Genomic DNA, 40,529 nt, shown 5'->3' on the forward strand with positions numbered 1-40,529 from the left:
ATTCGTGTTGGTGAACGCCGGCGAGGTCCGCCCCTGAGAGCCGGTTGCGGAGCATTTTGGCGAAATCGGGCGGCCGCCCCGGTGCGTCGGGGACACGACTGGGGTCTGCGACGTGAGCCCGTTTCGGGTCGCCCACCTCAACAAGCAGTTCAACGCGGCCGCGATCGAAGTCGCGCAGCTTCAGGCGGACGAGGTCATCGTCGTAGAGGTACGCCTTGTCGAGCTTCGCCCCCTCGTAGTCGCGAAGCTCCCTCGCGAGCGCGCGGATATCCACGCTCGTCATCGCCCGCTTCTGGTCCATACCACTCGTTCCGGAGTCGGCCGGAAACCGTTATCGGGTCCGCCCGGAGTTTTTCGTAGGCCAGCTGTGAACTGAGACCATGGTCACCGAACCGGTTGCTGGTGTTTACGATATCACGTGTACGGAGACAGACGATGACCCCGGCCGTATCCGAGCGTACCTGACCGACGACGGCACCCTCGTCGACACCGGACTCACGGGGACGACTGACACCTTGCTCGCGGGCATCACAGAGGTGGGGGTCGCCGTTGAACGGGTAGTCATCACCCATACAGACCCTGACCATATTGGCGGCATCAAGGCCGTCGTGGAGGCACACGATTCGACGGTGTACCTGCCAGAGGGCGCCGACCACCCAACTGCGGACGTGTTCTACGGCGAGGGCGATACCGTCGGCCCGTTCGAGGCCGTCCACGTTCCAGGTCACCGCGATCATCAACATGTCCTTGTGGCGACCGACGAGGGTTACGCGGTGCTGGCGGATGCGTTGTCTGGTGCCGATCAACGCGGGCTCTCCGGCGGCTTTCACCTCCCACCCGGGAAGTTCACAGACGACCTGAATGAGGCCGAGCGGTCGCTTGAGAAGCTCCTCGACTACGAGTTCGAAGCCGGTCTTGTCTTCCACGGTTCGAGTGTGCTGGAGGGTGCCTCGGAGACGCTCGAACAGTACGTCCTCCCTCCGTAGTCAGGCGAACGTCGCCGTCAGTTCGCGGAGCCGCTCGCTGGCGCCGGTCAATACCGGGTCGCCGTGGGCGACCAGCCCCCGCTCGAACGGCGGCCCCTCTGCGAGCCTGCGGATGCTCTCACGGAGTCGGCGCATATTGTATGAGTCGAGCCAGAATGGCGGTGTAAACCCGCCGGCCTCCGCCCAGACAAGGTCACCAAGGAAGACGGTATCCAGCCTCTCGTGGGCATAGACGACATGGCCTGGATTGTGGCCAGGGGTATGGTGGGCGGTAAAGTCGCCGATGCGCTCGCCGTCCGCGAGTGGCCGGAGATCGACTCCTTTGAAGTCGAAAAACGGACGCGCCAGCCGGTGGAACAGTCCCTTATGATGGAACAGGGTGGGCGTCCAGTCACCGCGGGCAAGGGCGGCGTCACGCTCACCGAGGTAGACGGGACCGTCGAAGCCGTCGAGCTCGCGGAGGCCGCCCACATGGTCGATGTCGTAGTGGGTGAGCAGCACCCGATCGATGTCAGCAGGCTCGTAGCCGGCGTCCGCGAGTTCACTCGGGAGCGAGGGATAGTTGACCGGGAGGCCGGTGTCGACGAGCGTGACAGCCGACTTTGGGCCGTCACATTCCCGCGCGTCGATTAAGTACGCATTTGTAGCGAGCGGGGTGACCAGCCCGGACTCGAGGAGCCACAGCCCCGTCGCCAGCCGGCGTGTCATACGTTTGAGACGGGCCGATGTGTCATGAACGCGCCGGTGTCACTCGAGATTGTCGGCGTAGGCGCGGTCCCAGCGGTCGGCGCCGGGCGTGTCGCCGTCGAGTTCGACTCGCCAGCCGTCAAGCGCAGTGGGATTCCCGAGGGCTGTCTTGAGCGTTGCCCGCACATCCGCGAGGTCCACGCCGTAGAAGTCGTCTGGGACATCCGCGAGGTAGTCCAAGGCTGTGTGAAACAGTGAGGTCATACCGACGTCGTCTTCGAAGTCATAGTGCTTGTACGCGCCGGCGGCCACCTGCACCATCCCATGGCAGAACTTCGACTCGGTGCTCCCACGGCCGTAATTATACCACTCGTCCTCGAAGCAGTCGTGGGCAGCGTGATAATCGCCGGCGTTGTAGAGTCTGACACCGTGAACGGTTGCCCGTCGAAGCGTATCGTGCTCCCACCGACGCAGGTCAGGCCGCCAGCCGGTCGGCTCACCTCTGACCGGTGGGGGCACCTCTGGGTCGGTGGTGTGCTCGTCCACGATGGGAGTCGGGGCGGCGTGGCCGTAACTCCATCGGGTGTCGCAACCGTTTTCCACGACGCCGGTCGTAGGTCGGTCGCGTGCGGGGGTAGCCAAGCCGGGAAACGGCGGCGGACTCAAGATCCGCTCCTGTAGAGGTCCACGGGTTCAAATCCCGTCCCCCGCACTGGCAACAGTGCTGGAAGGTCGCTCTCGGAGCGGTCTTCCCCCGCGTCATTACTCCGTCAGCTACAGGTCCCGCGCGATGTCAGACAGGTCGCCGACCCGGTCGGCCCGTGAGGTAATCTCATCCGGTCTGACGTACCGTGAGAGTCCGGTCTGTTCGACGTGCTCGCGTAGCGTCTCGGCGGCGCTCGCGTCGGCGTCGACCGCACGCAGGTATTCTGCTGTCCGGTAGCGAGCTTGGGCAGTCGGCTCGCGGCCTCCGTCAGCCCCGGAGAGCCCCAGCGCTGCGTCGAGGGGGGCCGTTTCGGGGAGCGTCGCGCCACCTGCGAGCACGAGCGTTTTGACGACGAGGAATGGAACGAACTCTCCCGGCTCGTAGCCGAGTTTCGCAAGCAGCGTTTCAGCGCGGTCGGAGAGCCGGAACTCGCGGCGAGTCCCGTCGACAGCAGCCTCGACATACGGCTCATCGTCGTCCGTGTGGAGCCGTGGCGGGCGGGCCATACCAGAGGTACCGACCGAAGACGTGAGTGGGTTCCGGCTTGCCGGCAGAAGCGACACGCCTTTTCGGCGGCAGCGACCCCGTTCGGTATGACCGGACAGAACACGCCCACGTCGGGCGCCGGGGACACCGCCGCTCGGGCAGATCTCGCCGAGCGGGCCGCGCGGGCTGGCGGGGCCGTCGCGTCGGGATTCTTCCGGCGGCGTGTCGCCGTCGAGACGAAGGCGGGCAAGACAGACGTCGTGACCCGCGCCGACCGGGACGCACAGCGGCAGGTCATCGCCGCGGTCCGCACGGAGTACGCCGAGGACGCCGTCGTGGGTGAGGAGGAGGACGAACTGAAGGAAGTGCCCGAGACGGGCGCGGCGTGGATAATCGACCCAGTCGACGGGACGAACAATTTCGTGCGAGAGATTCCGGTCTGGGCGACAAGCGTCGCGGCCGTCGTTGACGGTCGGCCGGTCGCCGCCGCTAACGTGCTCCCAGAGTTAGGAGATGTCTACACGGCTGATGCCGAGGGGGCTTACCGCAACGGCGAGGCGGTGTCCGTCAGCGCGGAGTCGGACCCAGAGGCGATGATGGTCGCGCCGACGCTATGGTGGGACCGCAACCACCGGGACGCCTACGCAGCCGCCTGTAGAGAGACGGTCGAGCGGTTCGGTGACCTCCGACGGGTCGGCAGCGCGCAGGCGACGCTCTCGATGGTCGCCGCCGGGAGTCTTGACGGCGCGTTCACCAACCTCAGCGCAAACCCGTGGGATGCCGTCGCCGGCGCACTGCTGGTTGAACGTGCCGGCGGCACCGTCACTGATCTCGCGGGCGAGCCCTGGCGTCATGATGCGCGGGGGCTCGTCGCTTCGAACGGCCGCGCGCACGATCAGTTGCTTGCGGCCGCCCGCGCCGTCGAGGACGTGGACTGACGTGGCGGCGGCCGTGTATGGGCCACGCGCGCCATCGGAACGCTGAAAGCCGTCCCGACCCCCGAGTCGGACGTGTCACAGCAACGCCGGTCGTCGTGGGTGCAGCCACAATCCTGGAGCCGCGGGCAGGCGTGGGTCGCCGCGTTCGTGGCCGTCGTCGCGACACTCGCGGCCGGTGTTCTGCTCGCGCCAGAGCTCGTCTGGGATCGTTTTCTCTGGCATTATTTCTGGGGACCGGTGTACGCTGACGCGAACAACGCCGTCTGCGCGGCGATGCGGTCCGCTGGCCCCGAACTGCTCTACTCCAACGGCGCGTGTGCCGCGGCTGACGCCGAGACGGTAGTTGCCGAACCGGGCTACACGCTTGTCAGCGAAATCGGGTATGCGGTCACGCTCGTGTTCTTTCTCATTGGCCTGCTGGACTTGCTCGACCGGCTTGCAGTGGGCAATTCCAAGCGGCTATTCTATGCGCTGGTTCCGTTCGGCTTCTTCGGAGGTGCCCTCCGAGTCGTTGAGGATGCCAACGATGCCGTTCCGCGGGGTGTCGAGGCCATCCTCGCGTACCCGTGGAATACACTCATCATTTCGCCGATCATCTACTTCACCGTCTTCGCGGTGACACTAGTGACGCTCATCGTCGCCGTTCGGGGCGCACAGACGGGCGCGTTCGATGGCTACGACCGTCCGGTGTTTGCCGTTGGCTGGGGGGCCACACTACTATCGGTCGCTTTCCTGCTGTACTTCGTTCCGACGCAGCTCGCAGGTGCCGTCCCCGGGGCTGGCTTCTACCCGCAGGTGACCGGTATCACTGTTGGGCTGGCGGCACTACTATCGGTTGGCACCTACCGGCTGGTCAACCGCGTGAAACCGGAGGTCCACGCCGGCACCGGGCTGGTCGGGCTGGTGGTCATCTTCGGTCACGCGGTCGACGGGGTGGCGAACGTGCTGGCAGCCGACTGGACCGGCGCGCTGGGCGTCCCCGTTCAATACGGCGCAAAACACCCCGCAAACCGTCTCATCATCGAGGCCACCCAGGCCGTCCAGCCCGCGTGGCTCTCCAACATCATTGGCACGTCCTGGACGTTTCTCGTCGTGAAACTGGTGGCCGCCACGCTCGTCGTCTGGGTCTTCGACGAGTCCATCTTCGAGGAAGAGCCCCGCTACGCAGTGCTCCTCCTCGTCGCTATCCTGGCGGTCGGACTCGGACCGGGGACCCGCGATATGCTCCGGGTGACGTTCGGAATCTGACTACGGGAACGGGTGGTGGTCGCGGTCGAGTCGCGGCTCGAACCCCAACTCCCGGGGCACCTCCTCGGCCCGCTGCCCGAAGTACGGCTCGTCGGTGAACAGCGGCTGAGCAGTCGGGACCACGACCCGGACCGCCTCGAACCCGAGCGTTTCGAGGTCTCGGGTTGTGAGCCGGGCAGCACACGGCTCAAGCCCCGCGTCGACAGCCCGGTCAACAACAGCCTCTAGTTCTGTCTCTCCCTCGGGAGTCGATGAGGGGCCGACAGAGGCGGCCGGTACAGTCGTCGCCGGGTCGACGAACTCTCGGGCGGCTGGGGGGAACTCGGCGTACGAGTCGACGGCGCCTGGCTCGCTGCGGGCTTCCTCGCGACCCATCCCGCGAAGTTCGAGCCAGCTCTGGAGCGCTTCTGCCAGTGCATCTGCAGCGGCAGCCGACGGGTCGAGGTCCGCACTCATCCCCACTGCAAACCGTGGCCACGGGCCTGAGTCACGATGGACACACGCAGCAACAACCGGCACGTCGACATCCTGTGTGAGCAGCAGTGCGGTTGCCTTGAGCGACTCCGAGCGGGCTCGTTTAGCGAGTTCCCGATAGCGTTCGGCGTCGACAGCCAACCCGAGCGGCTCAAACGTCGAGTACCACGCCAGCATCGCGGCGTCGCGCTCGAGTACCTCGTACAATCCCGCAAGCAGTGCCTCGACACCGCCGTTACCCAGCCCGAGCCCGGTGGTGATAGCCGGCCGGTAGCGCGTCTCGGGCGGCGGAAAGTGGACGAACTCTGCCGGGAGCTCGACGGCCTCGGCAGTCGCGAGCCGCTCGCCCGGTACCCAGGGGAGCGAGTCGTCGGGCCCCGACGCCTCGGAGTCCGGGGCAGTGACGAACGACGCAGGCGGAACTGCCGGCAGGTCTGCTGGGCCGCGCTCGAACGACGCAACCCGGTAGACGCCCGCGGCGTACCGTTCGAGCGCCTCGCCGAGTGCCTTCATGAACGCGGCGTCCCAGTCGGTCGCGACGCCGGCGGCATTCCGGCTCGCCTGTACGTCAGAGAATCCTGCCGTGTCGGCCAGTTCCGCGAGATAGTACGGCGTGGGGAACGACTCTACCTCGCCGACTTGCCGTACGGGGCCGACCCGCTCGTCCAGTGCCGCTTCCCCCGCTGCGAGTGCCTCCTCAAGGCTGCGGGGCTCATGGGTGCGCCGCAGCGTTGCGTCTCGGGAGCTGGCACACTCACAGCCCGGTACCGGAAGAAAGCGCCGCTGAGCGTGTGGCACCTCCAGCACGCCCCCCAGTATCGCTGACGCCTCTCCATCAATGAGCCGGACGGCCTCGCGGCCAGCGAGCGCGCCAGCAAACCGCGCGTCGGCCTCCGAAACCTGAGGCGTCCTGCCGGTGTCAGAATCGGCGCTCGCGGCGACCCGCGCCCGGAGACACTCGAAACAGCCGTGACCGGCCGTGAATCCGGACACCGCCGCCTCGATATCGACCGGGAGGCCACCGACACCACCGAGCTCGACCGCGAGCCAGGCGGTGTCGCTCGTCTGGGCACGCTCGTTGGCGGTCTCGAAAGCGTCGTCGCCGGTCGGCCCGACGACGATGGCGAGATCAACGTTGGCGACGGCGGCGGCGTCAATAGCAGTGACAGAAGTCGCGACGGGGGTCGTCGCGTCTCTGACGGCGTTCGCAGCCGGCCCGCCCCCGACAAGTCCAACGTGCATGCCGGCGCTGGGGTGCGCCAGCGGAAAAGCGTTCAGTTCCTCGCGAGCATCGAGCCGGCGACGGAAGCGAGTTCCGCCGGCGAGGCATCTTGGAGCCGGTCATCGGCGAGTTTGAGCCTGAGCCGGGGCCGGCCAACATCGATTGGGACTTTCTCCGTGTCGAGCAGCCCAGCCTCCTCAAGTTCGCTCTTCGTACGCGAGAACGTTGCCTTCGACGCGATACCGACATCCTCACCCCACTTCGAGATGTCGTAGAGTAGCTCCTCGTTTTTGGCAGCGACGAGCAGCGACACAGTCACCTCATCAAGATCATCGTCGTCGCCGCGGGCCGTCTCCATCGACGCAAGCACGCCGTCGAAGTCGTCAGCCACCTCCGAGCCGAGCGCGTCCGCGAGCGTCTCGCGGACAGCGGTAATACCCGGGGTACGGAGGCCGAATGATTCGCCGCCCTCGAAGGCATCGGCGTAGGCTTCGTGGGCTCCTTCCACGAATGCCTCGTCGTCGGCGACGAGCCCGGCCACCCGACCGCCAGCTGCAATCACCGCCACAGCCGACGTCTCGTCGACCAGTAGCGTGTTGTCGGTGCCCTCGTAGATGTGGAGTACGAGCCGGTCAGCATCCCGGAGGTCGGCAGCCACGCTCGCTAGCTTGAAGTCGCGGCTCATCGCCTTCAGTACGGATTCGGCTGCGAGTAGCTTCACCGTCGGGCCTGGGTCCGTGTCGAGGACATCGAGGAGTTGCTCGAGCGTATCCAGATCTGGGTTCACTACGTACAGTTCATCGGCGGCAGCTTCGAGCCCGGCCCTGAGCACGTCGCCGACAGAGGACTCATACCGGTTCGTATCGAAGGTCATCGTCGTCAGTAAGCCGCCGAGCGGGATAATATTAGTGTTCTACGTCGTTGGACTCGGACGCATAAGCCTGGAGAGAACGTCGTGCTGGAGTTCTCGGCAAGCACTCAGCAGTCGTCGGTTCGGAGTCGCTCGGCGAGCGGGCCTGCCCACTGGAACTCCCCATCGAGCACGACCGGGAGCGTCCGTCCCGCAAGCAGGTCGGCAAACTCGCTCGGCGAGAGGTGGGCACAGGCCGTCTCGCCACGGAGCCGCACCCCGTCGCCGAACGGGTCTCCGTAGTGGTCGGCCGGGCCTGGCGCTGGGTCGTAGCGGACGTCGAAGCCGTCGGACGTTGAGTCGGCAGTGAGGACGGCCCGCTCGTCAGCCGCGGGCGCCACCGTCGCCGAGCCGTCACCAAGAGCCGCGTAGTCGCGGCCCATCATCACGCGCCGTCGAGCCACCTCGAGTGCCCGGTCGACGCGGTATCCTGCGACAACGAGTCCGCCAAAGGCAGTGCCGACGGCGGCTGCCTGACTGTCGAGGACGGCCTCCAAGGTGACAGCGCCGGCGACGCTCCCACGTTCGATGAGTTGTTCGCCCTCACGGTACGAACCACAGGCGTTGAGGAAGAAGGTGCGTGGCCCGGCGGACGCGAGTGAGTCCACTGAGAGGAAGCCGTCCGGACATGCCAGCCCATCAGCCTCGCAGTGGCCGATATAGTGGAAGAAGTCTTGGGGGCGTTCGAGCGCCGCGGCGAGCCGATCGGTCGAGAGTGACTCGTGGATAGTGAGGTCGACCGGGACAGCCGCCCGCTCGCGATAGGCGTCGACAACAGCCAGTTCGGCATCCATCGCCGGATCATTGCAGACGACGGTTACCTCGAGGGCGTCGCCAGCCGGGCGGCGCCGGCGGGCGTGTGCATAGCCAGCTTGCGGTGTCTTACAGGCGTCGACGACTTCGCCGGTCGCAAGCCACGCGTGCCGCTCACCGATACCCAGCTCTGGCGCCAACGGAGTGATGGAAACGACGCCGCGGTAGAAGTCATCAAGCGTCGACGCGAGCAGGTCACGCGGCTCCATCTCACTCGCTTCGGCAGGATACACGACCGCCATTCGGTCGAGCAGCGCCGGCAGCGCTTGTGCCCGCTCGTAGGTCGGGTCGACGTAGGCGGCGAGATGCCAGTCAGGCAGGCTGTCGACATCGGCGTCGAGGAACGTCGCGTATCGGACGCTTGGGGGGATGGCCCCGACCGTTTCGGGGTCCAGTCCCAGGTCTGACAGTGCGGCACGGTTGACTGACTCGCCGGGAACGCACCGCGCCGCACGGTCGAGATGGACAACCCGGCGGAGCGCGGCGGCCGTCTCGCCGGCCAGCGCGGGAAGCCGGCTGAACGCTCGCTCGAACCCTGTCGCCGGCACCCGTAGTACTGGTGCCTCTGCGCCTACCTGGAGGCGTGCACCCAGATAGTAGGCCAGCGGCGCCGCCACAAGCACGCTCTCGAGGTCATCCGGCACTGCAAACACCGGTCCGCTCTCGGGCGGATCGGGGAGCGAGGCGTCCTCATCGAACCTGAGTAGCGGCGGATGAGGCCGTCGAGGAGCGAACGACCGGGCTGGCTCTGCCGGCAGCCTCTGGCCGGCAACGGTCACGGCCGCCGCGACGCCTGCGGGAGACGGTGGGACATGGAGTGTTCCAGGGTTGGGGGCGGAACTGCGGGTGCCGAGCGAGACGGGTGATGGCTCTGGGAACGTGAGGCGAGCTCCGCCGTCAAGCAAGACCCGCGCTGGCCCATCGAACCTGACGGCGACCGTCGGCGCGTCGCCAGCCACGAGGATGTGCGGGCCAGAGTCAAGCCGGTGGTGACCCGCCGTCGGGCCGTCGGCGAGCCGCGCAGGGGTATCCGTGTACAGCTCCGCAAGCCGCCCTGCAACGCCCGTCTCGGCCGGATACGGGAGCGGATGCGCCGGGGGCCCCGGCGTCCAGCCATCCGTCGCGAGGGTCACGGCCCCCTCGCGACCGACGGCCCGGAGGCTGGCGTCGGCGACTATCCACTCAACCATCACATCTGTCCGAGAGCGCAAAGCGTATCAAGCCATCGCCGGGCCGATTGCCGGGGACGGACACCTTCTTTACGCCGGGACCGAAGAATGAGTCATGAGTCAAGAGCCCGTGAGAGACCCCAGCGGCTACGAAACAGTCCGATCGGTCGACCCCGCAGTTGCGGACGCCCTCGAGGACGAACTCGGCCGACAGCGCGACACGCTCGCGATGATCGCCAGCGAGAACCACGTCTCAGAGGCCGTGCTTGAGGCGCAGGGTTCGGAGCTGACGAACAAGTACGCCGAGGGGTATCCCGGCGAGCGTTATTACGCTGGGTGTGAGCACGCTGACACCGTCGAGGAGCTGGCGATCGAGCGGGCCAAGGAGCTGTGGGGTGCAGAACACGTCAACGTCCAGCCCCACTCGGGCACCCAGGCAAACATGGGCGTCTACACGGCTATCCTCGAGCCAGGTGACCGCATCCTCTCGCTCGACCTCAATCACGGCGGTCACCTGTCGCACGGTCACCCGGCGAACTTCACCGGCCAGACGTACGAGGTCGAACAGTACGAGGTCGACCCAGAGACGGGGTATCTCGACTACGAGGGACTCCGCGAGACGGCCGAATCGTTCAACCCTGATGTGATCGTGTCTGGCTTCTCGGCGTACCCTCGAGAAGTGGAGTTCGAGCGTGTACAGGCCGCCGCGGAGGCAGTCGACGCGTACCACCTTGCGGACATCGCCCACATCACGGGACTCGTCGCGGCGGGCGTCCACGAGTCGCCCGTTGGCGTCGCCGACTTCGTCACCGGATCGACACACAAGACCATCCGGGCAGGTCGCGGCGGCATCATCATGTGTGACGAGGAGCATGCTGACGACATCGATGCTGCAGTGTTCCCAGGTGCGCAGGGCGGGCCGCTGATGCACAATGTTGCGGGGAAGGCTGTCGGATTCAAGGAAGCCTTGGCGCCAGCGTTTGAAGACTACGCCGAGCAGGTTGTCACGAACGCACAGGTACTTGCCGACCGCCTGCAGGAGCGTGGGCTCGAGGTGGTGTCTGGCGGGACGGATACACACCTCGTCCTGGTTGACCTCCGGCCCTCGCACCCGGACACGACCGGCAAGGAGGTAGAGGCTGCACTCGAGGAGGCCGGTCTCGTCCTGAACGCGAACACGGTGCCCGGCGAGACCCGCTCGCCGTTCAACCCCTCGGGCATCCGTGCCGGAACCCCCGCCCTCACCACCCGCGGCTTCAGAGAGGCCGAGATGGAGCGGGTCGCAGACCTCATCGCCGACGTAGTCGAGGCTCCCGACGACGCAGACGTGAGGGCTGCAGCCGCAGAGACGGTCGACGGACTGACTGACGACCACCCGCTGTACGAGTAGTCTTCGTTACTCAAGGGCGAGCCACGCGGTGGCGCCACACCACGCCAGCCCGGTCACAACGTGACCGAAGGCGCCACCCGGCAGCCCGAGCGTCCACGCGAGGCCGGCAAACGACGACACCCACACAAGCGCGCCGAGTGCTAGCCAGGTGCGCCGGGCGAAGGCAACCGCGGGGGCTGCCAGCGCGAACAACGTCGCGAGCACGTGGGTCCCGTAACCGACGACGCCGCCAGCGACAGCCCAGACACCTGTCAGGAGAACCCCGGCGACAGCTGCGACCGCGAGTTTCCGTGTTGCGTTCACGTCGGCAAAATTGGGTGGCAACCCTGTCGCGGTTTGGCCGAACACGTTCGTCGGTCATGGATACATACACGTGTATATATCTCCCAGCTAATCGGCGTCGGTAGTCACGGATGCGCTAGTTTCAAGAACAGGGGACGCCGACGCCCGAACGTGACAGAGATCATCGACGGGGAGGCGGTCGCGAGCGAGATACGCGACGGTCTAAGCGATGCCATCGCGACCCTTGCTGAGGAGGGTGTCACTCCCGGCCTGGCGACGGTGCTAATGAGCGACGACCCCGCGAGCGAGACATACGTGTCAATGAAGCAGCAGGATTGCGAGGAGGTTGGCATCGACGGCATCCACGTTGAGTTGTCGCCAGATGCGCCCGCCGAGCAGCTGTACGAGACGGTCGAGGAGTTGAACGAGGACGAGACAGTCCACGGCATCCTCGTTCAGATGCCGGTCGTCGACCATGTCGACACCCGGCGAGTGCTCCGGACCGTCGCCCCGAGGAAGGATGTCGACGGGTTCCACCCCGAAAATGTCGGCCGGCTAGTGGCCGGTGACGCCCGGTTCAAGCCCTGTACGCCTCACGGCATCCAGAAGCTGCTGGCCGCCTACGACGTAGAGACGGAGGGAGCCGAGGCCGTAGTGGTCGGTCGCTCCGATATCGTCGGTAAACCGATGGCGAATCTACTGATACAGAAGTCGGCAGTCGGGAACGCGACGACGACAGTCTGTCACTCCCGGACCGAGGACCTTGCGGCCCACACCCGCCGAGCCGACATCGTCGTGGCCGCCGCGGGCGTCCCCGAGATGATAGACGGAACGATGCTGAAAGAGGGCGCGACGGTGGTCGACGTCGGGATTAACCGCGTAGACGCAGACACGGAGAAAGGATATGAACTCGTCGGCGACGTTGAGCAGGCCAGTGCTCGAGAAGTCGCCGGCAAAATAACCCCCGTACCGGGCGGTGTTGGCCCGATGACGCGCGCGATGCTGCTGTGGAACACGGTGAAAGCCGCCGGCGAGCAGACCGGCGTCAACGTCGAGCTACCCTGACGTGTCCCCGGAGGACCTCTTCGACGAGCCGCCCGCTCGCCGCGTATCCCGGCGGACCAGACTCCCGGGCGAGCAGTGGACATCGACGCGAGCACGGAGCGAGCGTGGGTGGGGCGTCGGCGCACTCGTCGAGGAGGCCGGCGCTGTGCTGCTTGTCCGCGAGGGTGGGCGATGGTTCCTCCCAGGCGGGATGCTTGAGGCGGGCGAGCGGCCTCGCGAGGGCGCGACACGCGAGGTACACGAAGAGACGGGGGTCGACGTCACAGTCACCGATCTGCTCGCCGTGACAGAGCGAACGTTCGTCAACGCCGCCGACGGCCGCGAGTTCAAGCTCCGATTCGCCACGTTTCGAGGCGAGCCGATGGGAACGACTACGAGTTCGGATCCTGGACTCGACGGCGAGGGTATCAGTTCCGCTGCCTGGCACGAAGAGTTGCCGATGGAGACGTTCGACCGCGACCTCGTCGTGAGTCTACGTGAAGAGTCAGATGGATGAATGTCACGGACTGGTGAATCTTGACGCCTCACCGAGGACCAGGGAGGCCAGGCCTGTGACCGTTCGGCGTCAGAGGGGTGCAGTTGCTTGTCCTCACTCCAGCCCGTCGAGTCGCTCCGCTGCCCGGGCGAGCGCCGTCTCGTCGCCGTCAACGAGATAGCGACCGACCTCACGGGCCACTGCGACGAGTGACTCCGACTCCTCCAGCGGGACATCGCCATCCAGCGCGCGCGCCCGCTTGACGTGGCCTCGGAGGCGACCGAGCGTATCGGCGGCCGCAGTATCTGGGTATTCCTCGAGGTACGTTCGCAGTTCGTCACGGTACGACTCGACGGCCGTCGCATAGGCGAGCCCGCGCGAATCGCGCAGCGACTCAGGAACGGCGGCAGGATTCGGCCGATTACCGTCGTCGGCTCCGCGCAGCAGCGAGAGGAAGTAGTACTCCTCTTCGTCATCAACGCGGGTCGCCCGGCCGACGGCGTCTGCGACGCTCCGGAGCTCCGCCGCCGCGAGGTAGGTGTCAGAGAGCGGCTGGAGCCGGCCCCCGTCGATGAAGCCGTGGCCTCGCGTGAACGATCGCGTGACCTCAACGGCCCGCTCTGCAACCTCGCGTAGCGGGCGCTCATCCACAGCCTCCCGAACTTCGGTGAGATCGAGCCGCGCATCCGTAGCGGTGTGGAGCTTGCGCTCGTCGTCAACGCCGACGCTGCGCAGGCTCCCGCAGGCAGGACACTCGACGCTGCCGGTGTCGTAGTAGGACCACCGCTCGCCGCAGGACTGACATTCGCGGGTGCCGCGGACTTTCATAGCGGTCAGTGGGGTTCGAGCGGCCAAAACCGTCGGGGTTCGCTCGCAGTCTCGTCTGCCTGACCGTAGGAGTTTAAGTTACTCCGGTGGTCACATGGGCATATGTCGGACGCTCCGACAGCCCACGAGGATAGAGTAAGTCGCCGCGAGGCGGCTGGCCGAGAAATTCGACGGTGAAGTCACCGTCACCCGCGACGGAGGGGAACTGTTCTTGTGTGTCGACGGGTCAACACACCCACTTGACGAGGAAACGGCGGCGGCACTGCGCGAGCAACTGGGCGACGCCCTGACCGGTACCCGCGAGTACGTGTATACGAGCGGCGAGCGGCGTGCTGATGGCAAATACGTGGTTGCTCGTCGCGGCGCCGAGTCGGCTGGCAACCGGAAGGTGTTCGAGTCGTTCGCGGCGCTGGCCCAGCTTTATGAGCGGTTGCCGGCGCAGTTCACCGCCGAGGATATCGCCGAGCCGGGATTGACCGACGGTCGCCGGCACCTAGTGTTACGCCACTTCGTTGAGCATCCAGCCTTCGACTGTGAGTTGACCAGACGGCAGCCGTTGACGGTGCGGAAGCTCTAAGCGGCTCGCGGGCCGCACCGCCCGCATGACGTTCTCCATTGTTGCGCGCGACCCGAATCAGCGTGCCCTTGGCGTGGCCGTCCAGTCAAAATTCGTGAGCGTTGGCTCAGTCGTACCATTCGTTTCGGCCGACGCCGGCGCCGTCGCAACTCAGTCGTTCGCCAATGTCGAGTACGGGCCAGAGGGGCTCGAATTGTTGCGCCGTGGCTACGACGCACAGGCGGTTGTGGACACGCTAACAAACGGGGACCCCGAGGCGGCTTCTCGACAGGTGGGGATTGTCGGCAGAGATGGCTCTATCGCGGCCCACACTGGTGCGGAGTGTTTCGATGTTGCCGGCGACCTGCAGGGGGAAACATACACCGTCCAAGGGAACATTCTTGAAAATGAGGCGACACTATCAGCGATGGCGGACGCCTACGAGGCGACTGAGGGTGGTCTTCCTGAGCGGCTGCTTGCAGCGCTACACGCCGGCAACGAGGCTGGGGGCGACTCTCGCGGCGAACAATCGGCCGCGTTGTACGTTGCCAAACCAGAGGGCGGCTACGACGGCGGTAACGACCGCTGGATCGATGTCCGAGTCGACGACCATGAGTCGCCTATCGCCGAACTGGAGCGTGTCTTCAAACTCTATGACGTGACGTTGCTTGAGCGAGAGCCGCCAGCGGAGACCCGCGAACTGTCCGGACCGACCGCCGAGGCGGTGACGGAGACGCTTGCAACTCTCGACTTCTACGAAGGGGCCTCGAGCGAGACGTTCGGGGAGGCAGAACGCGAGGCCCTCGAAGCATTCCGCGGGATGAACAACTTCGAGAATCATTCGCTCTCGGTGCTTGAGGACGCGCTCGTCCGCGGCTGGGACGACGCCGAGGGGACAGGTGAGTCGCGGCTTGTCGACGCCGTCTGGCACGGACTCTCGCGGCTCGACCGGCGTTGATGAGGACCCTTGGGGAGGTTTTTCCGACCGCCGGCCGAACGGGGAATATGCGCGACGAGGCCGAAATTCGCGAGCAATACGAGTTTCTGCAAGAGCAGCTCGACAGTGAAGAAATGAACCACGAGGGAGTCCGCCAGATGTTCACCTACTATAAGCGCGCGCTCGGCTGGGTCCTCGAGGAGGAATATATCTGACTCGCGGCGTCAATCGCTACCTCTGGCGGTAGGTTTATGATTATCAGTCACGTGGCATCGGGTGACGCTTCGCTTTGGAGGGCCGAAGCGTCAGCGGGGACCAATTCAGGGCGGCGAGCGCTCGGCCGAGTTTTCTTCGGCCCGAGCGCTTTCCACTCGTTTCAGAGAACTACTGCGCATAACTGGATAGCTACGCTACTGTTAACTGCGTGATAGGAACTACTTGCGAGCATCGCCTGCTCCCGTGGACCCCAGTCGGTGGCCCCGAGACGGCTGTTGGACGGGCCAGTCAGTGTGTAACGGGTCCGATATATTTATTCGCGATAACGTCGAATGGTATAATACATGTACGATCTCACCGGGTTCCAGCGCGACCTGATGTACGTCATCGCGGGCCGAGACGAACCCCACGGGTTGGCAATTAAAGAAGAATTAGAGGAATACTACGAGAAGGAAATCCACCACGGGCGACTCTACCCCAATCTCGACACTCTTGTGGACAAGGGACTCGTTGACAAGGGTGAGCGTGATCGGCGGACGAATTTCTATACGCTGACCCGCCGCGGTCGCCGTGAGATAGAAGCGCGCCGCGAGTGGGAGAACCAGTACATCGACGCGGAGTGAGATGCGGAGTCGGCTCGCGACTGCTGTCGTCGGGCTTATCGTTTCTCTTGTTATCTCCGGGGCTGTCTACTACTATACCGGGTCGTTGTTTATCTTCCTCGTCGTCCCATTTGTTCCTCTCCTGTTCCGCGGTTTCCGAGATGGAAAGCAGGTACCGAAGATTCGGGAGTGTCCGCAGTGTGGCTTCCAGACACAGGCAGAGTACGACTACTGTCCTCATGACGGGACTCCCCTGAAGACTCAGCGGTAGGACGAGGGAATCTCCGTGGTCGATTCGTCGCCACCTGCAACCGTCTCCACAGATCCCTCGACATGTTGCTCAACTGGCTCCGCAGGTGGGTCACCCATCGCCGCCGGGTCGACGGCGAACGGGCGAAGTTCTGTTCCGGCGATGAGTTCCGGCAGTACCAACCGCGCAAACTGGACCACTACGACGAGGAGTAACGGACCGAGGAACAGTCCGTACCAGCCGAACAGCAGCGGGCCGAAGATGTACGCAAACATCACCAGCCCGATATGAAGCGACCGACCAGCGACATATGGACGGAGCATAAGGTCGGGAATCGTGTCCATGATAACGAAGGAGACGACCAGAAACGTGATTGGGAGTGCGTAGGCAGGGTTGGGGCTGGTGTAGGCGACGCTAAACAGATACACAGACACAGGGACATAGACGAGCTTCATCCCAACAACGGGGATGAGTGACGCCGCGCCCGCGAGCAGACCGACAAGCGCGGGGTAGGGGATGTCTGGCCCAGCGATAGTGAGGAGGTTCAACAGCGTATAGAGAATAGCGCCAATGCCGGCCGTGACTACCGCGTTGAAGATGTTGCCTGAGAACACCTTGTAGAGGTCGCGGTCAACCGCACGTGCGTATCTGTCGAGAACGCCCGCATCGTCAGCAAATCGTCCCATACTCCAGCGGCCAAGCCGCGGACCGTCTCGCAGAAGGTAGAAAGCGACCGTAAGCATCACGAATAGATGGAGCAGGCCGGTCCCGACAAACCCGGCGTAGCCGAGGCCCGTCGTCAGCAGCTCTCGGAGCGTGGCGACGAGGTTCGGATCGCTTAGAAGTGCCTCCGGTGTCGTCCCATTGAGCGTGGCCGTGGCGTTAAGATATGGCTCCAGCGACCGCTCGAATGGCCCGAGGTCGACAGTCCCCAGCTGCCGAGAGACGCGGTCAAGCTCTCGGAGACCGACGACAGCCGCGTAGCCGACAAGCAACAACAACGGCAACACGAGCACGAGCAGGGACAGAGCCGCGGCTAACGACCGCGAACGCGTGTGTCTGGCCAGCCGGCGGAACACGGGCCGGCTGGCATAATAAAGGAAGAGACCAACGACGAGCGTCCCAACGAACGAATAGGTGACAAAGACGAGTATGCCGGCGAGCACGGCGGCCAGGCCCCACCAAGCCGTCCGTCCGTGCCCGCCTGCTCTAGTGTCCATGTCCCCCGATACGCCGGGCTGCTCTTAAAGCCAGCCGCGGGCTGCCCGCTCGTATTATATAGTTCTATTGTGTGGCCTATAGTACGATGATTGACGTCCTCGACCGGCAGGTGGCGCTGCTGGTGCTGGCGGCCGCGCTGGGGCTGTTCCTCGGGCTCGAGCGGGAGTGGTCCGAGAAGTCCGCAGGCGTGCGGACACTCGCCCTGTTCAGCCTGCTTGGAGCGCTGGCTATCATCGTTGAAAGCGATATCCTACTGGGTGCCGGCGCGCTACTGGTCGTGCTACAGGGAACTCTTCTGTCGGTCCAAGGACTATTCGGCGGGCGCGAGGGGCTCTCCCTGACGACTGGCGCGAGCATGCTCGTCGCCTATGGTGTGGGCGTGCTCGTTGGATCGGGACTGGTCCTCGAGGGGGTGACCGTCGCCGTTGTCTCGTCGCTACTGCTCGTCTTGAAGCGGGAGTTACACGCGCTGGCCGGGTCACTCTCGCGGGCAGAGGTGCGGTCGGCCTCCGAGTTTGCTGTCCTCGCGTTCGTCGTCTTTCCACTGTTACCCACCCAAGAGGTGTCGGTTGCGCTGCTGGGTGTCGACCTCGCTGTGGAGCCGCGGGTCGTGTGGCTGCTCGTCGTCACGGTCGCGGCAGTCGGCATCTGCAATTACGGCGTCGTCACCCGGTACGGAGGTCGTGGGGTCGCTGTAACGGGGTTCTTCGGTGGCTTCGTCTCCTCAACGGCCGTCGTCGGGACGATGCTCGACCACGTCCGCCAACACCCGGCCGCGGCCTCCTATGCCGTGGCGGCCGTCCTGCTGGCGAACGCGGCGATGGCAGCCCGCAACCTCGCGCTGGCCGTCGGCTTCACCCTCTCGACGGGACCACTTACTGGTGTCATCATTCCGCTGGGGATAGTCGTGCTCGGGAGCGTCGCCGTTGCCGCCTATACCGCCGACTGGACCGAACAGGTCGAGGTCCCCTTGGAGACGCCGTTTCGGCTCCGCTATGCGCTCGGCTTCGGTGCAGTGTTTCTCCTGCTGGTCGTCGCCGGGGGCGTCGCCAATACGCAGTTCGGCACAGTCGGCCTGCTCGTCACTGCGGCGCTCGCGGGGCTGGTCTCGTCCGCCGGCGGGACTACCTCCGCTGTTGTCCTTTATCGGTCAGGAGCCATCTCGGCAGAGACAGCGACCCTTGCCGTCCTGCTCACAACGGCGACAAGCATCGGGGTGAAGGTGGCGCTGACCGCCGGCGCGACCGATCGGGGGTTCTTCCGGCGAGTCGCCGCCTACTCGACAGGGTTAGTTGTGCTTGCCGGCGCGGCGACGTTTGTGGCTGTCTGAGTGACCGCCTTCCGCCCCTGAAGAGCCGGGATTCCCCTCGCGTGGATAACCCAGGTCGGGACCGGTGCCCGCTGGGGGCTAGATTCCCACAGAGCGTGGTACTCCGGTTTGCGGGATCCGCTTCGGCCCACGTACGGTGGGTCGTGGTTGTCCTGCCAGTTATCAGGATGCCCGCTCACGGAACCCCGTTGCCGTGTCGCCACGGCAGCGTGGGTCTGGCGTCATGTTCCTGCCGGCGAGGAGACTGATAGGAGTGCAGCCGAGTGTGGTGCGGCGGTTTGGTGCGCCGTGCTGTCACTCACACCCACCCCTTGAAGAGTTGGGCCTTCGCCCGGTACGTGTCAGAACTGATAACGGGTGTCGTCGTCGAGGTCTGGGTACTGGGAGGCACCGGTCATCTCGTCGTAGCTCATCCCCGAAAGGAACTCGTCGTACGTGCAGTCGTACCCTGACCGGAGGTGGAAGTCAAGGTTTCCCGTCTCGACAGCCCGGCGGAACAGTTCGTGGACTGCCCGGCGGACGAGTTCGTCCGTCTCTTCCGGACCATAGGCAGCCGTCAGCATCGCGAGTTCGTTACGCGTCTCAGCGTCCAATGAGACCGATAGTTCCTCGTCGAGGCCGCGGGCCGCATCATCCACGTCGGTCTGCAGGTGGTTGAGGCTCATATTCACACATTCACGCGACAACAGATAGCCGTTGTCGCTTCAGTCGTCACGACTAAACGCTGGTCGGCCGAACCGCGGACGATGAGCGAGGTCGACGACTGGCCAGCCAACGCTGGGGGGGATGTCGACGTGGAGCTACTCCGCGAACAGCTGGTAGCGTGGTATGAGCGAGATCACCGCTCGTTCCCGTGGCGTGAGACGACCGACCCTTACCGGATTCTGGTGAGTGAGGTGATGAGCCAGCAGACGCAGCTGGGCCGGGTCGAGTCGGCTTACCGAGACTTTCTCGAGGAGTGGCCCGACGTGGAGTCGCTTGCAGCGGCCGACCGCGCGGACGTGGTCGGCTTCTGGACGGACCATGCACTGGGCTACAACAACCGCGCAAAGTACCTCCACCAGGCAGCTGGGCAGGTCGTCGACGAATACGACGGCACCTTCCCCGAGTCACCCGCGGAACTCCAGGAGCTGATGGGCGTCGGACCGTACACCGCGAACGCCGTCGCCTCCTTCGCGTTCAACAACGGCGGCGCTGTCGTCGACACGAACGTCAAGCGGGTGCTCTACCGCGCGCTGGACGTCCCGGACAGCGACGATGCCTTCGAGCAGGTCGCGACCGAGTTGCTACCGGGCGGAGAATCCCGCGTCTGGAACAACGCGATGATGGAACTGGGCGGCGTCGCCTGCGGGAAGACCCCTGCCTGTGAAGAGGCCGCCTGTCCGTGGCGGGAGTGGTGCCACGCCTACCAGACAGGCGACTTCACCGCGCCGGACGTTCCCAATCAGCCAGACTTCGAGGGGTCGCGCCGGCAGATGCGTGGACGCGTCGTGCGGACGCTCCGCCAACACGGTCCGCTCACGCTCGACGACCTCGGCCCGCGAATCCGTGTCGACTACGCCCCCGACGGGGAATATGGCCGCGAGTGGCTGACCGGCCTGCTCGCCGATCTCGCAGACGACGGGCTTGTAGAGTACGACGACGAGGAAGCGCGGCTCGCCGCGTAACGCATTACCTATGTCCGTCTGTCCCCGACGGTCGGTATGGACACTGTTCGCGTTGCCGCACTCGTTGGGAGCCTCCGCGAGGACAGCTACACGCGGCTCGCCTGCCGGCGCGCGCTTGCTGCCGCCGACGAGTACGACCGGGCAGAGACGGATCTTATCGACCTCCGACGGCTTGATCTGCCGGTCTACGACAGCGACCGCGATGAGCCGGGCGACACCGGTGAACTGCTCGACCGTGTCGAGCGCGCCGACAGTATTCTGCTCGGGTCGCCCAACTACCACGGTTCCTACTCGTCGCCACTGAAGAACGCGCTCGACTACTGTGGCTTCGACGAGTTCGAGAATACTACCGTTGGTTTGCTGGTCGTCGCCGGGGGCTCATTTCCGACGAGCGCACTTGACCATCTCCGGATCGTCGCCCGTGCGGTCAACGCGTGGGTACTCCCTCACCAAGTCGCGGTCCCGAATGTCTCCTCCCGGTTCGAGGACGGCGAACTCGCCGATGAAAGGTACGCGGAACGGGTCGATACGCTCGGCCGACGGCTCGTTGAGTACGCCAATATCGAGCCGGACCCGCCGACGCTGGAGTCGGAGAGCAACCTCGGCGCCGACGACTGAGGACGGCAGCGCCCAGCGACTTTCGGAACGGTGAAGCCGCGCGCGCCTCTACCAGAGACCAGTGACGACGTGGGTCGAGAATCCGCAGGGGGGCCGCCAGCGAGGGGTGCGCGGACTCACGCGGGCGTGGATCGAGGTGCTGGTCCGGCCGCGACGGTTCTTTCGGAACGGAGTCGCGCCCGGTGATCAGGCGCCCGGACTTATCTTCGCCGTGAGCGTCGCGCTTGTCCACGTCGCAACCCGGTTCGCACTGGTGCCTGCCTCCCGACCTACCTTCTTCGCGAGCGGGGCTGCTTCCGTTGCCGTCGGCTTGCTTGTAGTGGGACTGGTAATCGCGCCGGTGACGCTCCATCTGGTCGCCGCGCTTGAGGTGATTCTGTTGATGGCACTTGTTCGGAATCGAGCCGGCGTCTCCGAGACGGTACAGGTCCTCGCGTACGCGACGGCGCCGATGGCGCTGGCTGGGGTTGGCGTCCCGCCAGGGCTCTCAGAGAGTTCGACCCTGTCAGCAGCGGTCGCGGTGTGGCAACTTCTACTGGCCGCGTGGGGCAGCGGGCTTCTGGCCTACGGGATAGCGACAGTCCACGAGACGTCACTTGTCCGGGCGGGTGTGGCGGTAGCCCTGCCAGCTGTCCTGGTCTTCGGTTATCTCTACGGCGGGGCAGCTGCTGTCGAGATGCTCGCGGCCATATGAAAACGTAGTTACCGCCCGCGGGCGAAGTACCGGTGTGACGAACACGCAGGTCACGCTCATCCAGATCGACAACTACGGTCCATGGACGGTGACACCGGAGCCTCGCCGCGAGGTGGACCTGCAAACACTCCAATCACGGCTCTACGCTGACCTTTCGCAGCTGTTCGGTAACCGCGAAGGGTACGTGTTTTTCTCCCGGTTCGACAATATGATAGCGGTGACCAACGGCCTCGACGCTGACGACCACGCGCTCATTCAGGAGTCCGTCGCCAACCGATATCCCGTGACGGTGTCGCTCGGTATAGAGGCCGACGCGAGTCCCGCCGCGGCGTTGGGAACCGCGTCAACCCAGCTCCAGGAGGCCGGCTCCGCACAGGACGCCGCCCGCACCGAGATACTGCGAGGTGACCCGATTCCGGAGCCTGCTCGGACCGGTGAGGACGTCCAGATCGCGCACTTCGACGTGAACGACGCGACAGGCAAGTACACCGACCAACTCAACGAGTTCGACTCGTTCATCCGTATCGAACAGGGGTACGCCAGCCTCATGCAGCACATGCGTAAGGCCCACGAAGCACTCTCCTTCTTCGTCGGCGGTGACAATGTTATCGCCATCTGTCCGGCGATGGACGAGGAGGACTATCGAGAGGCCATCGACCACGTCCGTGAGGACGTTGAGGTGGAACTCAAGGTGGGTGTGGGCCGAGCCCGGACCGCACAAGCCGCCGGTATGGACGCCAAACACGCCCTTGAGACCTGCCGGCATGAAGAGACCGCGGTAGAATTTCGAACGCAGTAGCTCACTCACCCCGCCGCCGTGTACCCCGAAGGTGTGAGGCTACTTTTATGTGGAGAGCGACTCTACACATAGTTGGTATGTCAAAAAAGTTCAACCGGCGAACGGTTATCAAGAGTGCCGGAGTCGCTGGCATGATTGGCCTCGCTGGCTGCAGCGGCACTAGCGGTGGCGGCAACGGCGACGCCACGGGAACGGAAGGCGGAATGACCAGTACGGAGTCCGAAATGGGCCGGACGCTCAAGCAGGGCGTGCTGCTCCCACTGACCGGCGATCTCGGCTCGCTCGGAAAGCCCATCCGCGACGGGGCCATCCTCCCAGCCGCACAGCTGGAAGGTGAAACCAGCTACACCATCGACATCCGGGAGGAAGACACCGAGACGAACCCGCAGGCGGGTATCTCGGCGGCCAATTCCCTGATCAACAACGGGTATCCGGCGATCACCGGCCCGGCATCCTCGGGGGTCAACCTGCAGGTGACCCGGAATGCGATGATTCCCAACCAGACCGTGGGTTGCTCGCCATCCTCGACGTCGCCGGCAGTGACCGACCTGGATGACGACGACTACATTTTCCGGACCGCACCCTCGGACGCACTTCAGGGGCAGGTCATCGCACAAGTGGGCAACGAGCGCATCGGTGCCGACGACGCGGCAACGATGTACGTCAATAATTCCTATGGGCAGGCGCTGTCCCAGTCGTTCGCTAGTTCGTTCGAAGAGCAGGGCGGCTCGGTCAAACAGCAGGTCGCCTTCCAGAAGGAGCAGTCCTCCTACAGCTCGCAGCTCGAGGAGGCGCTCAACGACAGCCCGCAGATGCTGGTCGTGATTGGCTATCCGGCGTCAGGCGTCCAGCTGTTCCGTGACTACTACAACGACTTCGACAATGGGACCCCTATTGTCGTCACGGACGGGCTCATCTCGAACGACCTGCCAGACAACGTAGACAACGATATGCAGAATGTCACCGGCACGGCGCCGAAGGCGTCTGGCCCCGGCCGCGACGCGTTCGACCAGCTGTACAATCAGGAATACGGCCGATCGCCCGGAGTGTTCAACGCTCACGCCTACGACGCGACCGCGGTCAGCCTCCTTGCCAATATCTACGGCGGTGAGAACAGCGGAACGGCGGTCCGGGACAACATGCGCCGGGCTGCGAATCCGGAAGGCGAGGAGTTCGGTCCCGACAGCCTCGTCGAGGCTATCGAGGCGGCCGCGGCCGGCGACGACGTCAACTACCAAGGCGCCTCTTCGGCGGTTGATTTCGACGACAACGGCGACATGAAAGCCGTCTCGTACTCCATCTACGAGGTGCAGGACCGCGACTTCAACGCAGTCGATACGGTCCAGTTCGGCGGCTAACTCAGCCGCCGAGGAAGTCCCGCCGGACCTGCTGGTCTTCGAGGAGGGCATCGCCCTCGTCCATGTAGCGGTTCCGGCCTTGGACAAGCACGTACCCGCGGTCACAGCGGCGTAGCGCCTCTTTCGCGTTCTGTTCGACCATTAGCACCGCTGTCCCCGCGTCGTTGATGCGATCGATACGGTCGAACATCTCGTCGACCAGATCCGGTGCCAGCCCTGCCGATGGCTCGTCAAGCAGGAGCAGATCAGGGTCCAGCATCAGCGCCCGCCCCATAGCGACCATCTGTTGTTGGCCCCCCGACATCGATCCGGCTGCCTGGGTGGCTCGCTCCTCGAGGATTGGGAAGTAGTCAAAGACTGCCTCGATGCGGTCGCTCGGCACCTCATCGAGGATGTATGCACCCATCTCAAGGTTCTCCATCACCGACAGGCCGTCGAAGATGTTCTCGTTTTGCGGGACGTAGCCGATTCCTTCGTGGATGATGTCTTCAGGGTTCATCCCCGCGATGTCGGTACCGGCGAACTCGATGCTCCCGCCCATATACTCGGTGAGGCCGAAGACGCTCTTCATGAGCGTCGACTTTCCGGCGCCGTTTGGCCCGACGATGGTGACGTACTCGCCGTCAGCGACATCCAGATCGACATCCTCCAGAATCTGGAGGTCTCCGTACCCGGCATCGAGGTCCCGCACCTCGAGAATCCCGTCGTTACGGGTTACCGGATGGCGGTTCTCCGTCTCCGCGCTCATACATCCTCACCCAGATACGCCTCGACAACCTGCTCGTTCGCGCGGATATCGGCGGGCGTTCCCTCTGCGAGTAACTTCCCCTGGTGCATCACAATCACGTGTTCGCAGTTCTGCATGATGAGGTCCATATCGTGTTCGACGAGGAGGAAGGTGTACCCCTCCTCCGTCAGCTGGTGGATGCGGTCGAGCAACTTCTCCTCGAGAGTCGGGTTGACACCGGCGAATGGCTCGTCCAGCAACAGCATGTCGGGGTCGGTCATCAGGGCGCGAGCCAGTTCCAGCAGTTTCCGCTGGCCCCCCGAGAGGTTCCCCGCTTGTTCGCGGGCGAGATGGTCGATCTCGAAGAACTCCAAGGTGTCCCACACTTCCTCGCGGAGCCGTTCCTCGTCACGCTTCACGTCGTTCCGGAGCCCCGGTGCAACGGCATTCACGAGCCGTTCGCCTTTCTGGCCCTGTGGAGCAAGCATCAGGTTCTCGAGAACAGTCATATCCTCCAGTTCGCGGGCGATTTGGAACGTCCGCACCAGTCCGCGGTTTGCGATTTCGTGGGTGCGCAATCCAGTGATCTCCTCGCCATTAAACAGGACGGTCCCGCCGTCCGCGTCATGTACACCGGTGATGCAGTTGAACGTCGTCGACTTTCCGGCGCCGTTGGGACCAATCAACCCCGTCAGCGACCCTGCCTCAACGTCGAACCCGACGCCGTCGACAGCGGTGATGCCGCCGAACCGTTTTTCCAGGTTCTGGACGCGAAGAGGAAGTCCGCGCGGGACTTCTTTTGCCGCCTCTTCGATAGCCGAGTCGGCACTCTCGGGGTCGACATCATCTACGTCGACATCATCCGGCACGTTGGTTTCGACCGGCGCGTCCGCGGCCCCTTGCTCACTCATTCTGCTCACCTCCGGGTGTCCCAGCGCCGGCATCGTCGGAATTCGACTGCTGGCCGCCGTCGGCGGCTGGCGTCGCTCCCCCGGGCCGGTCCGGCCGTTCCCCAAGGTCGATCGTGGAGGCAATCTCGGTCCGGTGACCGAGCAGCCCCTCCGAGCGGTTCTGCATCAAGTAGACGAGGACGGTCCCGAGGAAGATGAACTTCAGGTTAGGCATATTGGCGACAGTGTAGCCGAGCCATGCTGCAGGGTCGAGAGAACTTACCGCGAGCCAGAAGTTGTTGGGTTCCGGGAGGCCGCCGAGCGTCGCCTGTGCGGCTGCATCGAGCAGGCGGGCGAACTGACGTGGCCCCTCCAGCAGCAGGCTGGCGAATACCGCTCCGCCGATGACGCTACCGGTGTTTGAGCCGGCGCCTCCAACGATGAGCGCCGTGAACACGTAGAAGGTGATGAGCGGCTTGAATGTGTTCGGGTTGACGAAGCCGCGTGTTCCCTGCCAGAGGATGCCTGCCAGCCCCATCAATGCCGACCCGAGCATGAACACCTTGATTTTGAACACACGGGTGTCCTTGCCGAGCGACTGGGCGGCTGTCTCGTCCTCGCGGATAGCCTTCAACACACGCCCAAATGGAGAGTTGCCCACCCGCCGCACCAGTACATAGTAGCTCGTAAGCACGACGAGGAGGATGAAAGCGGTGTATGTGGCACTCTCGACGACCGGCGGAGTGACACCCAGCGACCGACCGGCCGCAAGCAGAGGTTGACCCACGGCGGCCAACGGGCCGTCGAAGAGAAAGCCCATCGGCGAGTTGAGCGGGGTACTGATGCCCCGTCCGCCGCCTGTGCCGAACGAGAGGCCAAACAGGGTCACGACGTTGTAACCGCTCGCGCTGGGGTCGGTCACGGTCCCGGAGAAGGTGTCTGCTTTCAGTGTGAGCCGGATAATCTCCGAGAAGCCAACCGTGACGATAGCGAAGTAGTCGGCGTCGAGTTGGAGCGCAGGCAACGCCGCAATTCCGCCCACGAGCGCAGCGGCGATGGTGCCGCCTACGATGGCGACCGGAATCGGGAGCCCGAGTCCCGGTGGCAGCCCGCTCGGGTCGCCAGCGAGGATCGACGTGGCGTAGACACCCACCGCCATGAACCCCGCAACCCCGATGTTGAACAGGCCAGTATACCCCCAGTGGAGATTCAACGCGAGTGCGAGAAGAGCGTAGACAGCGGATAAATACAGAATCGACTGAAGTGTCTGAAACGTGGCGTTGACGACGGCCGACCCAGCGAGTGTTGCCTGCACGGCGCCAATAAGCCCGTAGATAACCGCGATAGCCACGAGCAGCACCGCGATGAGCCGTGTATCGTCGTTTTTGAGCGTGTCAGGGACGGCCGCCCACGCGCGGGTCGTGACGCTCATGCCGTGGTCACCCCGCCGAAGAGCCCGGCCGGCCGGTATAGTAACACGAGAATCATGACCGCAAAGGCTGCCACCCGCGGGAACCCGGAGGGGAGCCACACGAGCGCAATCTTCGAGGCAATGCCGATGATGATGCCTCCGCCGATGGCGCCGTATACGGAGCCGATGCCGCCAAGGATGACTCCGGAGAAGATGAACAACAGCAGCCGCCAGCCAAAGTTATACGAGAGGACTCCCCGCTCGAGGATGATTAGGAAGCCAGCGACGCCGGCGAGTCCGCCACCGATAACCCACGTCGCGCGGACGACCCGCTCGGTCGGGATACCGGTGACCTGTGCGAGCGCCTTGTTGTCGGACATGGCACGCATGGCCGTGCCGAGTTTGGTCCGCTGCAGCAGGAGATGGACGCCAAGCATCAACAGGACAGCAGCGACAATCAGCGACACCTCGTGTAGGTTCAGCGTATACGTCCCGTCGACGATGCTGAATTCGAAGGAGGGGAGCGAGGACGCGTCGGTCGCAGTGACGCCACGGGTGCTTGTCGACCAGACGAAAACAATCGCGTACCGCAGCGCCAGCGCAACCCCAATCGACGCGATCAGCAGTGAGATCCCCTCTTCGTTGCGCATCGGCTTGTAGACGATTCGGTCGAGGGCCAACACAAGAGCGACAGAGGCAAGGGCCGATACCACCATCCCCACGAGGACTGCGACCGGGGTCTGGACGACCGACACAAGGGATGGGACATTCAACAGCAGAATGTCACCGAACGTCGCGTCGATTCCGAGCGTGACGAGGGCGACGATATAGGCAGCAGCCCATCCGGAGAACGCGCCGGCGGTCAGATAATCGCCGTGCGCAAAGTTAGCGAAGTTGAGGATGCTGTACGTCATCGAGAGGCCAACGCCCGCGAGCCCGATGATGAGCCCGAGAATAAGGCCGTCAAGAACGAAGCCGACGACGTTCGAAACGGGGACGTCGCCGCCGAGCAGCTGGATGCCCGCAACCCCCGTCGAAACCCCCGCCAGCTTTGCGGCCAGGTCAATCAGCAGGTAGACGGCGGCAACGGCCAGCAGCGCCACGCTTGGCTTGCGAACGTAGTCCCGGAGGCCGTCGATTCCGAGTGATTCAGTGGCTCCCATGCGTACGATTCACGAGATAACCGCCGGCGGGCGAAGTAAAATGCCTGTCGCTCCGTGACACGGCTTGACCGCGGAACGCAACGCATTTGCGACATCCCCGGGAGCACTACACATGCCACGGACACTCGACGACCTCGACGCCGAGGGGGCGGCAGTCGGGGTCCGGGTCGATATCAACAGCCCGCTAGCGGGCGACGGCTCGTTGGCCGACGATGCACGGCTGCGTGCCCACGTCGACACATTGGCGGAGTTATGTGACCGGGGTGCACGTACCGTCGTCCTCGCTCATCAAGGTCGACCCGGCGGTGACGAATTCGAGCCGCTCGCGACCCACGCTAACCGGCTCGATGACCTACTCTCCGCGTCAGTCGGCTACTGTGATGCCACCTTCTCAGCACAGGCCCGCGAGCGTATTCGCGAGCTCTCACCGGGGAGCGCGCTCGTCCTGGAGAACACCCGCTTCTACAGCGAAGAGTACATGGAGTGGCAGCCATCCGCGGCCGCCGACACCCATCTGGTCGCGAAGTTGTCGCCCACACTCGACGCATACGTGAACGATGCCTTCGCGGCGGCTCACCGCGCCCAGCCATCGCTCATTGGCTTTCCGAGCAAATTACCAAGCTACGCTGGCCGAGTGATGGAGCAAGAACTCAAAGTGCTTGGCGGCATCGACGAGTCGCCTACCCCGCGGGTATACGTCCTTGGTGGCGCGAAAGTGACTGACTCCATCGACGTCGCCCGGTCGGTGCTTGAGCGCGGGCTCGCAGACGCCGTTCTTGTGGCCGGCATCGTCGGTAACGCGTTCCTCCTCGCAGACGGGGTCACCCTCGGGGCTGCCTCAGCAGAAGTGGTCAACGACCGCTCAACGGAGGCGGTGAAGCGCGCCGGTGATCTACTCGACGAGTTTGGCCACCGAATCTACCTCCCCCGTGACGTCGCCGTCGAGCGAGATGGCGAGCGCGTCGAACTCGGGATGGGCGACCTACCAGCGACAGAGCCGGCGATGGATATCGGCGCGCGTACCGTGGCTGCCTACGCCGACGTCCTCGAGGATGCTGGCACTGCCGTCCTCAACGGCCCGGCGGGCGTGTTTGAGGAGGAGGCGTTCGCCTATGGCACCCGCGAACTGTATGAGGCGGCCACGCGTACCCGACACAGTATCGTTGGTGGCGGTGACACCGCGGCGGCGCTGCGACGGCTCGGCGTCGAAGGGTTCACGCACGTCTCGACGGGCGGCGGCGCCGCGCTCCGGATGCTCACCGGCGATACGCTGCCGGCCGTCGAGGCGCTGGACTCGTGACCGACATCGAACGGGCGACGGCTGCCGACGTGGACGCGCTTGTCGACCTCTGGGTGCAGTTGGCTGCCAGTCAGCGCGCCCATGGCTCTCATCTCAGCCCGGCTGACAATCGCGCGCACATCCGCGAATCACTGTCACGGCGGCTCGTTACCGGCGGGGTTTCCCTCGCGCGCCTGCCGGAGTCGGCTGATGACTGGGAGGCCCACCCAGAGGGTGTTGTTGGCTTTGTCAGCTTTCACCCCGAAACGGGCGTCTATGAGCAGGACACCAACCGAGGAGTCATCGAGAACCTCTATGTGGTCCCAGAGCGGCGCGGCGAGGGCATCGGCAGCAATCTGCTCGCGGCTGCGGAAGACGCTCTCGCCGAAGCCGGGGCTGAGGCAGTCACGCTCGACGCGATGGCAGCCAATGAGCGGGCGCGTCAATTTTACCGGCGTCACGGCTATGAGCCACACCGGGTTGAGTTCGAGCGGCGACTCCAACGCGAAACGGATACAAACACGGACCGCGGATAGCAATATGCGCCAAGGGAGCTTGGGTGGTCCAAGCACCCGATTTGTAATCGGGAGTTCGAGGGTTCAAATCCCTCCCTTGGCTTCTGTCTGGCCGTTCAAAGCCACCGTCTGCCCCTGATTCTCCTCGTTCTATCGGCTCTGCAAGAGACCGAGTATTTAAATCGGCGGTGACGGTAGCGAACGTAATGGACGGTCGACTCGCCGACAGGGCATCGGGATTTGTCGCGGCGGTCGGCATCGCCCTCTTGCTCCTCGCCGTCGGCCACCACGTCACAGAGCTTGCGGCGGTAGACGACCCAGTCGGTCCCGCGGTCTCGCTCCTCCTTGACGGGCTCCCGGCGCTCGCGCTCGTATACGCCGGTTACCGGCTCTCTGGGACCGATCTCTCGGCCGGTGATCGCTGGCAGATTGGGCGGTGGTGTCTGCTCGGCGGCGTGCTGTTCGCGACCATCATGGGTGTCTCCCTCGTGGTTCGGGCCGCTGAGGGTCGAATCGTGAGCGAGCCGCTGTTGCCGCTCCTGATAGCGGCGGAGGCCGGCAGCATCGCTGGAGTCGTTGCGGGCTACCAGACCGCCCGCGCCCGCGGTGAGGCCCGCCGACAGCAGGAGGTTCGAGAGGCCCTGGAGTTCGTCAACGGTCTCATCAGACACGACCTGCGGAACGACTTGACGGTTATACAGGGGTACGCCGACCTGCTTTCGGCTGACGCCGACATCGACGGGGGCGGCGGGGGCCGCAATCCAGCGACAACCATCGCCGAAAAGAGCGAGGAGGCGCTCTCCCGTCTCGAGACGGCAGAGGCTGTTGCGAAGACGCTCGCCGGCGACCCGGCCGTGGAGCGGGTCAACCTTGCGGCCATCGCCAATGAGGTGACAGCTAGGCTCGCGGAGACCCAGGAGGCAACGGTGGAGACGGATATCCCTGAGGCCGCGCCTGTCCGTGCCAACGCCGGTCTGCGGTCAGTCGTTGACAACCTCGTTGAGAACGCACTCGAGCATAACGACGCCGGCGACCCGTGGTGCGTGTCGCCGTTGAGCGCGAGAACGGAACTGTTCGGTTGACCGTTGAGGATAACGGACCAGGCATCCCGGCCGAGGAGCAGGCCCGCGTCCGCGACGATCTGGACGCGACGGGACAGGGGGGACTCGCCATTGCCGCGACACTCATCGAGAGCTACGGTGGGCACATTCGCATCACGGACAGGGAGCCGCGTGGCTCTGTCGTGACGGTCGAGTTGCCGCAGGCGAGCGAGACCGCAGAACCGACAGGGCTCCACAACCACTAAGCACGGGACGCGCCGACGCTCTGGTAATGGACTGGACGGAAAAATACCGGCCGTCGACACTTGCCGAGGTGCGGGGCAACGACAAGGCCCGCGACCAGTTGCGCGAGTGGGCCGAGACCTGGGACGACCACCGCGAAGCGGTGATCCTCTACGGCTCGCCAGGCGTCGGCAAGACGAGCGCGGCCCACGCACTCGCGAGCGATATGGGCTGGCCGGTCATTGAGCTAAACGCCTCCGACCAACGGACTGGAGACGTTATCGACCGGGTCGCGGGCGAGGCCGCCCGCTCAAGTACGCTCACCCAGGCGGCCGAGGGTGAGCCCGGCCGGCGGCTCGTCATCATGGACGAGGCCGATAATATCCACGGCACATACGACCGAGGGGGCGCCCGCGCGGTCACCCGTATCGCGAAGGAGGCAAGCCAGCCAGTCGTGCTCATAGCCAACGACTTCTACGAGATGTCCCGGGGTTTGCGGAACGCTTGCCAGACTATCGAATTTCGCGATGTCTCTGCGCGCTCGATTCTCCCTGTATTGCGCGACCTCTGCCGGAAAGAGTCCATAGAGTTCGACGAGGAGGCGCTGAAGCGTATCGCCGACCGTAACGACGGAGATCTCCGAGGTGCGGTAAAGGACCTGCAGGCCATCGCGGACGGGCGGGATGCCATCGGTATTGAGGATGTCACCGGCGGCGAGCGCGACCGGACGAAGGATATCTTCGCCTTCCTCGATGCAGTGTTAAAAGAGGAGTCTCCCGAGGATGCGCTACAGGTCACCTACGATGTCGACGAGACGCCGGACGACCTGCTGTTGTGGCTGGAAGACAAGGCACCGAAGGTGTTTGAGGGCGAGGAACTGGCCCGCGCGTACGCCCGCCTTGCGCGGGCCGACCGCTGGCTGGGTCGCGTGCGCGCAACTCAGGAATACACGTACTGGCGATACGCAACTGACAACCTCGCGGCCGGCGTCGCGGCCGCTCGCGAGAAGACCCGCGGCGGCTGGACTCGGTACGGCGGTCACCCCTACCGCTCGTCGAAGGACGCTACCCGCGACGAAGTGGCAAGCCGCATCGCCGAAGTAGCAGGCGTCTCGACGGCGACGGCGCGTCGCGATGTCGTTCCATTTCTCGCCGCGATGACTCACCACTGCACGAACCGCGAACTCACCGTGCGAATGGCCGCCCGCTACGAGTTTGGCACTGAGGAAGTGGCGTTCGTCACTGGCTCGGGAGAGTCGACGAACAAGGTGCAGGACATTGTGGCAGACGCCGAGGAGCTGCGCGCTGAGCAGGCAGAAGCCCACGGTGGCGACGTCTTTGGGCGGCTGGAGGCGGAGGCTCGCGAGCAGACGGCTGATTCGACGGACGCGGAGACAACTGACACGGACCGAGAGCCGGAGCCCGAACAAGAGGCAGAAACGGACGACGAAGCCCAGTCCGGGCTCGGCGAGTTCATGTGACTACAACAGTCGAGAGAGGAACCGCTTGCCCCGCTCCGTCTGCGGACTCTCGAAGAACGCCTCTGGGGGCGCCTGCTCGACCACGCGTCCGTCAGACATGAGCACGATGCGGTCGCCCACCTCGCGGGCGAACCCCATCTCGTGGGTGACGACGAGCATCGTCATTCCCTCTGTCGCCAGATCGCCCATCACATCGAGTACTTCACCGACCAGCTCCGGGTCGAGCGCGCTTGTTACCTCGTCGAACAGCATCACTTGCGGGTCCATCGCGAGTGCGCGGGCGATGGCAACCCGCTGCTGCTGACCGCCCGACAGTTCGTCCGGGTAGGAATCCGCCTGCGCGTCGAGGCCGACCCGGTCGAGCAGGTCACGCGCCTGCCGTCTCGCCTCTGTCTCTGGAACACCCTTCACTTTGTGAGGGCCGACGGCGACGTTGCCCGCGGCGGTCATGTGGGGGAACAGGTTGAACGACTGGAACACCATCCCGACCTGCTGACGGAGTTCGTTCACGTTTGCGTCTGGCCCGGAGATTGGCTCGCCGTCGATACGAATCTCGCCGCCCTGAATCTCCTCAAGCCGGTTTGCACACCTGAGTAGTGTCGACTTGCCGGACCCTGACGGACCGACGACGACCACGACCTCCCGGTTCGCCACCGAGAGATCGACCTCTTTGAGGACATGGGTCTCGCCGAAGTACTTGTCCACACGCTCGTATTCGACGAGTGCGCGGCTCACCGTGTCTCACCCCGAGAGAGCCGTTCGCGGACTGCAGCACTGGCACGACCCAGCCGGCCGCCGTCTCCGCTCCAGTCGGCCCGCGACTCAAGCGCGTTCACTAGCTGGCTCATCGACATCGTGATTGCCAGGTAGAACAGACACACCCACACCAGTGGCGTCCATGGATCAAGCTGGTTCGAATTGATATTCCGGAAAACGCTCATTATTTCCGGGACAGCAATGACGGTGAGCAGCGACGTGTCCTTCACGAGGATAATCTGATCGTTGCCGATGGCCGCGAGCGCGTTGCGCCACGCCTGCGGCAACACAACCTCCCGAAGCGCCATCACCCGCGACATGCCGAGTGACCGGGCTGCCTCCATCTGGCCGTCCGCAACGGCCGCGATGCCGCCGCGAATGGCCTCGCCAACGTAGGCACCGTGGTTAAGCGTCAGCCCGATAATCGCCGCGGGAACGGCCCAATTCTCGAACGGGAACGCGCCAGTGGGCCACAGTCGTGGAATCCCGAAGAAGATGACGAACAACTGGAACAGCAAGGGGGTGCCGCGAAAGAATTCGACGTATCCCTTGGCGATGCGGCTCGTCAGCGGTGACGTTGAGATGCGACCCAGTCCGACGAGAACGCCGAGCGTCACCGACAGGAGGCTCGCAACGACGACAATCTGGACGACAAGGAAAAACGCCTCGACGAACCGGGGGAAGACGGCTTCGAGCAGGCCGAAATCGACCTGTGTCGAGACGATCCAAGTCACCATCCCGCCGACGAGGAGAAGGAAGCCGGCTGCGAGCAATTCGCCGGCCCGGCGCACCAGTGTGTCGCGCATCAGAAGTCCGCCGCCGGTGCCCTCCTCGGCGGTCTCGGAGTCAGCGTACCCGTCTGCCATGCGGGTATCAACCCGACGGCGGCGCTTGAAACTGTCGTAGCCGCGCGGTCAGCCGAAGTACTTGTCGTAAATCTTGTCGTACGTGCCGTCCTCGCGGATGGTCGCGAGTGCCTCGTTGACCTGCTTGCGGAACTCGTCGTCGTCCTGTCGGAACGCAATACCATACTCTTCGACGGTGAGCGTGAGGTACGGTGGCGCGTCCTTCCCTTGGGCTGCAGCCTCGCCTTCTCCTTCGAGGAAGACGACCTCCTCCCGCTCCTTGGCGAATCGTGCGCTGACAGTGTTGTCGTTGATGACAGCGTCAACCTGATTGTTCAACAGCGCGTCGAACGCGCCCGTAATCTGGTCGTAACTCTTGATGGTGAGTTCGCCGTCGAACTCCTCTTTGAGCGCCTCGGCGGCCCCTTCGCCGGTCGTGCCTTTCTGGACACCGATGTTCTGCCCGCGGAGGTCCTCCTTTGCGGTGATGCCGCTGTCTTTCAATATCAGCACGGTCTGGTAGGCGGTGAAATACGGGTCCGAAAAGTCGACCTTTTGAGCGCGTTCCTCATTGATGGTCATCGCACTCATGATGACCCGGAAGTTCCTATTGTTGAGAGACGGGATGATGCCGTCGAAGCTGGTCTTCTCGAATTCCGGCGTAAGGCCGAGCTGGTCGCCGAACACCGCGTTGGCAATCTCGACATCGAAGCCGACGAGCTCTCCCTCTTCCGTGCGATACTCGAACGGTTGGTAGGGGATATCCGACCCGATTGTGACAGTGTCCTCCGAGCCGCCGCCACCCAGTCCGGTGCAACCGGCTAGCGCGGCGATGCTACTGGCACCGATACCAGCGAGATATGTCCGACGGTTCAGGTTTGTGTCGCGCGTCATACCTCACCTGGTAGGCTCGAAAATTTGAACGTTTCGAAGCCGAAATTCCGGCCATTCGGCCGACGAACCCGCCTGCAATCACCAAACTGTCGACCTGCCGCGGGAGTCAGTCGTCCTGTGCGTCGACGACGGCGACGCTCGCCAGATTGACGATATCCTTCACCTCGTCACCCCGCTGAAGCACGTGCACCGGCTTGTCCATCCCCACCAGCATCGGCCCGATCGCTTCCGCACCCCCCAGCCGCTGGAGCAGCTTGTACGCGATGTTGCCTGCCTCCAGATTCGGAAACACCAGCACGTTCGCCGGCCCCTCCAGCGTCGAGAACTCGTAGTCCTCCGTCAGGAGCTCCTCAACGACGGCGGTATCTGCCTGCATCTCCCCGTCGACGGGGAAGTCCACGTCGGAATCAGCCCGCAGACTGGCGGCGGCGGCCCGCGGCTTCCGTGTTCCCTCGTTATCGACAGTGCCGAAATCCGAATACGAGAGTAGAGCCGCCCGTGGCTCCACGTTGAACCGCCGGGCCAGCTTCGCCGTCTGCTTGGTCACCTCTTCCAGCACCTCCGGGTCAGGGTCCTGGTTGACCGTCGTGTCTGCACAGAAGACCACCCGGTCTTTGAACGTCAGCATGTACACCCCCGCCGCGTACTGCGCGTCCGCCGCAGTGCCGATGACCTGCAGCGGTGCGCGCAGCGCCTCAGGGTAGTGGTGCATCAGCCCGGTGAGCATCGCGTCAGCGTCGCCCATTTCCACCATTACGCTCCCGAGGTGGTTGCCGTCGGTGACGAGTTCGTCCGCCTCCCGGCGGGTGATACCCTTCCGCTGACGCAGTTCGTGGAGCCGCTCGGCGTATGGTGCGAGGTTTGCTTCACTGGGATCGACCACTTCGGGCGCAAAGTCCAGGCCAAGCCGATCTGCGGTCCGCCGGATTCCTTCGCGGTCACCCACCAGTACCGGCTCCGCGATGCCCTGCTCGGTCAGTTGGTAGGCCGCACGAATCATTTTCTCGTCGTTCCCCTCCGCGAGCACGACCCGCTTGGGGTCGGACTTCGCCTTGTTGAGGACGACACGCATCATCTCACGACCCTTCCCCAGCCGCGCCTCAAGCTGCTCGGCATACCGTGAAAGGTCCAGGTCGACCCGGGCACACCCCGACTCGATAGCCGCCTCTGCGACAGCCGGCGCCACCTCGAACAGCACGCGAGGGTCTAACGGCTTCGGGATTACGTAGTCCGGGCCGTACTGTAGCGGCTCGTCGCCGTACGCTTTCACCACCGCGTCCGGCACGTCCTGTCTGGTGAGCTTCGCGAGCGCCTCTGCCGCAGCTCGCTTCATTTCTTCGTTGATCTCGGTTGCCCGGACGTCTAACGCCCCCCGGAAGATGAACGGGAACCCCAGTACGTTGTTCACCTGGTTGGGGTAGTCTGAGCGGCCCGTCGCCATGATGACAGTGTCCTCGCGGGCTTCCTTCGCCTCTTCATAGCCAATCTCCGGATCGGGGTTTGCCATCGCGAAGATGATGGGGTTCTCAGCCATTGACCGTACCATCTCCGGCGAGACGATTCCACCGACCGACAGCCCCACGAACACGTCTGCGCCCGCCATCGCGTCCGCGAGTCCGTCGGCGTCCGTCTTGTTGGCGAACTCCCGCTTGTATTCGTTGACGTCCTCACGATCCGGCGTAATCGGTCCGGAGGAGTCACACATCACGATATTCTCGCGGCGGGCACCCAGTGAAACGTAGAACCGTGCCGTCGCCAGTGCCGACGCGCCTGCACCCGAAAAGACAATCTCCAGCTCAGAAAGCTCCTTATCGGCAATGTCACAGGCGTTGAGCAGGGCCGCCCCGGAGATGATAGCGGTCCCGTGCTGGTCGTCGTGGAACACGGGGATATCCATCTCCTCACGCAGCCGCTCTTCCACCTCGAAGCAGGCGGGCGCCGAAATATCTTCAAGATTTATACCACCGAACGTTGGCTCCATCGCCCGCACGCTCGTGATTATCTCGTCAGGCTCCGCCTGATCGAGTTCTATATCGAAGACATCGATATCGGCGAATCGCTTGAACAGGACGCCCTTCCCCTCCATCACGGGCTTGGACGCCTGCGCGCCAATGTCGCCGAGGCCGAGCACCGCCGACCCGTTCGAGACGACGCCGACGAGGTTTCCCTTCGTCGTGTAGCGGTAGGCGTCGGCAGGGTTCTCCGCGATGTCGCGACACGGCGCGGCGACGCCGGGAGAGTACGCCAGCGAGAGATCACGCTGGGTGTTCGTCGGCTTCGTCGTCGAAATCTCCACCTTACCCGGGGGGTCCGACGCGTGATACTCCAGCGCGTCTTCTTCTAATCCCATGCCGGAGGACGGCACGGCAGCCTCAAAAACCTACCCGAAACGGCGTTCGTCGCTTGTCGAATTAACAGAAGCGCGTCCGTTAAGTCCAGCCGGTTCCGAACCAAGGTATGAAGTTTCGGAGAGTCGCCGCGGGCACCGTACTACTCGCGGGGGTGACGATGCTGCTCGGTGTATTTACGGCCGCCGAGGGAGCGGGCCTCACGTGCGCCCAGCGGTGGCCGCTGTGTGACGGGCCGCTCGGCGGTCTCCTCCCTGCCGATTACCTGAGTTTCGTGGAGTGGATTCACCGTGTCGTCGCTGGCACCACGGGGTTGGTGGTTCTCGGGGCCACCGCCGCCGCCCGGCTAACGGGCCAACCCCGGCGGATTCAAGTAGCATTAGGAGTGGCGCTGGTCATCCTCCCGGTGCAGGTGGTGCTTGGCATGCTGACAGTGACGACGTACGAGTGGCTCGTCCTCGTGGCCCACTTCACGACGGCGACGGCCATCTTCGGGCTGGTGAGCCTCGCCGCGGCGTGGAGCTACGGGCGGCACGTCAGCTCGGTTGGCGGTCGCTACGCGGCGCTCGCGGGGGGATTACTCGCTGTCCCGGCGGCCGTCGTCTCGCCGCGCTTGCTGTTCTCGTTCGGCTCGGCGGTGCAGGTTGGCTACTACGCGCTGCTGCTCACGGCCTTCGCCGCACTGCTGGCTGCGACAGCATGGCTCTCAACAGGCCGGAGCCAACACCTGTCGGGCGTCGCCGCAACGCTCGTAGCCGGCCTGCTTGTCCTCGGCCGACAGAACTACGGCCAGTCTGTCGCCTTCGCGACGGTTGCTGTGCTTGCGGTTGTCGCGGCCTGTGGTCTACTCGCCGGGTCGACTCGCGAGAGAGGCATCGCTGAGCGGTTCCGACCAGAGGGTCAGACTCGCGACTAATTGGCCTGTTTCGGAACGTACCCACCCGGCCGGCGTGAAAAGTGGCCGGCCGGGCGGGCGGGTGCGTCCCCGAACCACCACGACACCCATCACCCCCCAGCAACGGGTGTCAAACGGTCTGTAGCCGTCCGGTGGCATAGTATACTCTACGTTGGAATGGTTTAGCCCCTTCTCTTTGTACCTAGAGTGTGTTTATGTGGGTGGGACCGACGCCGCGTTTATGTCGCCGCCGCCCGACCGGACTGTATGAGCGAGACGCTCTCAGCAGAAGAACTTGAGGCACGACTTCCCGATGGCTGGCACGGCGACCGCGAACAGATTGCCCGGACGTTTGAGTTCGACTCTTATCTTGAGGGCGTCGGCTTTGCCGCCGCCGCGGGTGGCCTTGCCGAAGAGGCGTTCCACCATCCCAGCATGACTGTCGAGTGGCGTGAGGTCGAGGTGCGGCTAACGACGCACGACGCAGGTGGTGTCACCCAGAAGGACATCGATCTCGCGACGCGACTGAACGAACTCGCGGACTGAATGGAGGGGGCGTACGTCTTCCGAGCACAGTTCCGGGTCGAACCAACGGACGAGGATGTATCACTATCGCCCAATAGGTTCGAGACGATACTCCGCAAGCGCGCCTCCACCGGGCAAGGATGGATGGCTATTCTTCCGCGACAACTGCTGGCGTGGCGAAGCCAATGACCCCACACATCTCCGGCAACGCGCCGAGAAGACACTCGGAGTTACTGTCGAATCTATCGAGTTTCGCGAGCTCGCCTGCGACCGTGACTACCACGAGCAACTCAAGTCGGCCATCGCTGCAGACCTCAACCGATTCCGTGCGGAGGACGCGACGACTGCACTCAGGAACTACCTCGGCAACAGTATCCGAATTACCGACGACAGTCAGGCGAACACGTCCTGATACTCGTTGCGGTTGACCTCCTCCCACCCCTGAAGGGGTGGGATTCCCGAACGTTGGGATATTAGGGTTTGCAGTCCACCACCTCGGCCTGCGGTTGGAATCCGCAGGTGAGGTCGTACAGGTGGACTGCTGGCTGTGCCAACCAGCCGGTACTCCTATCCCCACCCGAACCGGGTGCAGACTCGGAGTTACTTTCCTCGTTGATGTTGAGACGGATGTTCTCCGCCCCGTTCACGTCGGCGTTGAACGCCGCATCACACGACTCGCACACGTACAGGCCGCGTTCGACGCGCTGACTGCCGTCTTCACGACCGCACACGGAACACGTCTTGCTCGTGTCCTCCTCGGAGACTTCCACGACCTCGATGCCCTCGACCTTCGCCTTGTACTCGAGGATCGAGGTGAAGCGGTCGAACGCCCACCCGTGCAGGTCGAGGTTGCCGTGCGTGCCCCAGTTCTTCGAGTCGCTGTTCCCGTCCTCGCGGACGCCTTCGAGCTTGCCGACGTTGATGCGGCCAACGCCCTTCTCGATACATCGCTCTACGATGTCTTTGGCGAGGGCGTGGAAGAAGTGAGTGCGGCGCTCCGACCACTTCCGATGCAACCGAGTCGCCCGCTCACCACCCGAGTCATCGCACTTGGCGATCTCCTTCGGGAAGTAGTACCCGTCCTGTTTCAGGCGGTTACCGGGGTACAGGTCGGCGTCCTCGGTGCTGTAGGCGACCGCGGCGAAGTTGCTGATGCCGAGGTCAACACCTGCCGTCTCGGTGCCGGGAGCGGTGGGTGTCTCGATCTCGTCTTTGCAGACGAGGTGTAGCTCCCATCGTTCCTTCTGCTGGTCGTAGACGGCCCTGACCTGTTGGAGGTTCTCGACTTCGACGCCGGGACGCGTCTCGTACTCGACGAGGATGTAGTCGCGGTCGCGCGGGTGGTCTTTGTGGTTCGCACCTTTGGAGAGGCGGACGCGGTTGTGCTTTGGGTCGTGGCGGATGCCGTTCTGCTTCCACGTCACCGTTGAACGCGGGTGTTCCTCGTGGACGCGTCGGCCCTCGTCGTCGTGGTAGTTCTTTTTGCGGTAGCCGGGTGGATTCGCCCGATCATCGGTTTTCCGTTTCTCGTACCAGGAGTTGAAGGCTTCAGCGAGTTCCTCCAGAACCCGCTGACTGGACTGGCTGTGCA

45 protein-coding genes and 2 tRNA genes (1 of these 47 cut by a window edge) are annotated in these 40,529 nt (G+C 64.3%); 27 read left to right on the forward strand and 20 right to left on the reverse strand.

The window, feature by feature from the left end; genetic code table 11:
- Positions 1 to 301, reverse strand: the beginning of a protein-coding gene (gene rqcH, locus ABEJ63_RS09415; RefSeq protein ID WP_375796110.1) for a ribosome rescue protein RqcH. The gene continues 1,802 nt to the left of window position 1, outside the view; the window shows 301 of its 2,103 coding nt (coding positions 1-301); its start codon is at positions 299 to 301; its stop codon lies beyond the left edge, outside the window.
- Positions 302 to 380: 79 nt separating this feature from the next.
- Between rqcH and ABEJ63_RS09420 the strand changes: the two genes are divergently transcribed.
- Positions 381 to 986 carry an MBL fold metallo-hydrolase gene (locus ABEJ63_RS09420; protein WP_375796111.1) on the forward strand — a complete coding sequence of 202 codons (606 nt, stop codon included), beginning with the start codon at positions 381 to 383 and terminating at the stop codon, positions 984 to 986.
- Here the strand turns inward: ABEJ63_RS09420 and ABEJ63_RS09425 are convergent, their stop codons facing one another.
- Positions 987 to 1,694 carry an MBL fold metallo-hydrolase gene (locus tag ABEJ63_RS09425; RefSeq protein WP_375796112.1) on the reverse strand — a complete coding sequence of 236 codons (708 nt, stop codon included), beginning with the start codon at positions 1,692 to 1,694 and terminating at the stop codon, positions 987 to 989.
- Between the two features lie 39 nt (positions 1,695 to 1,733).
- Positions 1,734 to 2,219, reverse strand: coding sequence for a DUF309 domain-containing protein (locus tag ABEJ63_RS09430; protein ID WP_375796113.1), 486 nt, complete (start codon positions 2,217 to 2,219; stop codon positions 1,734 to 1,736).
- Between the two features lie 82 nt (positions 2,220 to 2,301).
- On the opposite strand from ABEJ63_RS09430, the gene ABEJ63_RS09435 reads away from it, so the two are divergent.
- A tRNA-Leu gene (locus ABEJ63_RS09435) sits at positions 2,302 to 2,385 on the forward strand.
- Between the two features lie 62 nt (positions 2,386 to 2,447).
- Here ABEJ63_RS09435 and ABEJ63_RS09440 read toward each other — a convergent pair.
- Complete coding sequence (locus ABEJ63_RS09440) at positions 2,448 to 2,885, reverse strand: hypothetical protein (RefSeq protein WP_375796114.1); 438 nt, start codon at positions 2,883 to 2,885, stop codon at positions 2,448 to 2,450.
- 87 nt (positions 2,886 to 2,972) lie between these two features.
- On the opposite strand from ABEJ63_RS09440, the gene ABEJ63_RS09445 reads away from it, so the two are divergent.
- Complete coding sequence (locus ABEJ63_RS09445; RefSeq protein WP_375796115.1) at positions 2,973 to 3,803, forward strand: inositol monophosphatase family protein; 831 nt, start codon at positions 2,973 to 2,975, stop codon at positions 3,801 to 3,803.
- A gap of 72 nt (positions 3,804 to 3,875) precedes the next feature.
- Positions 3,876 to 5,051, forward strand: a complete 1,176-nt coding sequence (locus tag ABEJ63_RS09450) for a DUF63 family protein (RefSeq protein WP_375796116.1) — start codon at positions 3,876 to 3,878, stop codon at positions 5,049 to 5,051.
- On the opposite strand, the gene ABEJ63_RS09455 is transcribed toward ABEJ63_RS09450, so the two are convergent.
- The 3 genes from ABEJ63_RS09455 to ABEJ63_RS09465 all read right to left on the reverse strand — a co-directional run bounded on the left by ABEJ63_RS09455 (position 5,052) and on the right by ABEJ63_RS09465 (position 9,660).
- Positions 5,052 to 6,767 carry a YcaO-like family protein gene (locus tag ABEJ63_RS09455; protein WP_375796117.1) on the reverse strand — a complete coding sequence of 572 codons (1,716 nt, stop codon included), beginning with the start codon at positions 6,765 to 6,767 and terminating at the stop codon, positions 5,052 to 5,054. It abuts the gene before it with no gap.
- A gap of 32 nt (positions 6,768 to 6,799) precedes the next feature.
- A complete protein-coding gene (tbsP, locus tag ABEJ63_RS09460; protein WP_375796118.1) occupies positions 6,800 to 7,621 on the reverse strand; it encodes a transcriptional regulator TbsP in 822 nt (273 codons plus the stop codon).
- Between the two features lie 104 nt (positions 7,622 to 7,725).
- Positions 7,726 to 9,660 carry a hypothetical protein gene (locus ABEJ63_RS09465; protein ID WP_375796119.1) on the reverse strand — a complete coding sequence of 645 codons (1,935 nt, stop codon included), beginning with the start codon at positions 9,658 to 9,660 and terminating at the stop codon, positions 7,726 to 7,728.
- Between the two features lie 94 nt (positions 9,661 to 9,754).
- Between ABEJ63_RS09465 and glyA the strand changes: the two genes are divergently transcribed.
- Positions 9,755 to 11,029 carry a serine hydroxymethyltransferase gene (gene glyA, locus ABEJ63_RS09470; RefSeq protein ID WP_375796120.1) on the forward strand — a complete coding sequence of 425 codons (1,275 nt, stop codon included), beginning with the start codon at positions 9,755 to 9,757 and terminating at the stop codon, positions 11,027 to 11,029.
- A gap of 6 nt (positions 11,030 to 11,035) precedes the next feature.
- Here the strand turns inward: glyA and ABEJ63_RS09475 are convergent, their stop codons facing one another.
- A complete protein-coding gene (locus tag ABEJ63_RS09475) occupies positions 11,036 to 11,332 on the reverse strand; it encodes a hypothetical protein (RefSeq protein ID WP_375796121.1) in 297 nt (98 codons plus the stop codon).
- Positions 11,333 to 11,482: 150 nt separating this feature from the next.
- Here ABEJ63_RS09475 and ABEJ63_RS09480 point away from each other — a divergent pair, with 150 nt between their 5' ends.
- The gene (locus ABEJ63_RS09480; RefSeq protein WP_375796122.1) at positions 11,483 to 12,376 is read left to right on the forward strand and encodes a bifunctional methylenetetrahydrofolate dehydrogenase/methenyltetrahydrofolate cyclohydrolase; all 894 of its coding nucleotides are present in this window, start codon (positions 11,483 to 11,485) and stop codon (positions 12,374 to 12,376) included.
- A 1-nt stretch (position 12,377) separates the two neighbouring features.
- Complete coding sequence (locus tag ABEJ63_RS09485) at positions 12,378 to 12,872, forward strand: NUDIX domain-containing protein (RefSeq protein WP_375796123.1); 495 nt, start codon at positions 12,378 to 12,380, stop codon at positions 12,870 to 12,872.
- A gap of 93 nt (positions 12,873 to 12,965) precedes the next feature.
- On the opposite strand, the gene ABEJ63_RS09490 is transcribed toward ABEJ63_RS09485, so the two are convergent.
- Entirely contained in the window at positions 12,966 to 13,679 is a 714-nt protein-coding gene (locus tag ABEJ63_RS09490; protein WP_375796124.1) for a TFIIB-type zinc ribbon-containing protein, read from the reverse strand.
- A gap of 211 nt (positions 13,680 to 13,890) precedes the next feature.
- On the opposite strand from ABEJ63_RS09490, the gene ABEJ63_RS09495 reads away from it, so the two are divergent.
- From ABEJ63_RS09495 to ABEJ63_RS09515, 5 genes are all read left to right on the forward strand, one after another.
- Positions 13,891 to 14,256 carry a hypothetical protein gene (locus tag ABEJ63_RS09495; protein WP_375796125.1) on the forward strand — a complete coding sequence of 122 codons (366 nt, stop codon included), beginning with the start codon at positions 13,891 to 13,893 and terminating at the stop codon, positions 14,254 to 14,256.
- A 25-nt stretch (positions 14,257 to 14,281) separates the two neighbouring features.
- Entirely contained in the window at positions 14,282 to 15,193 is a 912-nt protein-coding gene (locus ABEJ63_RS09500) for a DUF1028 domain-containing protein (protein WP_375796126.1), read from the forward strand.
- Positions 15,194 to 15,240: 47 nt separating this feature from the next.
- A complete protein-coding gene (locus tag ABEJ63_RS09505; RefSeq protein WP_375796127.1) occupies positions 15,241 to 15,387 on the forward strand; it encodes a hypothetical protein in 147 nt (48 codons plus the stop codon).
- Positions 15,388 to 15,732: 345 nt separating this feature from the next.
- Positions 15,733 to 16,011 (forward strand): PadR family transcriptional regulator, encoded by a 279-nt coding sequence (locus tag ABEJ63_RS09510; RefSeq protein WP_375796128.1) that lies wholly within the window; start codon positions 15,733 to 15,735, stop codon positions 16,009 to 16,011.
- 1 nt (position 16,012) lies between these two features.
- Positions 16,013 to 16,261, forward strand: a complete 249-nt coding sequence (locus tag ABEJ63_RS09515; RefSeq protein ID WP_375796129.1) for a hypothetical protein — start codon at positions 16,013 to 16,015, stop codon at positions 16,259 to 16,261.
- Here ABEJ63_RS09515 and ABEJ63_RS09520 read toward each other — a convergent pair.
- On the reverse strand, positions 16,252 to 17,460 hold the full coding sequence (locus tag ABEJ63_RS09520) for an AI-2E family transporter (RefSeq protein WP_375796130.1): 1,209 nt from the start codon (positions 17,458 to 17,460) through the stop codon (positions 16,252 to 16,254). The genes ABEJ63_RS09515 and ABEJ63_RS09520 overlap by 10 nt on opposite strands.
- A gap of 86 nt (positions 17,461 to 17,546) precedes the next feature.
- On the opposite strand from ABEJ63_RS09520, the gene ABEJ63_RS09525 reads away from it, so the two are divergent.
- Complete coding sequence (locus ABEJ63_RS09525) at positions 17,547 to 18,791, forward strand: MgtC/SapB family protein (RefSeq protein WP_375796131.1); 1,245 nt, start codon at positions 17,547 to 17,549, stop codon at positions 18,789 to 18,791.
- 341 nt (positions 18,792 to 19,132) lie between these two features.
- Here ABEJ63_RS09525 and ABEJ63_RS09530 read toward each other — a convergent pair whose 3' ends face one another.
- A complete protein-coding gene (locus ABEJ63_RS09530; protein WP_375796132.1) occupies positions 19,133 to 19,456 on the reverse strand; it encodes a hypothetical protein in 324 nt (107 codons plus the stop codon).
- 81 nt (positions 19,457 to 19,537) lie between these two features.
- Here ABEJ63_RS09530 and ABEJ63_RS09535 point away from each other — a divergent pair, with 81 nt between their 5' ends.
- The 5 genes from ABEJ63_RS09535 to ABEJ63_RS09555 all read left to right on the forward strand — a co-directional run bounded on the left by ABEJ63_RS09535 (position 19,538) and on the right by ABEJ63_RS09555 (position 23,927).
- On the forward strand, positions 19,538 to 20,458 hold the full coding sequence (locus ABEJ63_RS09535) for an A/G-specific adenine glycosylase (protein ID WP_375796133.1): 921 nt from the start codon (positions 19,538 to 19,540) through the stop codon (positions 20,456 to 20,458).
- 36 nt (positions 20,459 to 20,494) lie between these two features.
- Positions 20,495 to 21,076, forward strand: coding sequence for an NADPH-dependent FMN reductase (locus ABEJ63_RS09540; protein ID WP_375796134.1), 582 nt, complete (start codon positions 20,495 to 20,497; stop codon positions 21,074 to 21,076).
- Between the two features lie 61 nt (positions 21,077 to 21,137).
- On the forward strand, positions 21,138 to 21,770 hold the full coding sequence (locus ABEJ63_RS09545; protein WP_375796135.1) for a YIP1 family protein: 633 nt from the start codon (positions 21,138 to 21,140) through the stop codon (positions 21,768 to 21,770).
- Positions 21,771 to 21,804: 34 nt separating this feature from the next.
- Positions 21,805 to 22,569 carry a GTP cyclohydrolase III gene (locus ABEJ63_RS09550; RefSeq protein WP_375796136.1) on the forward strand — a complete coding sequence of 255 codons (765 nt, stop codon included), beginning with the start codon at positions 21,805 to 21,807 and terminating at the stop codon, positions 22,567 to 22,569.
- Between the two features lie 77 nt (positions 22,570 to 22,646).
- Positions 22,647 to 23,927, forward strand: a complete 1,281-nt coding sequence (locus tag ABEJ63_RS09555; protein WP_375796137.1) for an ABC transporter substrate-binding protein — start codon at positions 22,647 to 22,649, stop codon at positions 23,925 to 23,927.
- 1 nt (position 23,928) lies between these two features.
- Here ABEJ63_RS09555 and ABEJ63_RS09560 read toward each other — a convergent pair whose 3' ends face one another.
- The 4 genes from ABEJ63_RS09560 to ABEJ63_RS09575 are packed head-to-tail and all read right to left on the reverse strand — an operon-like array spanning position 23,929 to position 28,118.
- Positions 23,929 to 24,675 carry an ABC transporter ATP-binding protein gene (locus ABEJ63_RS09560; RefSeq protein ID WP_375796138.1) on the reverse strand — a complete coding sequence of 249 codons (747 nt, stop codon included), beginning with the start codon at positions 24,673 to 24,675 and terminating at the stop codon, positions 23,929 to 23,931.
- Entirely contained in the window at positions 24,672 to 25,565 is an 894-nt protein-coding gene (locus ABEJ63_RS09565) for an ABC transporter ATP-binding protein (protein WP_375796139.1), read from the reverse strand. Before ABEJ63_RS09565 ends, ABEJ63_RS09560 begins: the two co-directional genes overlap by 4 nt.
- On the reverse strand, positions 25,558 to 26,976 hold the full coding sequence (locus tag ABEJ63_RS09570) for a branched-chain amino acid ABC transporter permease (protein ID WP_375796140.1): 1,419 nt from the start codon (positions 26,974 to 26,976) through the stop codon (positions 25,558 to 25,560). The genes ABEJ63_RS09565 and ABEJ63_RS09570 overlap by 8 nt, the downstream gene beginning before the upstream one ends.
- Positions 26,973 to 28,118: a branched-chain amino acid ABC transporter permease gene (locus ABEJ63_RS09575; protein ID WP_375796141.1), complete on the reverse strand. Its 1,146-nt coding sequence runs from the start codon at positions 28,116 to 28,118 to the stop codon at positions 26,973 to 26,975. Before ABEJ63_RS09575 ends, ABEJ63_RS09570 begins: the two co-directional genes overlap by 4 nt.
- Positions 28,119 to 28,230: 112 nt before the next feature.
- Here ABEJ63_RS09575 and ABEJ63_RS09580 point away from each other — a divergent pair, with 112 nt between their 5' ends.
- The 6 genes from ABEJ63_RS09580 to ABEJ63_RS09605 all read left to right on the forward strand — a co-directional run bounded on the left by ABEJ63_RS09580 (position 28,231) and on the right by ABEJ63_RS09605 (position 32,675).
- The gene (locus ABEJ63_RS09580; protein ID WP_375796142.1) at positions 28,231 to 29,418 is read left to right on the forward strand and encodes a phosphoglycerate kinase; all 1,188 of its coding nucleotides are present in this window, start codon (positions 28,231 to 28,233) and stop codon (positions 29,416 to 29,418) included.
- A complete protein-coding gene (locus ABEJ63_RS09585) occupies positions 29,415 to 29,933 on the forward strand; it encodes a GNAT family N-acetyltransferase (RefSeq protein WP_375796143.1) in 519 nt (172 codons plus the stop codon). Before ABEJ63_RS09580 ends, ABEJ63_RS09585 begins: the two co-directional genes overlap by 4 nt.
- 8 nt (positions 29,934 to 29,941) lie before the next feature.
- Positions 29,942 to 30,015: transfer RNA gene (locus ABEJ63_RS09590), tRNA-Thr, on the forward strand.
- 103 nt (positions 30,016 to 30,118) lie between these two features.
- The gene (locus ABEJ63_RS09595) at positions 30,119 to 30,994 is read left to right on the forward strand and encodes a histidine kinase (RefSeq protein WP_375796144.1); all 876 of its coding nucleotides are present in this window, start codon (positions 30,119 to 30,121) and stop codon (positions 30,992 to 30,994) included.
- Positions 30,952 to 31,218 carry a sensor histidine kinase gene (locus ABEJ63_RS09600; RefSeq protein ID WP_375796145.1) on the forward strand — a complete coding sequence of 89 codons (267 nt, stop codon included), beginning with the start codon at positions 30,952 to 30,954 and terminating at the stop codon, positions 31,216 to 31,218. The genes ABEJ63_RS09595 and ABEJ63_RS09600 overlap by 43 nt, the downstream gene beginning before the upstream one ends.
- A gap of 26 nt (positions 31,219 to 31,244) precedes the next feature.
- Positions 31,245 to 32,675 (forward strand): replication factor C large subunit, encoded by a 1,431-nt coding sequence (locus tag ABEJ63_RS09605; protein ID WP_375796146.1) that lies wholly within the window; start codon positions 31,245 to 31,247, stop codon positions 32,673 to 32,675.
- Here the strand turns inward: ABEJ63_RS09605 and ABEJ63_RS09610 are convergent, their stop codons facing one another.
- The 4 genes from ABEJ63_RS09610 to ABEJ63_RS09625 all read right to left on the reverse strand — a co-directional run bounded on the left by ABEJ63_RS09610 (position 32,676) and on the right by ABEJ63_RS09625 (position 37,520).
- Positions 32,676 to 33,410 carry an amino acid ABC transporter ATP-binding protein gene (locus ABEJ63_RS09610; protein ID WP_375796147.1) on the reverse strand — a complete coding sequence of 245 codons (735 nt, stop codon included), beginning with the start codon at positions 33,408 to 33,410 and terminating at the stop codon, positions 32,676 to 32,678.
- Complete coding sequence (locus ABEJ63_RS09615) at positions 33,407 to 34,297, reverse strand: amino acid ABC transporter permease (RefSeq protein ID WP_375796148.1); 891 nt, start codon at positions 34,295 to 34,297, stop codon at positions 33,407 to 33,409. Before ABEJ63_RS09615 ends, ABEJ63_RS09610 begins: the two co-directional genes overlap by 4 nt.
- A gap of 48 nt (positions 34,298 to 34,345) precedes the next feature.
- The gene (locus ABEJ63_RS09620; protein ID WP_375796158.1) at positions 34,346 to 35,152 is read right to left on the reverse strand and encodes a basic amino acid ABC transporter substrate-binding protein; all 807 of its coding nucleotides are present in this window, start codon (positions 35,150 to 35,152) and stop codon (positions 34,346 to 34,348) included.
- Between the two features lie 124 nt (positions 35,153 to 35,276).
- A complete protein-coding gene (locus ABEJ63_RS09625; protein WP_375796149.1) occupies positions 35,277 to 37,520 on the reverse strand; it encodes an NADP-dependent malic enzyme in 2,244 nt (747 codons plus the stop codon).
- Positions 37,521 to 37,627: 107 nt separating this feature from the next.
- On the opposite strand from ABEJ63_RS09625, the gene ABEJ63_RS09630 reads away from it, so the two are divergent.
- The 3 genes from ABEJ63_RS09630 to lwrS all read left to right on the forward strand — a co-directional run bounded on the left by ABEJ63_RS09630 (position 37,628) and on the right by lwrS (position 39,350).
- Positions 37,628 to 38,434 (forward strand): heme A synthase, encoded by an 807-nt coding sequence (locus ABEJ63_RS09630; protein ID WP_375796150.1) that lies wholly within the window; start codon positions 37,628 to 37,630, stop codon positions 38,432 to 38,434.
- Between the two features lie 246 nt (positions 38,435 to 38,680).
- On the forward strand, positions 38,681 to 38,959 hold the full coding sequence (locus ABEJ63_RS09635; RefSeq protein WP_375796151.1) for a 4a-hydroxytetrahydrobiopterin dehydratase: 279 nt from the start codon (positions 38,681 to 38,683) through the stop codon (positions 38,957 to 38,959).
- Positions 38,960 to 39,014: 55 nt separating this feature from the next.
- Positions 39,015 to 39,350, forward strand: coding sequence for an LWR-salt protein (gene lwrS / locus ABEJ63_RS09640; RefSeq protein WP_375796152.1), 336 nt, complete (start codon positions 39,015 to 39,017; stop codon positions 39,348 to 39,350).
- Between the two features lie 61 nt (positions 39,351 to 39,411).
- On the opposite strand, the gene ABEJ63_RS09645 is transcribed toward lwrS, so the two are convergent.
- On the reverse strand, positions 39,412 to 40,529 hold a 1,118-nt coding region (locus ABEJ63_RS09645; RefSeq protein WP_375796153.1), incomplete at its 5' end, for an RNA-guided endonuclease InsQ/TnpB family protein.

It is taken from the genome of Halosegnis sp. (assembly GCF_042216475.1).
Classification (GTDB): Archaea; Halobacteriota; Halobacteria; order Halobacteriales; family Haloarculaceae; genus Halosegnis.

Coding starts and splice junctions, on each gene's coding strand:
- ABEJ63_RS09420 (WP_375796111.1), top strand. CDS start 381: ATGGTCACCGAACCGGTTGCTGGTGTTTACGATATCACGTGTACGGAG.
- ABEJ63_RS09425 (WP_375796112.1), bottom strand. CDS start 1,694: ATGACACGCCGGCTGGCGACGGGGCTGTGGCTCCTCGAGTCCGGGCTG.
- ABEJ63_RS09440 (WP_375796114.1), bottom strand. CDS start 2,885: ATGGCCCGCCCGCCACGGCTCCACACGGACGACGATGAGCCGTATGTC.
- ABEJ63_RS09445 (WP_375796115.1), top strand. CDS start 2,973: ATGACCGGACAGAACACGCCCACGTCGGGCGCCGGGGACACCGCCGCT.
- ABEJ63_RS09455 (WP_375796117.1), bottom strand. CDS start 6,767: ATGCACGTTGGACTTGTCGGGGGCGGGCCGGCTGCGAACGCCGTCAGA.
- tbsP (WP_375796118.1), bottom strand. CDS start 7,621: ATGACCTTCGATACGAACCGGTATGAGTCCTCTGTCGGCGACGTGCTC.
- ABEJ63_RS09465 (WP_375796119.1), bottom strand. CDS start 9,660: ATGGTTGAGTGGATAGTCGCCGACGCCAGCCTCCGGGCCGTCGGTCGC.
- glyA (WP_375796120.1), top strand. CDS start 9,755: ATGAGTCAAGAGCCCGTGAGAGACCCCAGCGGCTACGAAACAGTCCGA.
- ABEJ63_RS09490 (WP_375796124.1), bottom strand. CDS start 13,679: ATGAAAGTCCGCGGCACCCGCGAATGTCAGTCCTGCGGCGAGCGGTGG.
- ABEJ63_RS09500 (WP_375796126.1), top strand. CDS start 14,282: ATGACGTTCTCCATTGTTGCGCGCGACCCGAATCAGCGTGCCCTTGGC.
- ABEJ63_RS09505 (WP_375796127.1), top strand. CDS start 15,241: ATGCGCGACGAGGCCGAAATTCGCGAGCAATACGAGTTTCTGCAAGAG.
- ABEJ63_RS09510 (WP_375796128.1), top strand. CDS start 15,733: ATGTACGATCTCACCGGGTTCCAGCGCGACCTGATGTACGTCATCGCG.
- ABEJ63_RS09515 (WP_375796129.1), top strand. CDS start 16,013: ATGCGGAGTCGGCTCGCGACTGCTGTCGTCGGGCTTATCGTTTCTCTT.
- ABEJ63_RS09520 (WP_375796130.1), bottom strand. CDS start 17,460: ATGGACACTAGAGCAGGCGGGCACGGACGGACGGCTTGGTGGGGCCTG.
- ABEJ63_RS09525 (WP_375796131.1), top strand. CDS start 17,547: ATGATTGACGTCCTCGACCGGCAGGTGGCGCTGCTGGTGCTGGCGGCC.
- ABEJ63_RS09530 (WP_375796132.1), bottom strand. CDS start 19,456: ATGAGCCTCAACCACCTGCAGACCGACGTGGATGATGCGGCCCGCGGC.
- ABEJ63_RS09535 (WP_375796133.1), top strand. CDS start 19,538: ATGAGCGAGGTCGACGACTGGCCAGCCAACGCTGGGGGGGATGTCGAC.
- ABEJ63_RS09540 (WP_375796134.1), top strand. CDS start 20,495: ATGGACACTGTTCGCGTTGCCGCACTCGTTGGGAGCCTCCGCGAGGAC.
- ABEJ63_RS09555 (WP_375796137.1), top strand. CDS start 22,647: ATGTCAAAAAAGTTCAACCGGCGAACGGTTATCAAGAGTGCCGGAGTC.
- ABEJ63_RS09560 (WP_375796138.1), bottom strand. CDS start 24,675: ATGAGCGCGGAGACGGAGAACCGCCATCCGGTAACCCGTAACGACGGG.
- ABEJ63_RS09565 (WP_375796139.1), bottom strand. CDS start 25,565: ATGAGTGAGCAAGGGGCCGCGGACGCGCCGGTCGAAACCAACGTGCCG.
- ABEJ63_RS09570 (WP_375796140.1), bottom strand. CDS start 26,976: ATGAGCGTCACGACCCGCGCGTGGGCGGCCGTCCCTGACACGCTCAAA.
- ABEJ63_RS09575 (WP_375796141.1), bottom strand. CDS start 28,118: ATGGGAGCCACTGAATCACTCGGAATCGACGGCCTCCGGGACTACGTT.
- ABEJ63_RS09580 (WP_375796142.1), top strand. CDS start 28,231: ATGCCACGGACACTCGACGACCTCGACGCCGAGGGGGCGGCAGTCGGG.
- ABEJ63_RS09595 (WP_375796144.1), top strand. CDS start 30,119: ATGGACGGTCGACTCGCCGACAGGGCATCGGGATTTGTCGCGGCGGTC.
- ABEJ63_RS09605 (WP_375796146.1), top strand. CDS start 31,245: ATGGACTGGACGGAAAAATACCGGCCGTCGACACTTGCCGAGGTGCGG.
- ABEJ63_RS09615 (WP_375796148.1), bottom strand. CDS start 34,297: ATGGCAGACGGGTACGCTGACTCCGAGACCGCCGAGGAGGGCACCGGC.
- ABEJ63_RS09625 (WP_375796149.1), bottom strand. CDS start 37,520: ATGGGATTAGAAGAAGACGCGCTGGAGTATCACGCGTCGGACCCCCCG.
- ABEJ63_RS09630 (WP_375796150.1), top strand. CDS start 37,628: ATGAAGTTTCGGAGAGTCGCCGCGGGCACCGTACTACTCGCGGGGGTG.
- ABEJ63_RS09635 (WP_375796151.1), top strand. CDS start 38,681: ATGAGCGAGACGCTCTCAGCAGAAGAACTTGAGGCACGACTTCCCGAT.
- lwrS (WP_375796152.1), top strand. CDS start 39,015: ATGTATCACTATCGCCCAATAGGTTCGAGACGATACTCCGCAAGCGCG.